This window comes from Candidatus Phytoplasma solani, assembly GCF_041729705.1.
Classification (GTDB): Bacteria; Bacillota_I; Bacilli_A; order Acholeplasmatales; family Acholeplasmataceae; genus Phytoplasma; species Phytoplasma solani.
The window spans coordinates 692,059-749,729 of sequence record NZ_CP103788.1 but is presented as its reverse complement, the minus strand read 5'-3'; the positions used below and the strand labels follow the sequence as shown (position 1 = coordinate 749,729).

Annotated in this window: 52 protein-coding genes and 1 pseudogene (2 of these 53 only partly in view); 23 read left to right on the top strand and 30 right to left on the bottom strand. The window is 28.4% G+C overall.

Annotated elements, in window-relative coordinates; all coding sequences use genetic code 11:
- The 15 genes from asnS to pyk form a co-directional block, all read left to right on the top strand.
- Positions 1–542 carry the 3' end of an asparagine--tRNA ligase gene (gene asnS / locus psc1_RS03595; protein ID WP_122225449.1) on the top strand. It extends 859 nt beyond the left edge of the window, so only the last 542 of its 1,401 coding nucleotides appear in the window; its start codon lies beyond the left edge, outside the window; the stop codon is at positions 540–542.
- Positions 543–653: 111 nt separating this feature from the next.
- Complete coding sequence (locus psc1_RS03590; RefSeq protein WP_023161333.1) at positions 654–1,760, top strand: ABC transporter ATP-binding protein; 1,107 nt, start codon at positions 654–656, stop codon at positions 1,758–1,760.
- A gap of 102 nt (positions 1,761–1,862) precedes the next feature.
- On the top strand, positions 1,863–2,705 hold the full coding sequence (locus psc1_RS03585) for a carbohydrate ABC transporter permease (RefSeq protein WP_373375603.1): 843 nt from the start codon (positions 1,863–1,865) through the stop codon (positions 2,703–2,705).
- Positions 2,706–2,724: 19 nt separating this feature from the next.
- Complete coding sequence (locus psc1_RS03580; protein ID WP_023161331.1) at positions 2,725–3,606, top strand: carbohydrate ABC transporter permease; 882 nt, start codon at positions 2,725–2,727, stop codon at positions 3,604–3,606.
- Entirely contained in the window at positions 3,590–5,212 is a 1,623-nt protein-coding gene (locus psc1_RS03575; RefSeq protein ID WP_122225450.1) for an extracellular solute-binding protein, read from the top strand. The genes psc1_RS03580 and psc1_RS03575 overlap by 17 nt, the downstream gene beginning before the upstream one ends.
- A 27-nt stretch (positions 5,213–5,239) precedes the next feature.
- Positions 5,240–6,193, top strand: coding sequence for a bifunctional oligoribonuclease/PAP phosphatase NrnA (locus tag psc1_RS03570; protein ID WP_023161329.1), 954 nt, complete (start codon positions 5,240–5,242; stop codon positions 6,191–6,193).
- 91 nt (positions 6,194–6,284) lie between these two features.
- On the top strand, positions 6,285–7,655 hold the full coding sequence (gene mnmE / locus psc1_RS03565) for a tRNA uridine-5-carboxymethylaminomethyl(34) synthesis GTPase MnmE (RefSeq protein WP_122225452.1): 1,371 nt from the start codon (positions 6,285–6,287) through the stop codon (positions 7,653–7,655).
- Positions 7,656–7,764: 109 nt separating this feature from the next.
- The gene (locus psc1_RS03560; RefSeq protein ID WP_023161327.1) at positions 7,765–8,703 is read left to right on the top strand and encodes a bifunctional oligoribonuclease/PAP phosphatase NrnA; all 939 of its coding nucleotides are present in this window, start codon (positions 7,765–7,767) and stop codon (positions 8,701–8,703) included.
- A gap of 75 nt (positions 8,704–8,778) precedes the next feature.
- Positions 8,779–10,704, top strand: a complete 1,926-nt coding sequence (gene thrS, locus psc1_RS03555) for a threonine--tRNA ligase (RefSeq protein ID WP_122225454.1) — start codon at positions 8,779–8,781, stop codon at positions 10,702–10,704.
- Between the two features lie 174 nt (positions 10,705–10,878).
- Positions 10,879–11,073 (top strand): hypothetical protein, encoded by a 195-nt coding sequence (locus tag psc1_RS03550; protein ID WP_122225638.1) that lies wholly within the window; start codon positions 10,879–10,881, stop codon positions 11,071–11,073.
- Between the two features lie 31 nt (positions 11,074–11,104).
- Positions 11,105–12,532 carry an IS3 family transposase gene (locus psc1_RS03545; RefSeq protein WP_122225495.1) on the top strand — a complete coding sequence of 476 codons (1,428 nt, stop codon included), beginning with the start codon at positions 11,105–11,107 and terminating at the stop codon, positions 12,530–12,532.
- A gap of 672 nt (positions 12,533–13,204) precedes the next feature.
- Complete coding sequence (locus tag psc1_RS03540) at positions 13,205–13,858, top strand: hypothetical protein (RefSeq protein WP_373375600.1); 654 nt, start codon at positions 13,205–13,207, stop codon at positions 13,856–13,858.
- A gap of 464 nt (positions 13,859–14,322) precedes the next feature.
- On the top strand, positions 14,323–15,615 hold the full coding sequence (eno, locus tag psc1_RS03535) for a phosphopyruvate hydratase (RefSeq protein ID WP_023161126.1): 1,293 nt from the start codon (positions 14,323–14,325) through the stop codon (positions 15,613–15,615).
- Between the two features lie 79 nt (positions 15,616–15,694).
- Positions 15,695–17,245: a 2,3-bisphosphoglycerate-independent phosphoglycerate mutase gene (gpmI, locus tag psc1_RS03530; RefSeq protein ID WP_122225458.1), complete on the top strand. Its 1,551-nt coding sequence runs from the start codon at positions 15,695–15,697 to the stop codon at positions 17,243–17,245.
- Positions 17,246–17,300: 55 nt separating this feature from the next.
- On the top strand, positions 17,301–18,647 hold the full coding sequence (gene pyk, locus psc1_RS03525) for a pyruvate kinase (RefSeq protein WP_023161128.1): 1,347 nt from the start codon (positions 17,301–17,303) through the stop codon (positions 18,645–18,647).
- A 57-nt stretch (positions 18,648–18,704) separates the two neighbouring features.
- Here pyk and psc1_RS03520 read toward each other — a convergent pair whose 3' ends face one another.
- Together psc1_RS03520 and psc1_RS03515 are read right to left on the bottom strand one after the other, a co-directional pair.
- Positions 18,705–19,781, bottom strand: coding sequence for a hypothetical protein (locus psc1_RS03520; protein WP_373375599.1), 1,077 nt, complete (start codon positions 19,779–19,781; stop codon positions 18,705–18,707).
- 75 nt (positions 19,782–19,856) lie between these two features.
- Complete coding sequence (locus psc1_RS03515; protein ID WP_373375598.1) at positions 19,857–20,978, bottom strand: hypothetical protein; 1,122 nt, start codon at positions 20,976–20,978, stop codon at positions 19,857–19,859.
- Between the two features lie 409 nt (positions 20,979–21,387).
- Here psc1_RS03515 and pepV point away from each other — a divergent pair, with 409 nt between their 5' ends.
- From pepV to psc1_RS03490, 5 genes are all read left to right on the top strand, one after another.
- Entirely contained in the window at positions 21,388–22,764 is a 1,377-nt protein-coding gene (gene pepV / locus psc1_RS03510) for a dipeptidase PepV (protein ID WP_373375597.1), read from the top strand.
- Between the two features lie 1,768 nt (positions 22,765–24,532).
- Positions 24,533–25,399, top strand: coding sequence for a thymidylate synthase (locus psc1_RS03505; RefSeq protein WP_023161470.1), 867 nt, complete (start codon positions 24,533–24,535; stop codon positions 25,397–25,399).
- On the top strand, positions 25,396–25,887 hold the full coding sequence (locus tag psc1_RS03500) for a dihydrofolate reductase (RefSeq protein WP_122225460.1): 492 nt from the start codon (positions 25,396–25,398) through the stop codon (positions 25,885–25,887). The genes psc1_RS03505 and psc1_RS03500 overlap by 4 nt, the downstream gene beginning before the upstream one ends.
- A gap of 2 nt (positions 25,888–25,889) precedes the next feature.
- Positions 25,890–26,681 (top strand): lysophospholipid acyltransferase family protein, encoded by a 792-nt coding sequence (locus psc1_RS03495; protein ID WP_373375596.1) that lies wholly within the window; start codon positions 25,890–25,892, stop codon positions 26,679–26,681.
- A 111-nt stretch (positions 26,682–26,792) separates the two neighbouring features.
- Positions 26,793–27,221 (top strand): OsmC family protein, encoded by a 429-nt coding sequence (locus psc1_RS03490; protein ID WP_023161467.1) that lies wholly within the window; start codon positions 26,793–26,795, stop codon positions 27,219–27,221.
- A gap of 65 nt (positions 27,222–27,286) precedes the next feature.
- On the opposite strand, the gene psc1_RS03485 is transcribed toward psc1_RS03490, so the two are convergent.
- From psc1_RS03485 to psc1_RS03365, 25 genes and pseudogenes are all read right to left on the bottom strand, one after another.
- Complete coding sequence (locus tag psc1_RS03485; RefSeq protein ID WP_023161466.1) at positions 27,287–27,628, bottom strand: hypothetical protein; 342 nt, start codon at positions 27,626–27,628, stop codon at positions 27,287–27,289.
- Positions 27,629–27,631: 3 nt separating this feature from the next.
- Positions 27,632–27,850 carry a YneF family protein gene (locus tag psc1_RS03480; protein ID WP_023161465.1) on the bottom strand — a complete coding sequence of 73 codons (219 nt, stop codon included), beginning with the start codon at positions 27,848–27,850 and terminating at the stop codon, positions 27,632–27,634.
- A gap of 24 nt (positions 27,851–27,874) precedes the next feature.
- On the bottom strand, positions 27,875–28,435 hold the full coding sequence (gene rsmD, locus psc1_RS03475) for a 16S rRNA (guanine(966)-N(2))-methyltransferase RsmD (RefSeq protein ID WP_023161464.1): 561 nt from the start codon (positions 28,433–28,435) through the stop codon (positions 27,875–27,877).
- Complete coding sequence (gene yqeK, locus psc1_RS03470; RefSeq protein WP_023161463.1) at positions 28,432–29,007, bottom strand: bis(5'-nucleosyl)-tetraphosphatase (symmetrical) YqeK; 576 nt, start codon at positions 29,005–29,007, stop codon at positions 28,432–28,434. The genes rsmD and yqeK overlap by 4 nt, the downstream gene beginning before the upstream one ends.
- Positions 29,008–29,011: 4 nt before the next feature.
- Entirely contained in the window at positions 29,012–29,581 is a 570-nt protein-coding gene (locus psc1_RS03465; RefSeq protein ID WP_122225462.1) for a YqeG family HAD IIIA-type phosphatase, read from the bottom strand.
- The gene (greA, locus tag psc1_RS03460) at positions 29,571–30,041 is read right to left on the bottom strand and encodes a transcription elongation factor GreA (protein ID WP_023161461.1); all 471 of its coding nucleotides are present in this window, start codon (positions 30,039–30,041) and stop codon (positions 29,571–29,573) included. The genes psc1_RS03465 and greA overlap by 11 nt, the downstream gene beginning before the upstream one ends.
- A gap of 35 nt (positions 30,042–30,076) precedes the next feature.
- The gene (locus psc1_RS03455) at positions 30,077–30,673 is read right to left on the bottom strand and encodes an O-methyltransferase (protein ID WP_373375595.1); all 597 of its coding nucleotides are present in this window, start codon (positions 30,671–30,673) and stop codon (positions 30,077–30,079) included.
- An 11-nt stretch (positions 30,674–30,684) separates the two neighbouring features.
- A complete protein-coding gene (gene ruvX / locus psc1_RS03450; protein WP_122225463.1) occupies positions 30,685–31,131 on the bottom strand; it encodes a Holliday junction resolvase RuvX in 447 nt (148 codons plus the stop codon).
- A 49-nt stretch (positions 31,132–31,180) separates the two neighbouring features.
- Positions 31,181–33,775, bottom strand: coding sequence for an alanine--tRNA ligase (gene alaS / locus psc1_RS03445; RefSeq protein WP_373375594.1), 2,595 nt, complete (start codon positions 33,773–33,775; stop codon positions 31,181–31,183).
- A gap of 138 nt (positions 33,776–33,913) precedes the next feature.
- Positions 33,914–35,344 (bottom strand): 2-hydroxycarboxylate transporter family protein, encoded by a 1,431-nt coding sequence (locus psc1_RS03440; protein ID WP_023161457.1) that lies wholly within the window; start codon positions 35,342–35,344, stop codon positions 33,914–33,916.
- Between the two features lie 167 nt (positions 35,345–35,511).
- On the bottom strand, positions 35,512–35,682 hold the full coding sequence (locus psc1_RS03435) for a hypothetical protein (protein WP_208936807.1): 171 nt from the start codon (positions 35,680–35,682) through the stop codon (positions 35,512–35,514).
- A gap of 194 nt (positions 35,683–35,876) precedes the next feature.
- Positions 35,877–36,884: a type I glyceraldehyde-3-phosphate dehydrogenase gene (gap, locus tag psc1_RS03430; RefSeq protein WP_023161456.1), complete on the bottom strand. Its 1,008-nt coding sequence runs from the start codon at positions 36,882–36,884 to the stop codon at positions 35,877–35,879.
- A 32-nt stretch (positions 36,885–36,916) separates the two neighbouring features.
- Positions 36,917–38,113 carry a phosphoglycerate kinase gene (locus psc1_RS03425; protein WP_122225466.1) on the bottom strand — a complete coding sequence of 399 codons (1,197 nt, stop codon included), beginning with the start codon at positions 38,111–38,113 and terminating at the stop codon, positions 36,917–36,919.
- 49 nt (positions 38,114–38,162) lie between these two features.
- Positions 38,163–39,029 carry a class II fructose-1,6-bisphosphate aldolase gene (gene fba / locus psc1_RS03420; RefSeq protein WP_023161454.1) on the bottom strand — a complete coding sequence of 289 codons (867 nt, stop codon included), beginning with the start codon at positions 39,027–39,029 and terminating at the stop codon, positions 38,163–38,165.
- A gap of 110 nt (positions 39,030–39,139) precedes the next feature.
- Positions 39,140–39,901, bottom strand: a complete 762-nt coding sequence (locus psc1_RS03415; RefSeq protein ID WP_274542045.1) for an HAD-IIB family hydrolase — start codon at positions 39,899–39,901, stop codon at positions 39,140–39,142.
- Positions 39,902–40,003: 102 nt separating this feature from the next.
- Positions 40,004–40,828, bottom strand: coding sequence for a triose-phosphate isomerase (tpiA, locus tag psc1_RS03410; RefSeq protein WP_373375593.1), 825 nt, complete (start codon positions 40,826–40,828; stop codon positions 40,004–40,006).
- A gap of 201 nt (positions 40,829–41,029) precedes the next feature.
- Positions 41,030–41,938, bottom strand: coding sequence for a phosphatidate cytidylyltransferase (locus tag psc1_RS03405; protein ID WP_122225469.1), 909 nt, complete (start codon positions 41,936–41,938; stop codon positions 41,030–41,032).
- Between the two features lie 37 nt (positions 41,939–41,975).
- Complete coding sequence (gene frr / locus psc1_RS03400; RefSeq protein WP_122225470.1) at positions 41,976–42,530, bottom strand: ribosome recycling factor; 555 nt, start codon at positions 42,528–42,530, stop codon at positions 41,976–41,978.
- A 2-nt stretch (positions 42,531–42,532) separates the two neighbouring features.
- Positions 42,533–43,249, bottom strand: coding sequence for a UMP kinase (gene pyrH / locus psc1_RS03395; RefSeq protein WP_023161613.1), 717 nt, complete (start codon positions 43,247–43,249; stop codon positions 42,533–42,535).
- Between the two features lie 67 nt (positions 43,250–43,316).
- Entirely contained in the window at positions 43,317–44,150 is an 834-nt protein-coding gene (gene tsf, locus psc1_RS03390) for a translation elongation factor Ts (protein WP_023161612.1), read from the bottom strand.
- Between the two features lie 44 nt (positions 44,151–44,194).
- Positions 44,195–45,013 (bottom strand): 30S ribosomal protein S2, encoded by an 819-nt coding sequence (rpsB, locus tag psc1_RS03385; protein WP_023161611.1) that lies wholly within the window; start codon positions 45,011–45,013, stop codon positions 44,195–44,197.
- Between the two features lie 284 nt (positions 45,014–45,297).
- A complete protein-coding gene (gene dut / locus psc1_RS03380) occupies positions 45,298–45,759 on the bottom strand; it encodes a dUTP diphosphatase (RefSeq protein ID WP_023161610.1) in 462 nt (153 codons plus the stop codon).
- Between the two features lie 43 nt (positions 45,760–45,802).
- Positions 45,803–46,450, bottom strand: a pseudogene (locus tag psc1_RS03375) (uracil-DNA glycosylase); the annotation flags it as partial.
- 13 nt (positions 46,451–46,463) lie between these two features.
- On the bottom strand, positions 46,464–47,171 hold the full coding sequence (locus psc1_RS03370; RefSeq protein ID WP_023161608.1) for a S26 family signal peptidase: 708 nt from the start codon (positions 47,169–47,171) through the stop codon (positions 46,464–46,466).
- Positions 47,172–47,388: 217 nt separating this feature from the next.
- Positions 47,389–50,145 (bottom strand): cation-transporting P-type ATPase, encoded by a 2,757-nt coding sequence (locus tag psc1_RS03365; RefSeq protein ID WP_023161607.1) that lies wholly within the window; start codon positions 50,143–50,145, stop codon positions 47,389–47,391.
- Between the two features lie 338 nt (positions 50,146–50,483).
- Here psc1_RS03365 and psc1_RS03360 point away from each other — a divergent pair, with 338 nt between their 5' ends.
- Both psc1_RS03360 and psc1_RS03355 read left to right on the top strand, forming a co-directional pair.
- The gene (locus tag psc1_RS03360) at positions 50,484–50,621 is read left to right on the top strand and encodes a hypothetical protein (RefSeq protein WP_373375591.1); all 138 of its coding nucleotides are present in this window, start codon (positions 50,484–50,486) and stop codon (positions 50,619–50,621) included.
- Positions 50,622–51,335: 714 nt separating this feature from the next.
- Positions 51,336–51,758: an iron-sulfur cluster assembly scaffold protein gene (locus tag psc1_RS03355; protein ID WP_122225473.1), complete on the top strand. Its 423-nt coding sequence runs from the start codon at positions 51,336–51,338 to the stop codon at positions 51,756–51,758.
- A gap of 419 nt (positions 51,759–52,177) precedes the next feature.
- Here the strand turns inward: psc1_RS03355 and psc1_RS03350 are convergent, their stop codons facing one another.
- Genes psc1_RS03350 through glnS form a run of 3 tightly spaced genes read right to left on the bottom strand, consistent with a single transcriptional unit; the run spans position 52,178 to position 56,249 of the window.
- Positions 52,178–52,396, bottom strand: a complete 219-nt coding sequence (locus psc1_RS03350) for a hypothetical protein (protein WP_122225474.1) — start codon at positions 52,394–52,396, stop codon at positions 52,178–52,180.
- A gap of 19 nt (positions 52,397–52,415) precedes the next feature.
- On the bottom strand, positions 52,416–54,593 hold the full coding sequence (locus tag psc1_RS03345; protein WP_023161209.1) for an ATP-dependent helicase: 2,178 nt from the start codon (positions 54,591–54,593) through the stop codon (positions 52,416–52,418).
- 24 nt (positions 54,594–54,617) lie between these two features.
- The gene (gene glnS, locus psc1_RS03340; RefSeq protein WP_023161210.1) at positions 54,618–56,249 is read right to left on the bottom strand and encodes a glutamine--tRNA ligase; all 1,632 of its coding nucleotides are present in this window, start codon (positions 56,247–56,249) and stop codon (positions 54,618–54,620) included.
- 777 nt (positions 56,250–57,026) lie between these two features.
- Between glnS and psc1_RS03335 the strand changes: the two genes are divergently transcribed.
- Positions 57,027–57,671 carry the 5' portion of a replication-associated recombination protein A gene (locus tag psc1_RS03335; protein WP_023161211.1) on the top strand. 600 nt of this gene lie beyond the right edge of the window, so the window shows 645 of its 1,245 coding nt (coding positions 1–645); it begins with the start codon at positions 57,027–57,029; its stop codon lies beyond the right edge, outside the window.

Genomic DNA, 57,671 nt, shown 5'->3' with positions numbered 1-57,671 from the left:
TAGATCAAACCGTTAGAAAAGGTTTAGTTCAAGAATTAACTAACATTTTTCAAGAAAAAGAATTTTTGGTAATTAAATATCAAGAAGTAGTTGAAATTTTAAACAAAAGCGGTATTGAGTTTGAAAATAAAATTTTTTACGGTTCTGATTTGGCGACCGAACATGAAAAATTTTTGACAGAACAACATTTTAAAAAACCAGTTTTTGTCATTGATTGGCCGAAAGAAATTAAAGCTTTTTATATGAAAAATAACTCCGATCAAAAAACCGTTGCAGCGATGGATCTTTTAGTTCCGCGGGTTGGAGAGTTGATTGGCGGTTCACAAAGAGAAGAAAATTTATTAGTTTTAATTGAAAAAATGAAACAAATGAATATTCCTCAAAAAGATTTGGAATGGTATTTAGACTTACGTCGTTTTGGTGGTTGTATTCATTCTGGGTTTGGTTTAGGTTTTGAAAGGTTATTAATTTTTTTAACAGGTTTAGATAACATTAGAGATGTTATTGCCTTTCCAAGAACTTATCATAATTTAACTTTTTAATTATTCCCAATATTTTTGTTTTGTTGTTAAAATAAATGCAACATTAACAATTAATAAAATATTATTTTTTTTAAATATTAAAATTATATATAAAAACCAAAGGAATAAAAAATGGGTATAAAATTAAAGCAGGTTTCTAAAGTTTTTGCAGACAAGAAGACCAAAAAAGAAACTTATGCTGTTAATAAAATTGATATTGAAATTCCGAAAGGTAAGTTAGTCAGTCTTTTAGGACCTTCTGGATGTGGAAAATCAACAACTCTTTACATGATTGCAGGACTCCACGATATTTCTTCTGGTAAAATTTTTTTCGGCGATCAAGATGTGACTAATGTTCCAATTGAAAAAAGAGGGATTGGTTTGGTTTTTCAAAATTATGCTTTATATCCGCATATGACAGTACAACAAAACATCGCTTTTCCTTTAGAAAATTTAAAAATTCCTTCCCAAGAAATTTTGTCAAAAGTCGAAGAAATTACTAAATTAGTTGGGATTGAAGAACATTTAGATAAAAAACCACATGAATTATCTGGCGGACAACAACAACGCGTCGCGATTGCTAGGGCTTTGGTAAAAAAACCACAAGTCTTATTGTTAGATGAACCTTTATCTAATCTAGATGCAGGATTACGTTTAAAAACTCGTGAAGAAATTCGTCGTATCCAAAGAAAAATGAGTATTACTGCTGTTTTTGTTACTCACGACCAAGAAGAAGCGATGTCAATTAGTGATGAAATTTGTTTGATGAAACAAGGTCAAATCCAACAAAAAGGCGATCCGCAAGAAGTTTATGCTAACCCTTGTAATTTATTTGTTGCTAAGTTTTTAGGTAATCCTTTAATTTCTATTTTTAATGGTGAAATTATTTTCGGCAAAATCTATATCGGTAAGTCTTTGTTGTTTGATTTTTCTGATAATAAAAATTTAAATAAATTAAAACAAAAAATTTATGTTGCTATTAGACCAGAAGGTTATTGGTTTTCAAAAACTGGTAATTTAGAAATTGAAACGCTTTTTTTAGAAAGTGTTGGTAGAGATTTAATGTTATTGGCTCGCCATCCTCAAGCCGTTAATAATACTTTTCGTCTTGTTTTTGATGAAAACAGCAAAAATATTATTTTTCCTCAAGGTTTTGTTGCTAAACAAAAAATTAAATTTCAAATTAAGCAAGAAAAATGTTTTCTTTTTGATAGAGAAACGGAAAAAAGGATTTTTTAGATGTCATTGTTGAAAAAAATTTTTCAAAACCATAGGCAGCATAAACATTGGTATTTTTTAGCCCCGGCTTTGGTTTTGCTAATCTTGTTTAATTTCTATCCTTTGATAAAAATTTTTTATATTTCTTTAGATAACAATTATAATAAGTTTTCTGATTATTTTTCTCGTTCTTTTGGAATTAAGAATTATACTACTATTTTTGGTGATGCTGATTTTCAGGATGCTTTTTTAAACACTGTTTTATTGGTTTTTATTGCAGTGCCTTTATCTATTTTTTTATCGTTAATGATAGCTGTTGCTTTGGGTAATGTTTATAATCGTTATTTTAAAAACACCCTTCAAACTATTTTTTTTCTCCCTTATTTAACCAATTCTATCATTATGGGAATGGTTTTTGCTCTTCTTTTTTACCACAAAACCTACCCTTTTAAAAGTACTTCTGAAGGTTTGTTTAATCAATTATTGACTTTTTTTGGCATATCATCCCAACAAGATTGGATTAATGTTGCTGCTGATTATAGTCATAAAATGTTTGTATTAATTTTTTGTGTTGTGTGGAAATCCTTACCTTTTCAAATTGTAATTTTTACTGTTAGTTTACAAAATATTGGTAAAGATTATTACAATGCTGCCAGAATTGATGGCGCTTCTAAAAAAACCATTTTTAAAAGAATTACTCTTCCCCTACTTTCACCTATTATCTTTTATCAACTCATTATTGCTATGATTCAAATGTTAAAAGAATATGAAACTGTTGTTGGTGTTTTTGGCAATAACGAGTCAAAAGTCAATACTATTGTTGGTTATATTTATAATCAAATATCTACTGATAAAATTGATTCTTTTGCTAGAGGAGCTGCTGCTACTATTATTTTGCTTTTGATTTCGGTTTTGTTTACTGTAATGAATTTTTTTTTATCCAAAAGAAAATTAATAAGGAATTAAAGATTAGGTAATGTATGAAATGAATAAAATTAAATCTAATTTCTTAATTTTTCAAAAAAAACTTTCTGAAGTGTTGTTAGTTTTTTTAAAATATTTGTTTTTATTTATTTTTGCTTTTTTTTTGATTTTGCCTTTTTATTGGATGTTAAATATTGCTTTACAAAAAGAAAGTTCAACAATTAGTTATTTTCCAATCAATTTTACTTTCGAAAATTTTATTGGTTTTTTTAAAAGTTCTCGATTAGAATTTTTTTCCGCTTTTTTTAAAACTATTGGTATTGTTTTGGTTTCTACTTTGTTGGGGTGTTTTATTTCTGTTATTACAGCTTTTGCTTTAAGTATTTTAGAATTTAAAACTAAAAAAATAGTTTTTGGTGTTTTTTTAATGACTACGATGGTAACAACTGAAAGTATGTTTTTAACCAATTATCAAACATTTGCTAATTTAGGTTTGGTCGACTCAGGGACTGGTTCTAAGATTCCGGGTGGAGTTTATTTTGCTTTAATTTTACCTTTTTTGGTGAATGTAGTTCATATTTTTTTATTGATACAAAACATTAAAAAAATTCCAAAAGAACTATATTTATCAGCTAAAATTGATGGTAGTAGTGATTTTAAGTTTTTATACAAAATCTTAATTCCACTTTTGAAAAATAACTTGATTAATATTTTTATTTTTAGTGCTGTGGCTGCTTGGAATGCTTACTTATGGCCTTCTTTGGTGGGAGGTAAAACTTTAACTGTTTTAGTTAGAAAAACTTTTAGTTCGGAAATCAAAGAAACTTTATTGCATCAACAAATGGCGGCAATTACTTTGATTACTATCCCTTTGATTTTGTTATTCGTTGTTTGTAAAAAATATGTTTTAGAAGGAAGATTAAACAGTGGTATTAAAGGGTAAATTAAAAATAATATTTTTTTTTGTCTTTTGTTTTCTATGTTTAAGTTTAATAATTTTATTTCCTGGAACTAGTGCTGATGATTTAAGAAAAAAACATGATGACGATTTAAAACAAACCCTTAGCAAGTATAAAGACGACGGAGGGGAGGAATGGAAAAAATTTAAAGATAAACCAATTACAATTTCTTTTTGGCACAACCTAGAAGGAACTCATTTGAAAGATTTGCAAGATTTTCTTAAGGAGTTTAAAGAAGAATATAAAAATATTACAGTTAAGACAGAGTTTAAAGGTGGTTGGGGACAACTGATTAAAAATATTAATGTTGCTCTTCCTGGCAATACTGAACCGCATTTAATTTTTTCTTATCCTGATTATTTGATTAATTTTTATGAATCAGGTAAATTAGTCCCTCTTAATGGTTTTATTAATCATCAAAATAAAGAAATACAATTGGAAAAATCATCAGACGAACTATCATCAAATTATTTTTATCCCGTTTTTGAAGATGAATCGCAAATTAAATTAGGACAAGAAGACAAAAAATGGTATTCTTTGCCTTTTTTTAAGACCATTGAATTAATGTTTTATAATCAAACTTATTTTAAAAAATTACAAGAAAAAGTCAAAAACAACTCTGACCTTAAGGAAAAAGTTGCTGCTTGTTTTGATCAAAACGAAGAAGGAAAATTAAAAAATGATATTACCTGGGAAGATTTAGAAAATTTATGTTCTGTTATTAAAAGTATGGATAAAAATAAGATTCCTATCGCTTATGAGTCTGAATCAAACCTTTTTATTGTTGCCTCCGAACAAAAAGGCATTCCTTATGCTGTAGATAGAAACTCAGATGCTTCTAATTATGGAGTTAAATTCAATAACTTAGCTTCTCAAAATATGGTAAAAGCTTTTAAAGAAAGGTTTTATGATCAAAAATATTTAACTACTAAACAATTATCTGGTGAAATCTATCCACTTACCCGTTTTATCAATCAAGACTTTTTGATGAATATTAGCTCTTCAAAAGCTTTTGAATACTTAAATAAAGTTGATTTTGAAATCGGTGTTACTTCTTGCCCTTATTGGAAGGATGGTAGCAAAAAAGCCTTGCAACAAGGAGCTAATATCAATTTATTTTATAAACAAGATAAAGATGAAGTACTTGCTTCTTGGTTATTGTTAAAACATTTAACTTCTGATAAAATTAATAAGAAATTATTTGATAAAAAAGGCAGCTTTCCAACTAGACCTAGTTATGTTAAAAATTATTTAGATACTAACAAGAGTAAAATTGCTTCTCTTAAAGAAGACATAAAAAAATCACAAGAAAATTTAAACAAACCTGAAAATGACGCAACTCAAAAAAGAATAATTAATCACAAACTTTTAAAAGAAAAACTTTTATTATTCATTTTAGAAGAAAAACAAAAAGAAAAAAAAGAACAAAAATCTATTTATTTCTTTTCTCCTGTCTTTCAAAAATCTTATATCGCAAGATTAGTAGTTGAAGATTTGTTAATTGATTGTTTCTTGTTACCACCAAATGAAAAGATAGATGCCAAGATTCAAACTTTATTTAATGCTGCTCAAAAAAAAGCTCTTTCTTAAAAAAATCCTAAAAACTAAAGGATATTTATGCAAATTATTTATAACCAAATTAAAGCTTTTGAAACTATTATCATTCACGGACACAGTAAACCGGATGGTGACTGTTATGGGGCTCAATTAGGCTTAAAAGATATCATCCAAGCTACTTTTCCACAAAAAAAAGTTTATGCCGTCGGAGAAAGCAACCCTTATTTATCTTTTGTAGGATCGATGGATCAAATTTCAGACGCTTTATATCAAAACGCTTTAGCGATTGTCGTTGATTCTGGTCAAGAAAGTAAAATTAACGATCCTAGGTTTAAATTAGCTCAAAGTGTGATAAGAATTGACCATCATTTATTGATAGATCATTATGGCGACTATCAGTGGGTTGACCCTAGTTATTCTTCTTGTTCGCAAATGATTTTTGATTTCAAACAACGTTTTGAGATGCAATTAACCACTAAAGGGGCTTTGGCGATGTATGTCGGAATGGTAACTGATACTGGTAATTTTTGTTTTGACAGAGTCAACCAAGATACCTTAAAAGCTGCTTCTGTTTTACTTTCGTTTGATATTAATGTTTCAGAAATTTTTTATCACCTTAATAAAGAAAATTTAACTTTGTTTCACTATAAAGCTTATATTTATCAAAATGCTGTTGCCGATCGCGGTTTTGTTTATTTGGTTGTTTCTCAAGTGATTTTAAAAAAATTTAATTTAAATATCGATGTTGCTGCTAGTTTGGTCAATATTTTAGGACATTTAGAAGATCATCCAGTCTGGGCTTTTTTCATCGAACAAGAAGATAAAACTTTTAGAGTTCGGATTCGTTCGCGCGGTCCGGAAATTAACGCTATTGCTAAACAATTTAAAGGCGGCGGACACCTAAGAGCTTGTGGCGCTACCTTAGATTCCAAAGATCAATTATCGCTTTTTATTAGTAAGATTCAAGCATCTATTAGTGCTTTTGAAATTTCACAAAATAATAAAACTTCTTAATTGAATAAAAGGAAACAAAAAACAACTTTTTTAATTTGTTTTTTAAATTTTTGCTTGTAAACAAAAGATAAGAAAGGCGAAATAGTAAAATATGTTTTTTGATACTATCGCAGCTATTTCAACTCCCTTAGCAACAGGAGGGATTAGTGTAATTAGAATCAGTGGCACTCAAGCTATAGCAGAAGTAAATAAAATTTTCCAAGGCAAAGACTTAATTAAAGTTCCAACTCATACTATTTGTCATGGTTTTATTTTGAACAATGACCAAAGTATTTTAGATGAAGTTTTGGTTTCTGTCTTTAAAGAACCTAATTCTTTTACTGGTGAAAACGTGATTGAAATTAGTACTCATGGTGGTATTTTAATTACTCAAATGGTCTTAGAACGTATTTTAACCCTAGATATAAGATTGGCTCATCCGGGCGAATTTAGTCAAAGAGCTTATCTAAATGGCAAAATTGATTTAGTTCAAGCGGAAGCTATTATGGATTTGATTCATGCCACTAACCAAAACGCAGTTAAAATAGCTAATGTTGGTTTACACAAACAAACTTCTCAATTAGTCAGTTCTTTGCGAGAAAAAATTTTAAATCTGATCGCCCAAATTGAAGTTAATATCGATTATCCCGAATATGATGACGCTGTGGAAATGACACATACCGTTATTGACCCTCAAGTGGCTAGTTTAATTGTTCAATTAGAAGATATTTTGACTCATTCACAAAAAAGTAGATATCTTAAAGAAGGCATTAAAACTTTAATCATTGGGCGTCCAAATGTCGGCAAATCGAGTTTATTAAACGCTTTATTAAATGAATCAAAGGCGATTGTCTCTGATATTGCAGGCACTACAAGAGATTTTGTCGATGCTTATTTTAATTGTCAAGGAATCATTCTTCATTTGATTGATACTGCAGGCATCCATCATACCACTGATCCGATAGAAAAAATAGGAATTACTAGAACTAAAAAATTGCTATCCCAAGCCCAATTAGTTTTGTTGGTTTTAGATCAAAGCGAAGTTTTGCAACCAGAAGACAAGCAATTATTAGAATTAACCAAAAATCACCTTCGCATTATTATTGCCAACAAAGCCGATTTAAAAACTTTTCTTTCTAAAAAAACATTTTTAAGTTTATTTGAAAGTGATATTGTAACGGTTTCTAGTTTAAAAAAAACCGGCTTGTTAGAATTACAAAATTGCATTTTGCAAAAATTCCAATTAGATTTGATTCAACCCAAAGATTTTAATTATTTTTCTAATATTAGACATATCAATCAAATTCAAATAGCCTATCAAGCCTTGCTTGATTTACAAAACGCTTTGAAGATGTTGATGCCGATTGATATTTGTGTTATTGATTTAACTAAGGCTTATCAAGCTTTAGGAGAAATTTTGGGTGACCATCAAGAAAATAATTTAATTAAAGAATTGTTTGCGAAATTTTGTTTAGGAAAGTAATGGCTACCCAAATTTGACTTGTTTTTTAATTTTTCAAATTAAGATATTTTTGCCATATTTGTTAAGTTTTGTATTTTGATTTTTTTCAAAATCAAAGAAAGATAAAAATATGAAATTAATTCAAGAAAAAATTCAAGCTTTTGATACTATTATTATTCACGGCCACATTAAACCAGATGGCGATTCATATGGAGCTCAATTTGGTTTAAAAAATATGCTGACAAATACTTTCCCTCATAAACATATTTATGCCGTCGGAGAAAGTAACCCTAATTTCCCCTTTTTAGGAACCATGGATCAAATAAGTGATGATCTTTATCAAAATGCCTTAGTGATTGTAGTTGATTCGGGTGACACAAAAGTTATCAGTGATCAAAGGTATGCTTTGGGTAAGTTTGTTATCAGGATTGATCATCATATTTTAACCGAAAATTATGGTAATTATGAATGGGTTGATGATTCTTTTGGCTCTTGTTCGGAGATGATTTACCTTTTAAAAGAACAATTAAATTTAAAATTAACTTTTCAAGGGGCTTTAGCTATTTATATTGGAATGGTAACTGATAGTGGTAATTTTAGATTTCATCGTGTAAGTAGTCAAACTTTTAGAATTGCAGCCGAATTAATTAATTATGGAATTGATATTACTTTGGTGGAACAAAATATCAAAAAAGAAAAATTACATGTTTTAAAATATAAAGGGTATGTCTATCAAAATATTGTAGTGGCAAAAAATTTTGTTTATGTTTATGTCTCACAAAAGACTATTGCGCATTTTAACTTAACCTTAGAAGAAGCTTTTTCAGCTGTTCATTTATTATCCCATTTAGAAAATTATCTTTTTTATGTTTTGTTTTTGGAACAACCGAATCACAAAATTAAAGTTCGTCTTTGTTCTAATGGTCCTAATATTTATGATATTGTTAAAAAATACGGTTGCAAAGGGCACCTAAGAGCTTGTAGTTTATTTTTAGCTTCCGAAGTAGATATTAAACCTTTTGTCAAAACTTTAGAAAAAGAAATTGTTCTTTTTTTGCAAAAACCTTAACTTTTTTTTCGTTATTTTTTTATATATAAAACCAAATAACTCCACAATTGAAATTAATCTCAGAAAGGATTATTTATGATTAAAATTAATGTTTTAAACAATCAAATACATTTATTTCCTAAAAAAATAACTCCTTTGTCAATTTGGAAAGAATTTTTAGCTGTTACTTTGAAAAAACCAGTTGCAGCTCTTTTTAATCAAAAACTAATTGAGCTTAATTTTCCTTTAACCCAAGATGGCGAGCTAGAAATTTTAACTGAAGAAAATCGTAAATCACTAGATGTTTTAAATCACAGTACCGCCCATTTGATGGCTCAAGCGATTAAAAGACTTTATCCACAAGCCCTTTTGACAATTGGACCTGCCATTAAAGAAGGTTTTTATTACGATATTGACTTTCAAAAACACGATATTTCTAAAAATGATTTTGCGGCGATCGAAAAAATGATGAAACAAATTTCTTTAGAAAATCATCCTATCATAAGAGAAGAGGTATCCTATCAAAAAGCCAAAGAGATTTTTGCTAATAACCCTTATAAAATAGTTTTGTTAGAAAAACATAAAGAAGAAGTGATTAGCATTTATCGCCAAGGAGAGTTTTTTGACCTTTGTCGTGGTGGTCATCTTTTAAAAACCTCTTTGATGAAGCATTTTAAACTTTTAAAAATATCTGGTTCCTATTTTCAAAGTAACGCTAAAAACCAAACTTTAACACGGATTTATGGCACTTCTTTTTTTCAAAAACAAGCTTTAATTGATCATTTACAGCTTTTAGAAGAAAGAAAACAACGCGATCATAAAAGATTGAATAAAGAATTAGACTTATTTATGTTTTCGAAAGAAGTTGGCTTAGGTTTGCCTTTTTTATTGCCGAAAGGGGCTACTTTGCGTCGTATTGTAGAAAGATATATTGTTGATAAAGAGTTAAGTTATGAATATCATCACGTTTATACTCCAATTATGACGAATACTGAACTTTATCGTATTTCTGGTCATCTAGAACATTATGCTGAAAATATGTTTCCTGTGATGCGATTAGAAAGTGGCGAACAATTAGTTTTAAGACCGATGAATTGCCCCCATCATATGATAATTTACAAAAAAACGCCTCGTAGTTATAAAGAATTACCTTTTCGAATTGCTGAATTAGGGATGATGCATCGCTTTGAAAAATCAGGGGCAGTTTCGGGTTTGCAAAGGGTACGTGAAATGACCCTAAATGATGCTCATATTTTTGTTACCCCTGATCAAATAAAAGTCGAGATGAAAAAAATTATTAATTTAATTATAGAAGTTTATCGTGATTTTGGCATTAAAAACTATGAATTTCGTTTAAGTTATCGCGATTCAAAAGATAAAGAAAAATATTTTCCAGATGATGATATGTGGAAAAATGCAGAACATATTTTAAAAACTACCGTTGAAGAACTTAATTTACCTTTCAAAGAAGCGATTGGTGAAGCGGCTTTTTATGGTCCTAAATTAGATGTCCAAGTGTTAACTGCTTTAGGCAATGAAGAAACTTTATCAACAATCCAATTAGATTTTTTATTACCGCAAAAATTTGATTTAACTTATATCGATACTAACAATAAACATCTTCGTCCGGTTGTGATTCATCGGGCTATTGTTTCGACTATGGAACGATTTTTGGCTCATTTAATCGAAGAAACTAAAGGTATTTTCCCTTTGTGGCTTGCCCCCCTGCAAGTCTTATTGATTCCTGTTTCTTCTGTTTTGCATTTGGAATTTACTCAAAAAATTAAAGAATTTTTGTTATTACATGGTTTGAGGTCTGAAATTAACACCAAAGATACTACTTTAGGTTATAAAATTAGAGAAGCTCAGAAATTAAAAATCCCTTATCAAGTAGTAATTGGAGATAACGAAATAACTAAAAACACCATCACTTTTAGACAATACGGAAAAACTCAACAAATCGAGATGAATCCCAGAGATTTTGTTGCCTTTTTAAATGAACAAATTAATCAAAAAAAATAATTTGTTACGTTTTTTAAAACTGAAGACCAAAATTAAAACCCCACCGGACCAAAAAACGAAACCACCTAAAAACAAAAAATAAATCCACAAAAAAACAAGCTAAATTGTTTATTAAATTAAAATAAACAGTTTAGCTTTTTTTGTTTTCTAAACTGTGGAAAGGAGAAAAAAATAATGAAAAATCAAATTGAAGAATTAGAAAAAAATTTGCAAATCCTTACAGCCAAGGAGCGCGAAAACATAAATTATTCGAAAAAATTCGCATGTTGGGCGGAAGAATATAAATTCGAGGCACAAAAAGTCAAAATCAAGGCAAAAACAATAAAAACTAAAATAGAAGCATTAAAAAACCAATTAAACCAAGAATAAATAAAAATATCCAAAAAAGGGGAAACAAACAATGAAAACAAATATTGAAAATGAAATTAAAGAATTAAAAAAAGAATTTCAATTATCCAACAAAGAGATACGCGAAAGCATAACTAAAGCGAAATCATGTATGTATTGGGCGCAAGAATACACAGCTAGGGCAGAAGAAGAAGACTTAACCAACATAAAAGAAGCAGAAGAAAACGCAACTTGGGGACAAGCGCATTTAAAAGTGGCAAGAATGTTAGTAAATAAGACGCAAGAATTAAAAGCAAAAATAGAAAAACTAAAAAATGAATTAAACCAAATTCATTGTCAAAAAATAATTGAAAAATTAGAAATTAAAAATATTTCACAAGTTTATGACTGGGTTAGAAAGTATAATAGCGACCCTGAAGGAGAATTAGACAACTTAAAACCTAAAAAAAAGGCCATATCACAAGAAGATGAGGACTTATTACAAGCTTTAACGAAAGAAACGACAAAACTATTCAAAAACCGCCTTGAAAAACGCGATTTTTACTTAAAAATCATTCAAAAATACTCTCAATCTTTGTCTCTTAATCAAATATTAAAAAAACTACAAATACATAAAAGCACTTATTATCGGTGGCTTTTGCAAAATAAAAAATTCGCCACTAATCAACCCTTAGAAAAAGCCATTTATAAAATGTGTTATCAATACGCTTTTGTGGCAAACCATATCCCTATTATGAGATTAGGATACCGTCGTATTTGGTTTAAAATGAAAAAAGCAGGCTTTAAAGTATCACGCTTAACAGTTTTAAAAATTATGAATAAATTAAACTTGTTATCACGGATGCAAAAAACCAAGTCAAAACATTTTCAAGTCAAAGCCGAACAAAGAAAAATCACATTTCAAAATAAATTAAATAATAATTTTTACGCCTCAAAACCTTTACAAAAGATTTGTACTGACATTACTTATATTATTATGCCAAACGGCGCTAAGGTTTATTTATCAGCTATTTTAGATTTACATACAAGAGAAATAATTAGCTTTAATTTATCTCAAAAACAAGACATTAATTTTGTTATGCAAACATTATCAAAAATACCTTTTTCTAATGGTTGTATTCATCACAGCGATCAGGGCACCGTTTACACCTCCAAAGAATACATGACAGCGGTTAAAGATAAAGGCATGATTGCTAGTTTTTCCAAAAAAGGCACACCATCAAATAACGCATGTATAGAGGCCTTTTGGTCTAATTTTAAACGCGAGACTATTAATTTAATTAGGAAAAAAGATTTAAGTTTTGACAAAGTGAAAGAAATTATTACTTCATATATTCATTTTTATAACTATGAACGTGAAATGCAAGTGTTAGATGGGATGGCGCCCCTCGAATATAAAAATTATTATCAAAAAAACCCTGATTTAAAACCATTTATTATTAAACCCCAACGAAAAAAAATGAGACGTTATTACCAATAAACCTATAATTATTAACCCTTCAACCTAGAAGGGCATTTTGTGCTGGTTTTTTTTATAATGATAAAAAATATATATAATTTAACAAAATAAGCAAAACATTTGACAAATAAAAAAAATTAAGTTATATATTATATAATCTGATTTTGATTCTGGTATTACTATATATTATATATTAAACATCAGAATCAGAATCAGAATCTTTATATAATATTATTATTAAAAAATTAATATAAAATAATATATTATAAAATATCTGATTTTGATTCTGGTATTGTTTTTTTCTTTTTTTAAAAAAAATCATTTTTTGTTGTTTTTTTTGTTGCTTTGTATTTTTTTTATGTTAAAATATAGGTAGTTTAATAAACACATATTTGGCTCATAAATTTGTTTCCAAGTGGTAGTGTTTTGACGTACCGGTACCAACACTATTTTAGGGTTTTTGTATGAATGAAATGTGTATTCATTGTTGAAAGCCAAAAACTGTTTTCACATATAGAAAAATTAATTAAAAAAATAATTTAGTTAAGTTGTTGCTTTGTTGATGTTTTTGGTATAAATATATTATAATAAATATATTGATGTGTTTAGATAAAAATATTAGTTAGTTTAAAATTATATTGATTTTTAACTTCCAAGATATGAAAAAATAAGGAAGTTTTGTTAAATTAAAGAATGCCAAAAATAATTAGAAAAGAGAATATTATTGTATATTTTTTTCTCTTTTTATCTGTGTTTTGTTGTTTACTTTGTACTATTCAATGTTTAGAATTTATCTATAAGAATAAAACAATAAAAAAACCTGTAACACCGTCGTTAGAAGAGACACAAACTAAATTTGTTCTTACCCAAAAATTAGCATATTTAGGATTAAATCAATTTATTGATGGGTTATATAAGAATCAATTTAAAGAAAAATATGTTAATATTTTTCGAGGTGATGGAGTTTTATTTGAAGATAAAGTTTTAAATGGCACTTTAGGTACTGCAAGCACCCCTTTAATACAAGGAACTCTTGATTTTTTAGCTCAATTATTAAAACAAAAACTCAATTTAATAGTAAATGATATACATTATTTATCTTCTTTTAATTCGTATAATCAAGTTATTGATTTAAAAATGCGTAATAATGGCGGTAATCATTTTTATATCCACAAACCCCAAGATACGCAAGGTGATGGTTATTGTTTTTTTCATGCCATTATTTTTTTATTAAAAGAAAAAGTCTTATTATTAGAACAAATCATTAATAACTTCTTTGCAAAATTTGATTTAATAACAACTAATCAAAAGATTATTAATGAGATTAAAAAAATAAAAGCAAATTAGAGAAAAAAATCAAAATAAATAGAAATTTTTGATTTGTAATTATTTAAATCAATTTCATCTACAATTACATTTTGTTTTAAGAGACACCTTTTGGGGGTCTTTTTTTATTGGGATTCCTTGTTCATGGTTTTTATAGCATTTTTTTAACTTAACTTTTTAGTAGTTTTTGTTTATTTTAAACTAATTAAAATAGATATTTTACCAATATTAAAAAGTCATCAGATAGATGATAAATATTTGCTTGATAATTATAGCAAGTAAATCACTAATAATTTTTAAGATTCCTTTTTTTTAAAAACATAAATTAACTTTTTTTGAGTATTAAAATATCTTTTTTGATAAAAAAGCATTATAATATTTATTGGTTGTTAAATTAATCATTTTTAAATCAAATTTTATTTTTTTGGTTCATCGTTTTTTATTTTTTAACTATTTTAAAAATATTAATCCAAAAAGGAGTATTTATGCCATATATTGAAAGTATTATTGCCCGTGAAGTTTTAGATTCAAGAGGAAATCCCACTGTTGAAGTTGAAGTAGTAACTAAATCCCAAGCTAAAGGGAGATCTATTGTCCCTTCGGGAGCATCTACTGGCGAACACGAAGCTGTCGAATTAAGAGATGGCGATCAACGAAGATTTTTAGGCAAAGGTGTTCAAAAAGCTGTTGCTAACATCAAGGACATTATTTTTCCTAAATTAGAAGGTCTGAGTGTTTTAGAACAAATTTTAATTGATCGTTCTTTGGTTAAATTAGATGGAACTCCTAATAAATCTAAATTAGGAGCAAATGCAATTTTAGGCGTTTCTTTGACGGTTGCAAGAGCTGCGGCTGATTTTTTAGGTTTGGAATTTTATCAGTATATAGGAGGCATTCAACCTAAGCAAATGCCGGTGCCAATGATGAATATTATTAATGGTGGCGCTCACGCTTCTAATAGTATTGATTTTCAAGAATTTATGATTTTGCCAATCGGGGCTCCTAGTTTTAGAGAAGCTTTGCGTTATGGCGTAGAAGTTTTTCATCATTTAGCTAAAATTTTAAAATCTAAGGGATTACCTACTACAGTTGGTGATGAAGGGGGATATGCTCCTGATTTAGGTTCGAACGAAGAAGCTTTACAAATTATTTTAGAAGCGATTAAAAGTGCAGGTTTTGTTCCTGGTAAAGATATTTTTTTAGGCATGGATGTTGCCGCTTCAGAATTTTATGATAAAGAAACTAAAAAATACGTTTTAGCTTCTGAAAACAATAAATCTTTTAGTAGCGAAGAGCTAGTTGCTTATTATGAGTCTTTAGTTGATAAATATCCAATTCTTTCAATCGAAGATGGATTGGATGAAAATGATTGGGATGGTTGGAGAGTTTTAACTCAAAAATTAGGACACAAAATTCAATTAGTTGGTGATGATTTATTTGTCACTAATACTCAAAAATTAACTCAAGGAATTGAAAATAATATCGCTAATTCTATTTTAATCAAATTAAATCAAATCGGCACTTTAACAGAAACTTTAGAAACAATTGAACTAGCGAAAAAAGCTTCTTATACAGCCGTAATTTCGCATCGCAGCGGTGAAACTGAAGATACGACGATTGCTGATTTAGCAGTTGCAACTAATGCTGGTCAAATTAAAACCGGCTCTTGTTCTCGTACGGATCGCGTAGCGAAATATAATCAATTATTAAGAATCGAAGATCAAATAATAAACACTCCTTATTTAGGTCTGAAAGCTTTTTATAATTTAAAAAAATAAAAAATCTTAGTTTGGGGTTTAAAAATCTTATAAATAAATAATTCGTTTTAACATTATACAAACAAAGGAGTTATCAAAAATGAACAAATTTGTAAGTCTCATTATTTTAGATGGTCTCGGTTTGTCAGAACAAAAAGAAAATAACGCTTTTTATTTAGCCAAAACTCCTTATTTAGATAGTCTTTTTTGTCGTTTCCCTCATACCACTTTAATTGCTTCTGGTGAGGAAGTGGGTTTACCTACAGGACAGATGGGCAACAGCGAAGTCGGTCATCTTAACTTAGGGGCTGGTAGGGTTGTGTATCAATCATTAACTCAAATTAATAAAGCAATCCGCGAGCAAACTTTTTGTCAAAATAACGCTTTTTTAAAAGCTATCGAACATGCCAAAAAGAATAACAGCAAAATACACCTTTTAGGACTTATTTCTGATGGCGGGATTCACTCACATTTGAGTCATTTTAAAGCTTTGTTTGATTTATTAAAAAAACATAGTTTAGAAAAACAAACATATTTGCATGCAATTACTGATGGAAGAGATACTTCCCCTAATTCAGGAGTGGCTTTTTTGCAAGAATTATTGGATTATGGTTTACAAATAGCCACTGTTTCAGGTAGATATTACGCCTTAGATCGTGATAATAACTGGGATCGTATTAATTTAGTTTATAATATTCTCACTACTAAAAAACCCCCTTTTTTCAATGATCCTGTCAAACAAATAAAAGCTTGTTATCAACAAGGTATCACAGATGAATTTATTAATCCTTTTGTTGTTTTACCTGAGGGTTTAATGGATGATAACGATTCAGTTATTTTTGTCAATTTTCGCCCTGATAGAGCGATGCGCTTAGCAACAGCTTTATCAAATCCGATAGAAACTAATTATTTTAGTTCCGAAGGTAAAACTAATTTTGCAGGTCAAAAAATATTAAAAAATCTGTTATTAGTTACTATGACTTCATATGGTAAACAAGTTAAAAGTTTAGTCGCTTTCGAAAAAGAAGTTTTAAAAAATATTTATGGCGAAGTTATTGCTAACAAAGGGCTACATCAAATCAGAATTGCTGAAACAGAAAAATATCCTCATGTCACTTTCTTTTTTGATGGTGGCAAAGAGTTGAAATTATTAAATGCCAATCGCATTTTAATTTCTTCACCTCGTGTTAAAACTTATGATCTTAAACCAGAAATGAGTGCCTTTGAAATCACCGATGTAGCCAAAAAGGCAGTTTTATCTAATAAATATCAAACTATGATTCTTAATTTTGCCAACCCCGATATGGTAGGACACACTGGCAGCCTTGAGGCAACTATTAAAGCAGTTGAAACGATAGATACTTGTCTACAAGATTTGATTGAAACTATTTTATCTGTGGGCGGAAAAGCTTGTATTTTAGCAGATCATGGTAACGCTGAACAAATGACAGATGAAGCAGGCAACCCTCATACGGCTCACACCACTAATTTAGTTCCTTTAATTGTGACAGATCAAAATATTACTTTAAAAAAGGGAGCTTTATGTGATGTTGCTCCTACTTTATTAGATTTATTAGGAATTGCACAACCGAAAGAAATGACAGGAAAAAGTTTGCTTCACAAAAAATTAAATTCAAAAAACTTCAAATAAAAATATTATAAACGATAAATAAAATCAAATTAAAAATCAGTGAGGATTTTAAAAAATGAATAAGACCAAAATAGTATGTACTTTAGGACCTGCTTGTCAAGGTAAAGAAGCCTTGAAACAATTAATCAAAAATGGTCTTAACGTAGCTCGTTTTAATTTTTCTCATGCTACTTATGAAAACAGTGAAAAAATTTTACGCGAAATTAAAGAAATTAATCAAGAATTAAATACTTATGTAGCAACTATGTTAGACACTAAAGGACCTGAAATCAGAACTCATAATTTTGTAAAACCAGTACAAATTGAAAAAAACTCTGAAGTAAGAATTGCTTTTACTGAAGTTTTAGGGACTGAAAAAAAGTTTTCTATTAGTTATAAAGAGCTTTATAACGATATTAAAGTAAATGATTTAATCTTTATTGATGATGGTTATTTGACTTTAGAAGTAATTCAAAAAGATGAACAAAACCGTGAATTAATTACCAAAGCTCATAACACTCATATAGTTAAATCACGCCGAGGTGTTAATGTTCCTAATATCAAACTAAAAATACCTTATATTTCTCCAAAAGATGCTTCAGATATTGTTTTTGCTTGTCAAAAAGGATATAATTTTTTAGCTCTTTCTTTTGTAAGAAATGCTTCTGATGTTTTAGAAGTAAGAAAAATTTTAAAAGAACAGCAAAATGAAAAAATTAAAATTATTTCTAAAATTGAAAATCAAGAAGGAATTGATAATTTAGAAGAAATTATAAAAGTTTCTGATGGTATAATGATTGCTCGTGGTGATTTAGGAATTGAAGTTGCAGGCGAATTAGTTCCTTTATATCAAACTCAAATGATTCAAGATTGTTTGTATGCTGGCAAACCAGTAATTGTAGCTACTCAAATGTTAGAATCCATGCAAAGAAATCCTCGCCCAACTAAGGCTGAAATTAGTGATGTTTGGAACGCTGTTTTAGAAGGAGCGACTTCTACTATGTTATCAGGTGAATCAGCTTCCGGACTTTATCCTGCTCAAGCGGTTGCTTTTATGGCTAAAATTAATCACCAATCAGAACAGTATCTAGATTATGAAATGATAGCTAGTTTTTACAACCCAAAAACTAGGTCTGAATTTTTAGCTTTCAGTGTTATACAGTTAGCTTTAAAAGAACAAATTCATGCTGTTGTAGTTGATGATGTAAGTTATGCTTTTGCTTTTGCTAAAATGCATTCTAAAGTGCCTGTTTTTGTGCAAGTCAAAGATATCAGTCAAGCAACCTCTTTAGCTCTTAATTTTGCTAATTTTCCTTTTTTAACTCAAGAAGAATTAACTATTAAATTAGCCCTTTTAAAAGAGGACATCCAAAAAGATTTAGTGATTGCCTCAATTCAAAAAAACACCTTATTTTTTATTTAATTTCTTTATATATAAATAAAACAGTAGATTCATTAACTAAATCTACTGTTTATTTTTTTAATTTTTGTAATAAAGAATTCTTTTTTCGCCTGTCTGTTTGTCATATAATTCAATTTTTTGAATACGTTTGATTTTGCGAGTTTTCCAAAACAAACCTCTATATTTATATTTATAATAGGGGGCTCTTAATTCTAGATCATAGTTGTGTAAAGAAAGTGGTGCTTTAATTTGGCATTTTACAGGAAAAGTTGCCACAGTTTCATTGTTATCTATTCTTTTTAAAACAATATTTTGGATATTTAAATAAGCGGGGGCATCATAACCTGAACCTTTTTCGTAAATAAGATCAGTATAAAAGTTATTTTGCCAAAAATTTTGTTCTGGAGAAGGGCTTTCATCTTGCCAAAAAATATACATATTTTTAGCCCCATTACCTAAATTTTTTAACGCTTCAAAGGAATAACAACGATCAGTATTTTTTCTTAAACCTTGATCAAAATAAACTAATAAAAGTTTTTCTGGCGTCAAACCTTTTAAACGCGAATTAAAATTAACATAATTATATTGACCAATTTGATCGTTGTATAGCCCATAAACTAAATTTTTGACAAAACGCTTTTCTCTAAATTGAGTGTTTAACCATTCTAGTGCTTTTTTTTCGTTGCTTTCTTTGCCGAGATAGATATTATAAATATTCATGTCTTGTATTTGTTCTTCGAGTTGAGGTGGAAAATGCTGACAGATATTTAAAATTTTGGTTTTCTTGCTATTGTGAGATATTTTTAATAAATTAATTTTATTGGGTGAATTAAGGGTTTGTTTTTTCAAAGGTTTGAAAAAGTGTGTTTTTTTGATATTGTGTAAATTATTTTTATTATTGTTTTGTTTTGTTATCCATCGTTTTTTGTTTGTTTTATTTTTTGGGTTTTTTTGATTTTGGGATATTAAAAGTGAGTTTGTAGTTGGGTCGGAAGTGTAATTTGGCAAAGATAAAGATTTGCTGTTATACTGATATTTTGTCTGGATCCAAATAAAGATCAAAAATACAATTATTAAAAGAATAAAAAACCATACCTTCAACTGGGTTATTTTTTTTTGCAAAGATGGCGAATACACTAATTTTGTTTTGTTCATCCTTTCTTGGTTTTTGTAGTCAATTATTGTTATTATTTAACAACAAAATGAAAAAAAGAGATTTTGCAATCTCTTTTAAGCGTTAATAAAGGTTTCCAAATTATCTCTTTTTTTGCCAGGAAATAACAATACGCCTATAAAAATTAGTAACACTGTCACAATACCTATAATAAGTGCATAAAGCCAATATTTATTATTTTGTGAATTAATGTTATTATTCGTAGTTTTTTGAGTTAATGTTGACCTTTCTTCTGTTGATGGTGTTTTAATATCATTTTCATCTTGTATAAGTATAGTATTTGAATTTTGATGAATAATGTTTTCTTGAGTTGTGTTTTCTTGAGTTGTGTTTTCTTGAGTTGTGTTTTCTTGAGTTGTGTTTTCTTGAGTTGTGTTTGAAGTTGGTGAAAAGTCAATTTCTATTTTTTGTTTGACTGCTTGTAAAACAGACTCTTTAGTGGCATTATTTTTTTGTTTAAATTCTGCATCTAATATATTATTTAATGCATCATTAAAATTTTTTTCTTCTTTTGGGTTTTTAAAGTTATAATTTTTTTTAATTTCTTTTATAATATCTGATTTATTTATTTTTTTAATTTGAAAATTAAATCGAATTTTTCCTTTGTATTTCAAAGATGTTTTTTTGGCTTGAAGCATTAATTTGCCTGATTCAAGGTCTTTTTCTATACATTCAACTTCATTTATATCTAAGTCAGGATTTAAATTTAGAATAACTTTTTTTAATTCTTCTATTTCAGGTGTTTTGGCATCAATTTTATTTAATTCAAATTCACCTAAATTTTTATTTTTAATGAATTCATTTAAATCTGTTTTAATACGAAAATAAAGCTCTATTTGACCGTTAATTAAACTAGAACTTTCTTTGGCTATAACAATAGCTTTGCCTTGGTATTCGTTAGCTGGATCGTCTAAATCTTGCACTGTGATATCCCAATGTTGCTTCATATTGGTTTTGTTTAAATTGCTATTTAGTTCTTTAATTTTTGTAGATATTTCTTTGATAGTTGGTTTGTTGTCAAAAGCTCCTAAATCTATGTTAATGGTACTTATATCAAATGTTTTGTCTTCGTTAATGGCTGTAACAAAATTACAATTGATGACAAGCAATGTAAAAAATAATAAAACACTCAAAAAGTATTGCCAACCTTGATGTTTTTTTAGATAATGATTATTCAATGATTTCCTTACTATAACTTTCTAATATCTTAGCCCATTGAAAGCCCAAGATCTTTTTAAGAATTTTAAACGAATTTATTTTATTGTATTTGTTAGTGCTTGCAACTCTTTTAAAATCCATTAATATTATATCTTAACAAAAATAAAAAAGAAATACTTTTTTTATATTTGTTGTTTTTTTTGATTGTTTAATAAAAAGTTAGCAAAACATTTTGACAATCTGGTGGTTAGTTGTATAATATAAATGTAATTATATATTAGACTTATCAAAAATATATTAGATATGAGATAAATTGCAATAAAATAAGTTACATAATTAAGTTTTTAAAAACAAGTAATTAATATTAATATCAGAATTTATTATGTATTTTGCATCCAAATTAAAGAAAAAAGAGGTTGTAATAATAATTTGATTGATTTTAGACAAGAAGTTTTGCAAAGAAAAGATGCTTTGATTACCTCTTTGCAAAATTTATTAAAAATTAATAGTGAGTTAACTAGTTTTAGTCCTGATAGAGTAGGTGCTCCTTTTGGTAAAGGAAATCAAAAAGCTTTAGAATACATGCTTGATTTAGGTAAGCAAAGTAATTTTGAAGTTGTCGATGTTGATGGCTATGCCGGTCATATTGAGTATGGTAGTCAAAAAGAGTGGGTTTGTATGATTGGACATTTAGACGTTGTGCCTGCTGGTTCTAATTGGACTTATCCTCCTTATGAAGCAAGAATTGTTGATGGTAAAATTTTTGCCAGAGGCGCAGAAGATGACAAAGGACCTACGATTGCAGTTTTTTGGGCTTTAAAAATTTTAAAAGAATTGAATTTGCCCTTACAAAAAAGAATTAAATTAATTTTAGGTTTAGATGAAGAAACAGGTTGGCGTTGTATGGAGTATTATTTTCAAAAATTTCCTGAAATTCCTTCTTGTGGCTTTATCCCTGACAGCCATTTCCCGGTGGTTTATGCAGAAAAAGGGATCTGTGTGTTTCTTTTTGAACGCACTTTGGAGGATTGGCGCATAATTAGTATCAAAAGTGGGTCTGCTTCTAACGTTGTCCCTGATTTTGCTTCTGCTATTATCATTTTTGATCCTACTTTTTTAATTTTATTTAATGATTTTATCGCTAAAAACAATATTCAAGCTACTTTGACGACTAGTAATAATCAAATAAAAATAGATGTCTTTGGAAAATTAGCTCATGGCTCAACTCCCTGGCAAGGTAAGAATGCACTTTATCTTTTGATCAAAATTTTAAAAGCTTTAGGAATTGATAATGATTTAATCAACTTATTTGATCAATATTTGGTTGATGATTTAGAAGGCAAACAAATAGGTATTTATCATAATGATCATAAAACCGGTAAACTGGTTTGTTTTTCAGGCGTTTTAGAATATATTAATAACAAAGTTAGCTTTTCGCTTAATTTAAGATATCCAAAAGGTATGACTTATCAAACTATTGAAACTAAATTAACTCAATTAGCACAAAAATATCATTTTACTTTAAAAGCTGATTTTCACCGACCACTTTTATATGTTGATCCACAAAGTAATTTCATTCAAACGTTAATGCAAGTTTATCAAAAGCATACTGATGATTTGACATCAAAACCTTTATGCGTGGGCGGTGGAACTTTTGCTAGGTGTGCTCCTAATTTAGTAGCTTTTGGACCGCATTTTAAAGGTGAACCCTCTTTGGCTCATCAAAAAGATGAATTTATGTCCATTAAAAATTTATTGCAATTAACAACTATATATGCTGAAGCTTTATATCTTTTAGCTAAATAAAAAAAAATTAAAAAATAAAGCTAAGGGAACAAATATTTCATTACAAATACTTATTTATATTTATGTTGCTTTATTTTGAAAAATGATTTTAGCAATATCATATATTGGCAAAAGACTCGTTTATTAATTAAACATTAAAACTTTTAAACTCGGGTAGAATTTATACATATATGGTTATCCTGAAATTTTAGCCAAGAATTGCAGCTCTTTTTCCGCTTAAAAAATAAAGAATTTAGCGTAGCATTATACAAATAAAAATGTTTTTCTTTTAATTTTTGAAAACGTTCTTATGAATCTATTTTAGTATTTTAAAACATCGATAAATCAAAAATTCAAATTGATCAAATTAAGGATTTTTACACTAAAAGTTATTTTAAATGCTCTGGCAAAATCAGAAAATCAACTCTTAGATTTTTTGGCCAAAAAAAGAAACTGTTTATCATGTTTATCCAAAAGGAGCTTTACTACTTGATATTATTCAATTATTTGTTTTATCTGGTGGCGCTGGATTAAAAAAAGATTTTTTCATGTAAATATTTGTAATAATTAAATTTTTTTCTAAAGAATCAAAAAAACATTTTCAACATAATGTTATTATTTATCCAACTCAAAAACCAAAAGCAGTTACAAAGAAATTAATAGAATCAATTGTTCACAAAGAAACAATTGGTAATGTTTTTATTTTTTTGTTGGTTCAAAGTTGGAATGTTTATTTACCAAAAGAGCAAAATTTAATTATCTAAGTGTTGAAATTAACCCTGATTATGTTGCATTAGCTAAGAAAATTTTTAGGTAATAAGTAAAATTTATAAATTAAACTTCATTATGTTAGGCAATTTGCAAAAATATTTAACAAAATTTCACGAACTTTTTTGAAGGAAGATGCTCTGCTTGGTATTTAGAAAAACTAATTTGTTAAAAGCATAAAAAAGACCTCAATAACACCAATATTCTATCTTAGAAGGACAATAACCATAACAAGGAATATGATATTAATTAATAAAGAGATAAAAATTTAAAAAATAATTATTTAGTGATTTCTGGTTATCGTTTGGGAAGATTTAAAGGGGATGAAAAAAATAATTTATTTTCTTAATGAAGATAATATTTTTATTATTTTAATTCTTTATCGTTGTGAAAATAATGAGTTTAGTAAACAACATTTTTGTAATAATATTTTATTAAGCATCAACAAACAATGTAAAATTTAAAAATGACAAAAATCAAAATACTAAAGAATTAATTAATTCTTGAGGAGTTAAATTTTTTTTATGTCTTATTATAAGTTGGCAAATGTGGCGGACTACATATCTTTATCTTTAATCAAAGATAAATATATAATAAGAATTTAATATTTTTTTTTAAACAAATGAAGTTTTTTATTAAATCTTAAAAAGTTTAAAAAAATATCAACCAAAAAAAATAATTTTTTAATAATTGAAAATAAAACAAAAGGGCAATAAAAATATCATTTTAATTTATAAAATTAACTTCAAAAAAATTGTTTTTATATGTTATTTTTCCGAACCTTAATTTAAATTAATTAAAAAAACATTATTTGATGTTTTGTTATTTTGATTCTCTTATTAGTTTTTTAGGTGGTATGTTTTGGATTAATTTAATTGCTTGTCTTGCAACTGATTATAAAGAAACTTTTTTTTAATTCACGAAAAATATTAATTAATAATTTAATATAATTAACAACTATTTATATAAAACTTTTTTATTTTTCAAAAAAAATAATTTATTAAGGAAAATAAATTACATTATGAAAACTTATTTAGATTTATGTCGTTTTATTTTAACAAATGGGGTTTCAAAAGAAGATCGAACAAAAACAGGTACCAAAAGCATTTTCGGTTATCAAATGCGTTTTAACCTTCAAGATGGTTTCCCTTTGTTGACTACTAAAAAAATGAATCTCCAAGCTATCATCCATGAACTTCTATGGTTTTTAAAAGGAGACACTAATATTTATTATTTAGTGCAAAATAATATCAAGATTTGGAACGATTGGCCTTATCAAAAATATCAAAATTCATCTGCCTTCCAAAATGAAACTATGGAAGAATTTGTTCAAAAGATTAAAAATGATCCTTCTTTTGCTGCCTTGCATGGTGATTTAGGACCTGTTTATGGCAAACAATGGCGTGATTTTAATGGGGTTGACCAAATTAATGTTTTAATTTCGGAAATAAAAACTAATCCTTATTCTAGACGTTTAATTCTTAATTCTTGGAACCCTCCACTGATAAATCAAATGGCATTACCACCTTGTCATGTCTTAATGCAATTTTATGTCTCGCAAGGAAGACTTTCTTTACAGCTTTATCAAAGAAGTGGTGATGTATTTTTAGGTATCCCCTTTAATATCGCTTCTTATGCTTTGTTGCTAATGATAGTAGCGCAAGTAACTAACTTAGAACCTTACGAATTCATTCACATCTTAGGAGACGCTCATATTTATAATAATCACTTCAAGCAAATAGATACTCAAATTAAGAGAACACCAAAAAAACTACCTCAAATGTTGTTAAATCCTGATATTAAAGATATTTTTGATTTTAAATTTAGTGATTTTACTTTACAAAATTATGTTTGTGATGGTGTTTTAAAAGGTGATATTGCGGTATGATTAGTTTAATTACAGCTTTTGATAGCAATTATTTAATAGGGTTTGATAACAAGTTACCTTGGCATTATCCCGATGATTTACAATATTTTAAAAAAATGACCTTTAATCAAGAAGTTTTAATGGGTTATCAGACATATCTTTCTTTAAAAAGTTATTTCAAAGATAAACCTTTTTATTTTAAAAAAACTTATGTTGCTAGTTTGCAAAAAGATTTACAATTGCCTAATTGTGAAGTTGTTTTTAATTTAGCAAATTTTTTAAAGACTTGCGCTACTAACCCAAATATTAATATTTTTATTATCGGCGGCAGACAAATTTATAGACAAGCTTTACCTTATACTAAATTTTTATATATTACTCATATTTTAAATAGATATCAAGGTAATGTTTATTTTCCTAAAATTGATTGGCAATCATTTCAATTGATGCAAAAAACCATTCAACCACAATTAATTTTTACTCTTTATCAAAGAAAAAACGAGTTTTGATTATGTTCACTTTTATTTTTATAGCTACTTTTTTATTATCAACTTTTATGCTTTGTCACATTATGTCATTTTGGTTCTTCCCGATTGCTTTATTTTTTGCTTTATTTTTAACTTTTATAACACTTTTTTTAGTTTTATTGTTATGCCTTGCAATCATGTCTTTTTTACCTTCTAATCACAAGTTTAAAGGTTTTGTTGCTCAAAGTTTAGCTCTTTTGGTGAAACGTTTTTTAAGAATAAAAATCACAGTTACAAATCCTCATCTCTTGCTGTTATCAAAAAATATCGTTATTTATGCTAATCATAAATCATATACAGACCCTTTTATAATTGCAAGTGTGATTCCAAGAACTATCGCTTTTTCTCCCAAGGATAAGTTTCGTTCTTTTTGTGGCAGTCATTTTTTTTTGCAATTAGCTTTTTATGCTTTTGATTATATGGTTATATCAAGAGATAATATACGTAAAACAGCTTTAAGTTTAATAAAGGCAATTCCAAAAGTAAAAGCAGGTTTAGCGATGGTTGTTTTTCCTGAAGGTGGTATTAAAGATCGAAATGATGAAGCAACGGTACCACTTTTAGAGGGGTCTTTTAAAATTGCTTTTAAAACGCAAGCCGATATTATCCCTTTAACGATCAAAGGGGCAAGTCGAATTAAAAATTATTATTGGTGGCAAAAAAAAACAGTTGAAGTTATCATTCATCAACCCTTAAAATATAAAAATTATCACAATCAAACTATGTCACAAATAGCTTTAACGGTGCAAAAACAAATTAATTCAAGCTTTGCATAAACTTATTTTAAACATTAACAATATTACTTTAATGTTATAATAAAAAAAGAGATAATAATTTATTTTTCTAAAAAATAATATTATTTCAAATAAGAAAAGGAAGGATTTAAAATGATTGTTTTTCAGATAACTACTTATTTTAATCCATATTTAAATGATTTATGTTTTTTTGAAGAAAAAAACAGTACTACTAAGAAGTTGGTATCTGCTTTAGAACCGAGTCAAAATCAATCCGGTCCTAAAGATTTGTTTTGTCTTTCTTGGAGCATTTGTTTATACAAAACTTCCAAAAAGATTTTAGAAGAACAAGGACATCAAGATAAAGATTTAAAAGTTAAAGTTACTTTAGAAATGGCAAAAGATGATAAAGGTTTTTATTTTAAACCGACTGCTATTTTAGGCATCGAAAATATGTCATTACAGCAAGTTCAAATAATTTTGCTAGCAGCCGATCAAAGATGTCCGATTTCGCGTTTAATTAGTGCTAATGATAATGTAAAAACTCAAGTTGCTAATTATGATGAATTGATAACCCAATAAAAATTAATATATATAAAAAACACACCTTCAAAGAAGGTGTGTTTTTGTTAATCGAAATATATAATTTATGATAAATAATTTTGTTTTAATTGATCGTTTGTTTTAATAATTTTTATTACCAAAGGATTCAATATATAACTATTATATTTTTGTTCAAAAATAATTTCTTTTGTAAAAATAATATTTAAATTTAATAAATCCTTAGTAATTTTGGCTTCTTTTGTTAAAAAGAAAGATTTGTCTTTGTCTTTGATAAAACTTTTTAAAATTTCTTTTTCTAAATCTCCACAAGTTATTAAATAATTTTGAATTTTGGTTTGATTTTTTTTTTGATAAAAAAACTCCATTATAAAATAAATAAAAACAGCAGTTAAAACAATAATTAAAATTAATTGTAAATAATTCATTTTTTATTTAATTTGTTTCATACTATTAACAATTTGACGAATTTGTTTTTCAGAAGGTGTACGACCCATTTGACGAAACATTTCTTTAATTTGTCTTTCATTAATAGGAGGGTTTTTTTGTAAATAATTTTTGAACCAACGAAACATAAAAAAAGCTCCTAAAGCACCCCCTATTAAAATTCCTAAAATGAAAAATACTAATTGTAACCAAATCGAATCCATTTTTCTTTACTCCTTTTTTTATTTTTAATTTTTTCGATAAAATTGTAATTTTTTATTACCATATTTTTTTTCTTTGAATAAAACAAATTCTTTAATTTGAGAAGGTAAATGAACTTTATGATGTAATTCACAAATAACTATACTTTCTAAATGAGTTATTGCTCCTAAATTTTCAAAAGCAGGTAAATATAAGTTTTTAAAATAAGGAGGGTCTAAAATAACGAAATCAAAATTGAAATTAAGTTTTTGAAATTTTTTTAAAGCTAATAAATAATGAGAATAATAAATAACAATTTTGTCTAAATTAAGTTTTAATTTTTTTTGATTTTCTTTTAATGTTTGAAAAGCTTTAAAAGAAAAATCAACAAAAAAAACTTGTTTGGCATTTCTACTTAAAGCCTCAAAACCATAAGAACCATTGCCAGAAAACAAATCTAAAATTTTTTTGTTTTCAATTGAATTACCTAAAATGTTAAAAAGAGCTTCCTTAACCAAAGAACTAGTGGCTTTTGTTTTTAAAGATGGCACTAATTTAATTTTATGACCTTTATATTTTCCACCAATAATATTAGTTGTTTTTGTCATAATATCTTTTTTTTGATATCTTTTTTTAAAGATTCAAGAATTAATTGATAATTAGATGGGAGAGGATGATTTTTTTTTAAAAAATAATCAAAATTATTTTTTAAAATTTCGTATATAGCTTGATGAATATCAAGATAAGCTAATTTTTCAAAATACTTTCTTTGAGGATAATTTCTTTTAGGTTCGATTTTATCACTTAAAAAAACGATTTTATCACAATAATTCATTTTAATATCACCCCAAACATGTTTTTTAATAGCATTTAGAATAATTTTGTTATTGATGCCCAATTCTTTTTTTAAAAAATTAGCTGCTGATAAAGCATGAAAAATAGCTGGTGTCTTTTGATATTTGATAATACTTATTTTAGTTAAATAAGGTTTTTGTTGTTCGAAAGAGTCATTTTTAGTAAAGTCATGAAATAAAGCAGCAATTTGAATAGGTAGTGAAGGTTTGCGATAATGTCTTGCCAATTTGGTAGCAGTTCGATAAACTCTTAAAGAATGACTTAAACGCAAAGGAAAGTTTTTTAATTTATTTTCAACAATTTGACGAATTTTTGTTAATAACATATTATCAATTTCTTTCAAAATCTTCAAATTTATTTTGCCATAATAAATAATTTTCTTTTTTTAATTTTTTTAAAAATCTTTTTTCTCTAAAAAAACGATTAAATTTAGTCCATAAACTTTCTTGCTTGCGGTTTAAGGGTTTTACCAATATAGAAATAATACCTGCCTGATTAGCTCCATTAATATCTGTGTGCAATTGGTCTCCTATCATCAAAACAGAAGAAGGAGCTAAGTTTACCATTTGTAAGGCTCTTTGAAAAGCTTTTAGGGATGGTTTTTTGACAAATAAATTTAAGTAAATGAAATTGAAATCTTTTTGTAAAACAAGATCCAATCGCTTTTGAGAGGCATTAGAAAGTATTATTACTTGAAAAGTGTTTAATAGTTTAGTTAAAAGATTTTTTATGCCAACATCTAATTTATTTTTCTTGCAATCGAGCAAAGTGTTATCTAAATCAAAAAATAAAGCTTTAATGCCTTGCTTTTGGAAAACATCAAATGGGATTTGTTCTACAGTATGATAATAATGTTGCGGTATGTAACTTTTTTTAACAACACTTTCATTATTCAACATTTAAAATTTTGACCTTAAAGGTTTTGCCAGTTTCACTAGTGACAAATATAATATCTCCGATTGCATGTCCTTTGATGTTTTTTCCTAAAGGTGATTCAATTGAAATTTTATTACTAAATGGGTCAGATTCTAAAGTGCTTACCAATTCAATTTCTTTTTTTTTGCCTAAACTTAAAAGTTCTAAAGATATTTTTTTGCCAATTCCAATTTCTTTATCTTTTGAAACTTTAACAACACGAACATTTTTTAAAATATTTTGAATTTCTGCAATACGATATTCTATTAAAGCCTGTTCGTTACGCGCAGCATCATAATCAGCATTTTCTGATAAATCTCCTTGCTCACGCGCTTCTTTTAAAGCTTCTAAATTTTCTTTTCTTTTCACTTCTTTTAAAAAAAGTAATTCTTTTTTTAATTTTGATATTCCTGATTGGGTTAATTCATAAATTTTATTGTTCATAAAACACCTTCTTTTCAATTTATTTAAAAAAGCTGTTATAATTGCTTTTTATTATCTGTTATTTTATAAGAAACACTTAAACCATCGCCGATATTTTGAAAAATAGTTTTAAAATCTGAATGGTTTTGCAAAAATATTTCAAAATCATGCATTTTTTTAAAAACCCCTTTTGGTTTGTTGTATGATTGGTTTTTTTGGAAACAACTTAAATGTATGTTGTCGCAAATAATAATTCCTTGGGGGTTGAGTAACTGGCAAAATTTAGCAAATAATTTTTGATATTGGCCCTTAGAGGCATCAATAAAAATTAAATCATAAGTTTTTAAATGTGTAAGCGGATAAATTAAAGCTTCTGCCCAAACGACATTAATCTTGAAAGGTGTTGGTTTAAGAAAGTTTTTGGCTAAATGATAATTAAAATAATCTCTTTCTAAGGTATCTATTTCGGTGTTATCAAAACTCATTGCCAAAGCACTATATCCGATAGCAGTACCGATTTCTAAAATCTTGTGTATTTTGTTTTGTGGTATTTGCTGGAGCAAAAAAGACAAACTATCGTCTTGAATTATAGGAACTTTATGTTTTTGAGCATATGTTTTTAGTTTTTTTAAATATATTTTTTTGTTGAACATTGAAAATCTCTTTAATTGGTTATTTTATAATCTAGATAATTTTGTAAAATAATAGTAGCAGCAATTTCGTCTTTCATTTGTTTTATTTGCGTTTTAGTTTTATTATTTTGCTTTAATATTTTCAAAGATTGGACGGTTGATAAACGTTCATCCCATAAAATAACTTTGACGTCGAGAAAGTTTTTTTTTAGCTGTTTTTTGAAATCAATGCTGATTTGAGCTTTAATTCCTATATCATTATTCATATGTTTAGGATATCCTAAAACAATTGTTTTAATTTGATAATGAGTAATAATTTCTTTCAAAGGTTTGATTAATTCTTGATATTGATTAGTATTAAAAGTAAGTGTTTTTAATTTTTGAGCAATAATACCTGTCTTAGACAAAGCAATTCCCAAAGTTTTTTCTCCTAAATCAAAACCGAGGTAAGAATTATGATAATTGTTATTAATAACGATAAAAAACTCCTTTCTTAAAAATTATTTATTGATGTAAAAAAATAATTTTTTAAGCAACATTAAATTTTTCTTTTAATATTTTGATGGTTTGAATGATGTTTTTAGTTGTTTTGGTGCCACCCTGCCCTAAAGATGCACTTCCGCCGCCAGAACCTAGAGCTAATAAAGAGATTTCTTTGACAAATTGTCCGGCGTGCCAAGTTTTACTTTTACACAAAAAAATAATCTTTTCTTGTCTGCAATTGCAAATGAATAAAATTTCTAGTTGGTGAGTATCAAAAACATGATTCATCAAATGCTTTAAAACTTCTACATGTTTTTCTTCGTTGATGATAATAAGCATTTTTTTAGTGATAGTAGTTGATAAAAATTTATTTTTTTCTTTTATGATTTGTTTTTGTTGGCGTTCTAAGGCTTTTTTTTCCAAAAGAATTGTTTTTTTTTGCAATTCTTTGATATATTTTTTATAATTAATAATATCTTGATAAGAGTGCGTTATTTTAGGAGCGACGGGTATTTCTAAAGTTATATCTTGGGATTGTGATATTTTTGCTTTTTGGATTAAAAGCGTTTCGGCGGTTCGGTAAGTTTTTAATTTATCATTTAAAACCTTTTTTAAGTTTGAGCCGCAAACTGCTTCAATACGATAAATCCCAGAGCTGATAGTTTCACAAGATAAGATTGTAAAATGTTTTAAATTTTTAGTTTTAACAGCGTGAGTTCCGCCACATAAATCAATAAAATTATCACCAATTTTAACTATTCTCACTCGATTATAGTATTTAGCTTTTTGATTTTTTTCCAAAAGCGAACTATAATGTTTTTTGGCTTTTTCAACAGGCATATCTTCAATTTTGACTGTTAAATCTTGTTGAATTAAATGATTAACCCCTTTTTCAATTTGGAGTAATATTTCAGGGGTTATTTTTTCAAAGTGATTAAAATCATAACGCAAAGATTCAAATCCAATCGATGAGCCTTGCTTTTCTAAATGACTACCTAATTGAAGACGTAACGTTTCTTCTAAAAGGTGTGTGGCTGTATGATGGTAAGAAATTTGTGCTCTTTTGTTTTGGTTGATTTTAGCAGTCACTACTTGTCCTTCTTTAAAAATACCTGCCACTGTATGTAATACTTGACCATTTGGTAGTTTGGTGATGTTTGTGACTTGTATCCCGTCAATAGTTCCTTCATCAGCCATTTGACCTCCCATAGGAGCATAAAAAGGAGTTTGCGCCAAAACTATCCCCTTTTTAAAGACTTTGATGACTTTTGTTTTGATTTCAAATTGTTGATAACCAACAAATTCACTTTTGGTATCAAAATTTAAAAAACGTGCTTCTTGCTGGTTCATGTTAGCAACAAATAATTGGGCTTGTTTAGATTTATTTTGGTGTTGTTCTAACAATGTTTTAAATTTGTTATAGTCTGTTTTGACATTATGATTTTTGGCATAATCCAAAATTAAATCTTCGGGAATACCGTAAGTATCATATAGTTTAAAAAAATTATTACCTGATAAAGATTTTTTGTTAAGGTGATGTAAAAACTTAGTTTCTGCAGTTTTTAAAGTTTGGGCAAAAATATGTTCTTGTTGGAGTAAAATTTTAGCAATTGAATTTTGGTTTTTAACTAATTCAGGATAAAAATCTTTCATCATGTCAACTGTTTGAGGAACTAATTGATATAAGAATGGTTGATCTAAATTAAGTTTTTTACCTTGATTAACCGACCTTCTTAAGATTTTTTTTAAAACATAACCTCTTTTTTCATTGGTTAAAGTAGCTCCGTCGTTGATTGCAAAAACTAGTGTTTTAACGTGATCAGCGATGATTTTAAAACTTTTTTGTCCATGATAAGGGGTTTGGGCAATGTGTTGTATTTTTTGAATCAAAGAAAAAAAAAGGTCAGTTTCAAAATTGTTATCAGTTTTTTGCAAAATGGAAGCTAAACGTTCTAATCCGGAGCCAGTATCAATGTTTTTGCTTGGTAGTTCTGGATATTGTTCGATAAGGAGGTGAGGGTCGCAATTATATTGAGAAAAAACAATGTTCCAAATTTCAATAAAACGGTCGTTTTCTAAATCTTTGATAATTAATTCTTGGTTGCGAGAATCATATTTTTCTCCTCTATCGAAAAAAATTTCTGTACAAGGTCCTGAAGGCCCTGGGCCGATTTGCCAAAAATTACTTTTTAAAGAAATTAGATGTTCTTTTGGTATTCCTACTTCTAACCAGTGTTTATAAGCATCTTGGTCTGTTGGATAATAAGTAATATAGAGTTTTTCTACAGGAAAAGAAAACCATTTAGGTGAAGTTAACAACTCATAAGCGTATTGAATTGCTTCTTTTTTAAAATAATCACCAATCGAAAAATTGCCTAGCATTTCAAAAAACGTATGATGGCGCGAAGTGTTGCCGACGTTTTGAATATCGTTAGTACGAATACATTTTTGAATATTTACGATTCGTTTACAAGTGGGGACTTGTGTTCCGTCGAAGTACTTTTTTAAAGGAGTGACCCCTGCATTAATCCATAATAAAGTGGGATCTTTGTAGGGGATTAAAGAAAATGATTTTTCGATATGATGCTGTTTGCTGGCAAAAAAAGCAAGCCACATTTTTCTAATTTCCAAAGATTTCATTAACTTTTAAACTCCTTTGTTTTGTAAGGTGATTTAAAAAAACAATTGCTTATATTTTTAAATACACTCATCAAGTTTATTTTATCATTTTTTTACTGTCAAATAGGTTGAAAAGGGTTTATTAAATCATTTTAAAATTTAATAATAATACAATTTAAAAAAGATATTCATCATAACAAAGATTATAGGTCCTACAATTCTAGTCGCTATATTGGCGAAAGGTAATAAATTCATTCTATGGCTGATTGACATAATTCCAATATTACCCATCCCTCCTACGCTATGTGAACAAAGACCGGCTGTTAATGCTGCTTCTAAGGGGCAAAAACCAAAACTTTTTGCTAAAATAAAAGTTATTAATACAACACTCAATAAAGAAACAACTATCATTATAAAAATTTTATAATTCATAATACATTTTATTAATTTGTCAAAATCAGTGCTTATACTGAAACAAACTAAAGCTGCGGGGGTGAAATTGGTAATGATAAATTTAGATGATTGAATAATGGATTTTTCATAATGATTAGACATTAAATTAAAAATTTTGATAATAATTAAGGTTATAATTAAATAAATCATTCCATCCATGGCAAAACCATAATTACTTAAAAATTTATTAATGATAGTTGCTCCATTATATAACGCAAATATAATTAATAAACTTGTTCCTATTTGTTGGTGATAATTTTGATATGCATTTTTTTTGTAATCGCTATCTTTGGTGATTGGTGTATTGTTGGCTGTTTTGATTTCTAGTTTGCCGCCTCCGCTATAAGTAGTTTTGTCAAAAATTTTATAAAGGATACCTCCAAAAAGAATCGCTAAAATACGTGTTAAAATTAAAGGCGCTACTAACATACTTCTGATTTGTTTGCTATCAATTTTAAAAACTGGAGGAAAAATATCGTTGGCAAAACGATTAATCCCTAAATTAGTGCCACCACTAGTTAAAGAGTTACATAGATAAATAATACTATCAGAAAAATAATTTTTTTTGATGAATTCTTGCGGGATGGCGTCATATTCTAAACAAACGCCAACCAAACCGACCAACAAAAAAGAACAAAATAAAGCTATCAAAGTTAAAGGGATGAATTTCCAAAGAGCTTTTTTTAATAAATTTTTATCGATGTTTAAAATGCTACCAATAGTTGCAATAGTAACAAAAAATTGAGAAAAATTAATTCCCAAACTTTGATGATTAGATTTATTAAAAAAATCTTTATTTATTGCGTCAGCTAATATTTTAGGAATAATTTCTTTTTGAACTAAAAAAGATGGCACTAAAATACAAAGCAAAAAACCTAACCCAAGTTGATTTAAATTTGGTATTTTTTTACCGATTAAATTGAGCCAAAAACCGAAGACCATAGTTAAGAATAAAGGTGTCATTATTGGATGCCACAACTCTTTTATTGTTTTTTTGTAGTGAATATAAAAAACTTGCAAAATAGCAATCACCAACAAAAAACCAAATAAAAAATATTTATTATGACCCAGAAGTATTTGGAGTTTGGTTTTAAAAGAAGAATTTAATTTTTGTGAATTATAATTATTTGCTGTCAAGTTGATGCAATTTCCTTTTAGTTATCGATGATTACTAATGGTTATTATTTGATTGTTAAAAAACAACTCTTTTTTAGTTATCAAAGAGAGTTGTTTTCATTTTAAAATAATATTTTTTGTATGATATTTTTTAATTTTGGAATAAACTAAAATAAAAAATAATGTAATTAAACTTTGAAATTTATTTTTAATCCATATTTAAATATCACTACCAACAGTAGTAAAGCTATAATGATTTTGATGATACTGCGAATAAAGAAAAACATTAAACTAACTAAAGATGCTATGATAATCATTTGATAATTATGATTAATATTGTTCCAAAAAGTTAAGAACATATAAAATTTTTTTTGAATAATGTTTGTAAATCCTTATCTATTTTGTTTAAGGTGTTGATTTTTTGATGTTTAGCAAAAAACAAACACCAATATCAATTATAATTTATTTTGTTCGTTTTTGATATGCTTTAAAATATAAAAAATAAGACCATTCAGGAAAAATGGTCTTAATTATTTGGAATCTTATAAGAAAATTAACTTAAACTTGATATTTTGTGTAGTAATCTAACTAATTGGCTGACATAGCTCATTTCATTATCATACCAAGACATTAATTTAATAAATCTTGGGCTTTCTTTTAAGATTTGCAAAGTATTAGAATCATATAAAGAACCATAACTAGTGCCTACAATATCTGATGATACAATCGGATCTGTGATATAAGCTAATGTTTCATTGGCGCTTTTTTTAAATGTTTCGTTAATAGTTTGAGCTGACACTTCTTGGTTTAATTCCGCTGTTAAATCAACTAAAGAGCCGGTAATGGTTGGAACTCTAATGGCTGTTCCATCTAATTTCCCTTTTAATTCAGGAATAACTAAACCAATTGCTTTTGCTGCACCAGTAGAACTTGGTACCATGTTAAAAGCTGCTGCTCTACCACGACGTGTCCAAATACCTTTAGGATGGGTTTGATCGATTAAACTTTGATCACTAGTGTAACTGTGAACTGTTGTCATAAAAGCTTGTTTAATGCCAAAATGATCATTTAATACTTTGACAATTGGCGCTAAACAGTTAGTAGTGCATGAAGCTCCGCTGACAATAATATCGTCTTTGGTCAAAATATTATCATTGACGTTGTAAACAACCGTTTTAACATCACCTGTGGCAGGAGCACTAATTAAGACTTTTCTAGCGCCAGCTTTTAAATGCAAGGATGCTTTTTCTTTGTCGGTAAAAAAACCGGTACACTCTAATACAATATCTACTTTTAATTTATCCCAAGGTAGATTTTGTGGATTTCTTTCTTGAAAAATAGGAATTTGTTGTTCCTCGATGATTAAATGTTTGTCATTAAAACTAATGCTTTTAACTTTATAAGGTTTTTGCATACTATCATATTTCAACAAATAAGCCAGTGTTTCTGGAGTTGATAAATCGTTAATTGCTACTATTTTAAATTTAGGGTTTCCAAAAATATGACGAAAGGCTAATTTGCCGATACGACCTAAACCATTAATTGCTACTCTAACTTTCATAATTATTAAAACCTCTTTTTTTATTTTTCAATTTATATTTTATTAATGCATGCAAGCCCTGGCATTGGTTTGCCTTCTAAAAACTCTAAAAAAGCACCTCCACCAGTTGAAATATGGCTAAAATGGTGTTCTAAACCAAATTTAAAAACAGCTGCTGCACTATCGCCTCCTCCAATAATCGTAGTTGTTGTTTTGGGTAATGAGCTGATGATTTGAGCTAATACGCGAGTGCCTTGGCTGAATTTTTCAAATTCAAAAACACCTACAGGGCCATTCCAAACAACCGTTTTAGCTTTTTGTAAATAACTTTTAAAAAGTTCAATTGTTTTGGGGCCAATATCAAGTCCCATTACATCATTAGGGATATGAGAGTAAGGATAAATTATAGCCTCAGTATCAGGTGAAAATTCTTTTCCGCAAACAAAATCTTTTGGTAAAATTATTTTTTTAGCTTCTGGAGAGGCTAATAGTTGTTTAACTAAAGGGATTTTATCTGTTTCTAATAAGCTGGTGCCGATATTAAAGCCTTGAGTTTTTAAAAAAGTATAACTCATTCCACCTCCGATTAAAAGAAAATCTACTTTTTGCAACATATTTTTAATTAATTCTATTTTATCAGATACCTTTGAACCACCCAAAATACCAATTAATGGTCTCTGGGGAGAATTAATGATTTTTTGAATAAAATTGATTTCTTTTTCTATCAAAAAACCAAAACATTTTTCTTTGATGTGGGTTGCAATTCCGACATTGCTTGCGTGAGTGCGATGGCAGGTGCCAAAAGCATCATTGACAAAAATATCTCCCAAAGATGCCCAATATTTACCTAATGCAGGACTGTTGTTACTTTCAGCTTTGTTATTTAAATCTTCAAATCGAGTATTTTCGACCATCAACACATCACCTGGAGATAAATCATTAATTGCTTGTTCTAGTAATTTGCCTTTGGTTAATGGCACGAATGTAACTTTTTGTTGTAATTGCAAAGATAAATTTTGTGCCACCGGTTTTAAACTAAAATTAACTTTTTGTGTTTCGTCTTTGATTCTGCCCAAGTGAGAAAAAATAATGATTTTACCTTTTTGTTGGATTAAATATTTTAAGGTTGGCAAAATAGCTTTAATTCTATTGTCATCTGTAATAACGTTATTTTCTAGAGGGACATTTAAATCAGCCCTCAATAAAACTTTTTTATTTTTGATCTGTAAAGTATTTAATTGAGTCTTCATAGTGGCTACACCTTTTAATTTTTAATATTTATGCCAAAAATAAGCTTTGTTAAGCTTTGTTGACAGAACCAAAAAGAGATAATTTATATTTCATTAATTCTTTGATCGCTAGCATACCTGGACGTAATAACTTACGTGGGTCAAAACCTTTATCTATTAAATCTTTTTTATCTTCAATGTATTGTCGAGTGGCTTGCGCAAAAGCTAATTGAAATTCTGTGTTGACGTTAATTTTGACTACCCCTAAAGAAATAGCTGTTTTAATCATATCTTCAGGAATGCCAGTGCCTCCATGTAATACTAAAGGGATTTTACCGTTGGTTAATTCTTTAATTTTAGCAAAAATCTTAAAATTAAGTCCTGTCCAGTTAGCTGGATATTTACCGTGAATATTACCGATGCCAGCAGCTAACATATCAATGCCTACATCAGCTATTTGTTTGCATTCTTCTGGGTCAGCTATTTCTCCTTGACCGATAATGCCATCTTCTTCGCCGCCGATGCCTCCAACTTCAGCCTCTATTAAAAGCCCTTTATCGTGACATAATTTAGTCATTTCTTTAGTTTTACTTAAATTGGTTGCAAAGTCAAAATGACTGCCATCAAACATAATAGAAGTAAAGCCGGCTTCGATTGCTTGCAAGGCTCCATTATAAGAACCATGATCTAAATGGAGAATGATTGGGACAGAAATTTTATAAAAGGTATCTAGTTCTCTTACCATAGCAACAACTGTTTTTAATCCTCCCATGTATTTAGCAGCTCCTTCTGAAACTCCTAAAATAACAGGAGAATTTAATTCTTGGGCTGTTTGTAAAGCAACTGTTGTCCACTCTAAATTGTTGATATTTACTTGCGCAATAGCGTAATTTTGCTGATAAGCTTTTAAAATAATTTTTTTATCTGAAGTTAACATTTAAGGAAACTCTTTCTTTGATTTTATAAGATGAAATTAAAATCATTATTAATTTTTTTTTTTTTTGATAAATACAATTAAAAAAAGATTACTTGTTTTAAGTTCAAAAATTATATTAAATTATTTTGTTTTAAAAAATAATAAAATTTATTAGTATCGATGTGAGGCGCTATTATGTTTGCAATTTCTTTAACTTTCGGGCAATTTGTGTTTTCCATCCCTATACCGATATCAGCATATTTAATCATGTCAACATCATTATAGCCATCTCCTACACAAATTAATTGATGTTCTGGATATAAAGATTTAATTAATTTAATTCCACAAATTTTATTTATTTTTGGAGGAACTAAATCAACACCACCGTCACTGCGCCAATAATATTTTTGTAATTGTGGAAAATCTTTTAAAAAGGTTTCTAGTTTTTCGCGATTAGGTTCAAATAACCAAACTTGATAAACATTGTTATGCAGATGAAAATGAGGATCAACTATAGAATTTTTGTTAGTGAAATAAAGCTTTTGTAAAGAAGTAGGGATGATATTTTTTTCACTGGGTATAATTTCTTGGGTTAACCCTGTCAGACCGATATAAATTTTGGCTTGATGAGCTTTTTGAATTAATTCTTCGATCAACTCTTTAGCAAAAGGTCGATCGTCAATAATCTTATCTGAAATTCTAGTCATCCCTCCATTAAATAAGATTAAATGTTTAAAATAGGGAAGCAATTCGCCTAAAACATCAATTCTTTTAATGTTTCTACCGGTAGCAATCCCTAAAATCACGTTGGGGTTTTGGGCTAATTCTTTAATAGCTTTAGTTGTTTGAGAAAATATTTTTTTATATTTAGAACTTAAAAGAGTTCCATCGATATCAAAAAAAAAAAAAATATCTTTTTGTTTGGATTCATTAAAAAAACTCCTTATGATATTTGTTTTAAAGTAAATAGTTTAAATAAGTTAATGTAATTATGATTAACGACAAAATAAACAATCATCTTTTTCGTAAGTCTTTTTGGCATCAGCTGGAATGAGGTCAGTAGCAGTTTGGGTGAAAAATAAAAAATTTTCAATTTGTAAAGCGGCTTTTCCTACTAAAACACCATCAATAGCACTTTGTTCTAAAATAGATTTCACGTTATCGCAAGAAACAGAACCACCATAAAGAATTCTTACTTTTTCTGCTGTTTGAGGAGAATATAGGGTAGCAATTTTATTTCTGATTTGTTTAATGGTGAAATTGGCATCTTGTGGGGTTGCGGTTTTACCGGTGCCGATTGCCCAAACAGGTTCGTAGGCAATAATGGTTTTTTCTAAAGCTTGACTACAAACCTCTTTTAAGGTGTTGGTTAGTTGTTGTTCTAAGAAGATTTGGGTTTTGTTGTTTTCTTTAGTTTCTAAAGTTTCACCTAAACACAAAATAGGAGTTAAATTGTGTTGAAGAGCTTTTAATAGTTTCAAATTAACTAATTGATCTGTTTCGCCAAAAAGACTTCTTCTTTCGCTGTGTCCTAACAAAACATAATTGATTCCGAAAGACCTCAAATTAAGAGGTGAAATTTCACCTGTAAAAGCTCCTTCGTCTTCATAAAACATATTTTGAGCCCCAATTTTAAGGTTATTACCTTGGTTTTGGACTAAAAGATCTAATAAAGTACTTTGAGCAAAAATAATAGTTTCTACTTCTTTCGGGTTGGGAACGAAAAAATTAACTTTTTTAATAAAATTTAGAGCTTCAGGTTTATTTTTATACATTTTCCAATTACAGGCGATAACTTTAATTCTTTGTTGATGTTTCATAAAACAACTCCTTTTAATTTTCTTTTGTCAAAAAATTAAATTAGTACAAAAAAATCTTTTTTTATTATTGAAAGGATGAAGAAAACAAAAAAATAATGACAATATCTCTTAATTTTAAAAATAAAATTATATCACATAGAATTATACCACATTTTAAGTGAAAAAGTGTAATATTAAATTAAGAAATTACAATCCAAAAACTTATAAGAATGGAAAATGAAAGCAAAAAAGTGCGAAAAAGGCAGTTAATAACCAAGAATCAAAGCGATCTAACATTCCTCCATGACCAGGAAAAATGTTGCCAAAATCTTTAATCTGAAATTCTCTTTTGAATTTAGAAGCCAATAAATCACTGATTTGCGAAATAATAGAAATTAAAAAAGCAAAAAAAATGAATAAAGGGAAAGAATTAATCTGGTTATCATTAAATGAGACAAAAAGACAAGTAGTGATTATTACAGAACCAAAAGTTCCTAAAATTGCTCCTTTTTTCGTTTTTTGTGGACTCAAATGAGGCACTAACGGACCTAAATTTAGAAAAGGTAAAAAATTTTTAAAGCGAGCCAAAAAAGCACATGAATCAGTTAAGACCACTATTAAAACAAAAAAAAAGAGATAACGGCCAGGTAATAAGATTAAAGTTAAAAGACAAGCCATACTAATACCGATATAAAACATAATCAACAAAGTTTTCCCTAGATCGGCAGTGTTCCAAGTAGGCAAAAACACAAAAGATAGTAATAGCAACATCAAAGGCAACAACAGTAAAAAAAAATGATATTTTTTCAAATCGAATAAATTGAATAAATTGAATAAATTGAATAAATTGAATGAAAATTCCTTTTTGTCCAGAAATGGGTAAGTATTATACAAAAAGATAAACACACTAAGAAAAAATAATACAGTTAAGAAGATGATTAAAAAATGTTTGCGTGAGTCTTTTTTTCTTTTTTCTTGGTTAAAAATAATTAACATTTCTTGACTAGCTTTGATTGTGAAAGCTATGAAAAATAATATTGTAATTTCATTAGGTTTATAAAGACAACAAAAGTAAAAGAAAAAAGAGAATAACACCAAGGCAAAACTTGTCATTATTCTCTTTTTTATCATAAAAAAACCTCCATTAGGTTAAAATATTTTTTCAAAATTAAGCTTTCAATAGTTCTTTGTTTTTGTTAGTGGTTTCGTTTTCAACCATTTTAATATTTTTATCGGTTAAAGTTTGGATTTTACTTAAATGTAGAGTTTCTAAATCTTTAGTAAGGGCAATTTTTTTAATTTTATCATTACTTTCTCGACGAATATTTCTCATTATTACTTTGGTTTGTTCAGCTATGATGTTTACTTCTTTGGTTAAGGCTTTTCTTCTTTCTTCTGTCGGTTTAGGAAAATTAAGCCTTAAAACAACTCCATCAGTTTCAGGAGTAATCCCTAAATCAGAGGCTAAAATGGCTTTTTTGATGGCAGGGATTAAAGTTTTTTCATAAGGACTAATGTTTAATTGGTTGCCTCCAGAAACACTAATAGAAGATAATGTATTTAAAGGAGTTATAGTACCATAATAACTAATATTTATTTTATTTAAAATATTAGGATTAGCACAACCAGTTCTGATATCACTAAAATTTTTTAACATTATCTCTCGCGCTTGAGACATTTTTTTTTCGGTTAATAAAATTATTTCTTTGGCAAGTTGATCCATTTTTACTCTCCTTTTGAACTGATAATAGTACCAATTGTTTTTTGTAAAACAGCTTTTTTAATGTTGCCGGGTTCAAGCATGTTAAAAACTAAAATATCGATATTATTGTCCAAACAAGAGGCGGCAGCTGTAATATCCATTACAGCCAATCTTTGCGATAAAATTTGCTCGTGCTTAATTTTTTTTAACAAAACAGCATCATCATGTTTTTTCGGGTCTTTATTATAAACCCCTTCAATGTTGTTTTTTGCCATCAAAATGACATTAACATGTAATTCAGCTGCTCTTAAAGCGGCTGCGGTATCAGTTGAAAAATAAGGCGAACCAGCGCCAGCGGCTAAAATGACTACTCTACCTTTTTCTAAATGACGAATAGCTTTTCGACGAATATAAGGTTCTGCCACTGTTGTCACAGGAAAAGCTGTCATGACACGTGTAATAGTTTGTGTTTTTTCTAAAGCATCTTGTAAAGCTAAAGAATTCATGATAGTTCCTAACATCCCCATATAATCAGCTTGCGAACGATCCATGCCTAGTTCTTCACCGATGCGTCCGCGCCAAAGGTTGCCTGCCCCTACTATAATTGCAATTTGGACGCCTAAGTCGCTAATTTCTTTAATTTCTAAAGCAATTTTTTTAATAGTGATGGGGTCAATGCCATATGAAGTATTTCCTTTGAGAGATTCACCGCTTAATTTTAAAAGAATTTTTTTATACATTTTTTAACCTTTTTTGTTGATATTTAGGGATAATTCGCCAGTTAGATTTTTTGGTTTAAAAAAAAAATTATTGATTAGTGATTGACCAATGAAAATAAGCAACTACATCTGTGTTATTGGTTTGAAGATAATTTTTAACTGTTTGATTAGAATTTTTAACAAAAGGTTGTTCTGATAAGCAAATTTCTTTTAACATTTTGTTTAAACGATTTTCTACTATTTTATCTAATATATGTAAAGGTTTTTTGGCTTCTAAAAGTTGTTGTTCGGTTTGTTTTTTTAAGATGCTTTTTTCTGTGCTTAAAAATGACAGATTAACTTTTTCGGGAGTTAAAAATTTAGGGTTAAAAGCAGCGATATGCATTGCAATATCTTCAGCCACTAAAGGATGATTGTTTTTTAAGACTACCAAAACGCCAATACGTCCGCCTTGATGTTTGTAAATGCCAAAAATTTCTTCTTTTTTTTTAGTCACCTTTAAAATTCGTTTAAGAGTGATATTTTCACCTAAAATAGTAGTTTTTTCTAATAATAAATCTTTGATTTTTTTATTTTGATAAGTGGAGTTTAAAACTTCTTCGACAGTTTGTAATTTATTTTTGAGAATCACTTCTCCTAAGATAGAAACTAATTGTTGAAAATGTTCATTTTTGGCAACAAAATCTGTTTCTGAGTTTAATTCATATAAAAAAGCATTATTTTCGGCGTATACAATGTTTGTTAAGCCTTCTGAAGCAACACGACCTTGTTTTTGCGCCGCTTTAATAATGCCTTTTTCTCTTAAAAAAATAATTGCTTTTTGTAAGTTTCCTTCTGTTTGTTCTAATGCTTGTTTGCATGCAACCATACCAGCGTGAGTTTGTTGTCTTAATTCTTTAATCATGTCTGCTGTAATTTTCATTTTTTTAAACATCTCTTTCTAAAATTTTTACTGTTTGCAAATTGTTAATTGTTGTTTATTTTTTTCCCTGGATTAAAAGTCGTTTTTCTTGGGTTTTCTTGATGAGGTCTGCGTTTTTGTTGATAAGTAGGTTGTGGTTTTAAAACGTTTTTAGCGTCAAATTGATCAGCTTTTTCAGCCACTCCACCACTTCCTTCAACACAAGCATTAGCGATGACCCAAGTAATTAACTTAACTCCTCTAATAGCATCATCATTAGCAGGGATAATATAATCTACTAAATCAGGGTTACAATTAGTATCTACAATTCCAAAAACTTTAATATTTAATTTACGAGCTTCGGCGACGGCGTTTTTTTCTTTTTCTGGGTCGATAACAAAAAGACCTTTTGGTAATTCTTTCATATTTTTAATTCCGCCCAAAAATTTTTCTAATTTTTCTCTTTTTCTTTTTAATTGCACTACTTCTTTTTTGGGTAACTTTTGCCAAATGCCATCTTCTTCTTGCTTGTGTAAGGAGTGAAGTAAGTTGATGCGTTTCAAAATAGTGTTAAAGTTAGTTAAAGTTCCTCCTAACCAGCGGTGGTCAACGTAATATTGTCCACAACGTTGTGATTCTTCTCGGATAGCTGTTTGGATTTGTTTTTTAGTGCCTAAAAACAACATCTTTCCGCCTTCGTTAATGATTTTTAATAATTCTTTATAAGCGACCTCAATTTGATCTGAGGTTTTTTTAAGGTCAATGATGTGAATGCCGTTTCGGGAAGTGAAAATATAATTTTTCATTTTTGGATTCCATTTTCTAGTGGCATGACCAAAATGCACTCCTGATTCTAATAATTGTTTCATTGTAACTACTGCCATATTTATTAATAACTCCTTTTTCTTTTTTTAATACATTATTTAAAATGTTGATTTTTTTTATTTATTTTTTTTGAGGTTGCAAAAACCTAAAAATTTTAAAAAAATTGAATATCAGAATATCGTAATTTAATTATTTTTTCTTTTTCATTTGTTTTTCTACAAGAAAACAAGTTAAAGTAAATAAAAAAACAATAAAAATAATCAAAAGATAACATTTACCTAAACTATTTTAGCATATTTAAAAGCGTTTGGTAATGGTTTTTTGCTTTTGAGGGGGTAAATTATCATATTTTAGTTGTGCTTCCAAAACCACCTTGTCTTACAAAAGAAGGTTCTTTTTGTTCTTCAGTGCTTAAATTAAAAGTTTGAAATATCCCTTGAGCAATCCTTTCTCCTTTGGTAATTGTAACTGTTTGGGAAGAAAAATTATATAAAGGGATAAAAATATGACCTTCATTTTGTGGGTTGTTATAATAATCGCTGTCAATTACTCCTACGCCATTAGCGAGCATTAATTGTTTTTTCAAGGACAAAGAAGACCTAGCATAAATCAATAAGACTTCATTTGGTGCAAAAAAAGCTTTAATACCGGTTGGAACTAATTTGATTGTTTGCGGTGGAATATCTATGTTTTGAGCTGCTTCTAAGTCGTATCCGGCACTTGTTTTTGTTTGTCTTTGGGGCAAATTGATATTTTGGTTTTGATAAGTGGTGACTTTAGCAAAAAAACGCTGTATGTGGTTCATAAAAAACCTTTCCTTTCTTAGAAGATTGTTTTGAGAAAAAAAATTAAAGCTGCCAGTTGATAGTTGAAATGTTGTTAGTTTTAAGATAAATATTAGTTTTAGAAAAAGGTTTGGAACCAAAAAAACCACGATAAGCCGAAAAAGGCGAAGGATGAGGGCTTGTGATAATGTAATTATTTTCTGGTATGATATATTTTTGATAAGTTTGGGCAAATTTACCCCACAAAAGATAAACGATATTTTTTTTTGTTTGTAAAACTTGAAAAATATGTTGAGTAAACTTTTGCCAACCGATATTCTGATGACTTAAGGGTTGATTTTGTTGCACAGTTAAAATAGCGTTTAACATCAAAACTCCTTCCAAAGCCCAAGGGGTTAAATTATTACTTTTGCTTTCTAAGTTGAGGTCATTTTTTAATTCTTGTAAAATATTATTAAGACTAGGTGGTCTTTTTTTACCTTGGACGCTAAAAGATAAACCGTGAGCTTGCTTAGGTTTGTGATAAGGATCTTGTCCTAAAATGACGGCTTTGACTTTTTCAAAAGGAGTTAATTTAAAGGCTGCAAAAATATCTTTTGACTTAGGATAGATAATTTGGTGTTTTTGTTTGGCTGTTTGCAAAAATTGGTTTATTTTTTGAAAATATAATTCATTTTTTTGTGAGATGATAATTTTTTGCCACATGGATTTATTGTTCTTATTTCTATGTTTTTCTAATCATACGTAATAACCAAAACATGATTACTAAATAAGTGATCCCTAAGGAAGAATAGATTGGATTTTTTATAATAAAATCAATTATAAAAGTTATGAATTTTTTGATTCCTGGAATGATGTAACGATCCTTGAAGATAAATTTACCTACAACTTTGTCATAAGGGATTTCTTTTTCACAATCTAATTGGCTGTTATTGTTGTCTCCCCAAGTGCCAATACGCCCTTTTTCTGTATTATTATAAACAACTCTATGGATAATAAAGCGAGGAGTATTTGGTTGTTTTTGATTTGGATAATGGGGGTTTTCAAAAACTATAATATCGCCTTTATTAGGGTCATATTTTTCTTTTTGTTTTTCTTCCATGCTTTGTGGTTTGCTTGTTGGATTTTCTTTTTGATCAAAACCACCAACGGGTTTTAAATTGGATGGATCCCAGACTCCTGTAATAAAGATAAAATCACCGATCTTGCCATCTTCACCATAAATAAAAGGTGTCATACTATTGGAAGCAACCGGGAAACCAGCTAAACCTAAAAAGTTGGCACAACGTTTAGGAAATAATACATTACCTAAAGAAAAGATAAATAAATACAAAAGGATGACATCTAAAATGATAAATGTTGCTTTTTTGCAATTCCTAAAAAGGTTTCTGGGTGGTTTTTGCTTTTTGATATTTTGTTGAATAATTACCATAATAATTCGGTCATTTCTCTTTCTAAAATTGTAAGTCTTTGCTAGTTTACAAGTTAATTATAGCATATAAAAAGTCTTTTTGGTAAAGTCAAGTGATTGGAAGGTAAGAAAAGAGGAGAAAAAGATAAAAACCAGTTAGTTTGTTTTAAACAAAAAAAGACTCTAATTAGTAGAGTCTTTATCTTGTATTTTTTGGGTTAATCGATGTTGTTTAAACTTATGATATCGAATGTGTTTTTGGTTTGTCACTAAATGTTTTTTTCCAAAGTGTATCAAACAATAATAACACGAAAGGACATAACAATAACCATAGATACTGTTGTGGTTCGATATCTTTTGTTTCAAAAATATTTTGAAAAAATCCAACTTTAGTAATTAAAATAAAGAATAAGATTTCAATTACAATGCCGTAATATAAAATTTTATTCGGTTTGGTTAATTTTTTCCAAAAGTAAAGTTTGTTGGAACGACAAGCAAAGGCGTTGCCTACTTGAGCAAAAATAACTGCTCCGAAAGCCATTGTAGAAGCAAAAGTGAAATTTTCTGGTGTATTTTGGTAAAAGTAATAAAACAAACCTAAAGAAAGTAATCCTTCGACGATGCCTAAAAAACCATAACTTCTTCGCAACACTTTGCCATCCATCAAGTGGTCTTTGGTGTTACGTGGTTTTTGACTCAGCAAACTACTATCTGTTTGTTCTGCTCCTAAAGCGATGGCAGGAATTAAGTCAGTCAATAGATCAATGGCTAAAATTTGTAAAACCGGTAAATAAGAGTTTTTGACATCTAAAAAAATCATCGCGATAAAAGGAAACATTTGAGGAATGTTGGAGGCAAAAACATAAGTCATAAATTTCTTGATATTTTCATAGATGCAACGACCTTCTAAGACCGCTTTGGCAATGGTTGCAAAGTTATCATCTAATAAAATCATATCAGCAGTATTACGAGCAACATCAGTCCCAGCTTTACCCATTGCAATTCCTATGTGAGCAGCTTTTAAGGCTAAAATATCGTTGACACCATCACCTGTGACACCAACAATTTCGCCATTTGCACGATAAGCTTGAACGATTTTTAATTTATGTTTTGGAGTAGTACGTGAAAAGACGACTGGTTTTTGGGTTTTTAAAACTTCTTGCAATTCAACATCAGACATTTTTTCTACTTCAAAACCATCTAAACCAATAAATTCATCTTTAATAATTCCTATTTGTTTACCGATAGCAGCAGCAGTTAAACCATAATCACCTGTAATAATTGTAATTTTGAGTCCGGCTTTGGTTAAATTGCTAACAGCTTCTTTAACTTCGTCTCTTGGTGGGTCATAATTAACAGCAAAACCTAAGAAAACCATATCCTCTTCTAAAGGTTGATTTTGCTCGATTTTTTTGTAAGCTAAAGCTAGCACGCGGTAACCTTGGCTGGCAAAATGATCATTTTGTTTTAAAAAAGAGTCTTTTTCGTGTGTTTTTAAAGGACTTACTTTTTGGAATTTGTATTGCATACTACATTGTTCTAAAACAATGTTAGGAGCTCCTTTAACTAATAAATATTTTGCATTAGTGTCATATGGTTTTTGATGATTATTTTTAATTAAAACACTCATTTTTTTACGTTCAGAGGTAAAAGGGTTTAATTGTAAAATTTCGATATTTTTTTTGATGGTGTCTAAATTATAACCGTATTTTTTAGCAGCTATCAATAAAGATCCTTCGGTCGGATTACCAATTAATTCAAATTGATGAGGGTTGTTTTCTTGAGGTACTAATTTAGCTTCCGAACATAAAACAGAGGCAATTAAAAATTTTTCAATTCCCTTTTGATAAGCAACATTTTCTTCTGAGATTTGAAATTTAGCTTGGTCATTATAACCAGAACCATTAAATTTGAATAAACTATCGGGGGTTAAAATTTTTCGAACTGTTAATTGATTTTGGGTTAACGTGCCTGTTTTATCTGTGCAAATGACAGTAGTAGAGCTTAAAGTTTCTAAAGAGGCAATTTTTTTTACTAAAGCATTTTGTTGAGCCATTCTTTGCGAACCGATTGCTAAGCTTAAGTTAACTGTTGGTAAAAGTCCTTCAGGAATATTAGCAACTAACATCCCAACTGCAAAAATAAGGGAGGCTTTAAAAGCTTCTCCAGAAGCAAAATCTTTTTTCCACCAATAAATTATAAAAACAAAAATAGCTGCACAAGTAGCCATAATGCTTACTTTTTTAACTATGTGATGCATTTCTTGATCTAAAATGCTTTTGCCTTTGTCGATATTTGAAGCTAAGTCAGAGACTTCACCGATTTGAGTGTTGTTACCAATTGCATAAACAACTGCAAAACAACTACCTTGGGTCACTGTTGTCCCTGCATAAATTAAATTAGGGATTTCAGCAATCGAACAATTATTATTGGTATTTGCCAATTCACTTCTGTTTAAAGGAATAGTTTCGCCTGATAACATTGAATTGTCAACAAAAAAACTATTCGCTTTAATGATGCGTGCATCTACCGGAACTTGACTGCCGGTTTCTAAAAAGATAACATCACCGATGGTTAATTCGGTGACATCCATCATTTCAATTTTTTGCCCTCGATAGACTTGGACTTTTTTTGGAATCATATTTCCTAAAGAAGATAACATCTTATCTGCTTTATATTCTTGCGAAAAAGAAAAAACTCCATTAATTACAATGACTAAAATAATAGCTATTCCTATTGGATGGTGTTCTTGTCCAAGAAAAAAAGCCAAAGCAGCGGCTATCCATAATAAAATTGCCATAATAGAGGTGAATTGTTTGGTAAATTGTTTCCAAAAATTAAAAGATTTACTTTGTTTGATGATGTTTTTTCCGTGTTTTTCTTGTCTTTCTAAAACTTGTTCATTAGTAAGCCCTAAAACACTTGTGTCTAAATGCTTAACTACTTCATCTTTGTTAAGATAACTTATTTGTAAAAGTTCTTCTTTTTTATTCATGTTAAAGTTTTTCCTTTGATTCTAATAATTTTTTTATTTAAACCTGATTAAATTATAACAAAACAAAAAATAAAAGCAAGAATAAAATATTAAAAAATCAATTATTTTTCCAATTTATCTTAATTTTAATGTTTATTTATATTTATCATTAATGTATACTGATATAGTGATCTTAACTTAATTAGCTAGATAAAAAATTTGTTTTGAATTTACTAAAATTAAAAAACATCAAAAAAACAATTTATAACTTGTCGCAACAAGGTAAATTAAAAAATTATAAAAAGAAGCAATAAGAATAACATGTAATTGCCCAAAACAAATTATAATTACTTAGTCTGATGTCATTGGTTGTAAATACCTTCAATAAAGCCAAAGTTTTATTTAAAAAAGAAAATATTGGCCTTCAAGTCTTAAAGGTAGATTATCAAAATTTAAAACGCGCCAAAATGTTGCAAGATGGTTATACAGATAGATGAATTGCGATTTACTGATAGAATTATCCTTGTAGGCAGGATGTATGTGGTTTACTTTATTGTTTCGGTGAATAGTTTTGAGATTTTATTATCGATTCATTAGTTTTTTGACTTTTTGGTCTAGATTATTAATTATTACAATCTGCTTCCATCCAAACGTAGCGGGTAAGTTTCTAAGTGCTTTGCTTTCTACTTACTTTGGCAGATTTTTATCTGTTGCCTCTTAGGGTTATTAGAATCATTTTGTTGGTAGTTTGCTGACTTTTTTGGCCTTATAAAAGTTGTTAACTTTTTGTCTGGGAGGTCAGTTTACAATAATATTTTGATTATTGTTTTGAATTTTTCTGACTACTTATTTTTGGGCAGTAAGTTTTTAACTTCTACATTGTTCATTTAATAACTGTTTTTAGGATTTTGTAAGTTATTCTAAATATCTACTTAGTCTGTTAGGCAAACTGACCGCTTACATTTTTCTATGATACCATTGATATATAGGTGTTCTTTGGGAGTGTCTGATTTTTTCTTGTTTTTTTTGACTTTACGGAGAGATTCTAGGTTTTTTCAATTGATAAACTAACTAAGACAAAACTACAATCTTGTTAGATGCTTTTCTTTCGGACCTTCTTTTAGTAGTTTTGGAAGAAACGTGGTAAAATCACAAAAGATTATATATAGAATAAAAATATTTAAATCAAAGTTTAAAAGGAGTGAAAAGAAATGTTAAATCAAGCAAAACATAAATTAATTATAAATCATTATCGCAATCCTCAAAATCAAACCAATGTGAAATTGCAAGATTATCATCAATTTGAAAAAAAAACTTCTTATTGTGGCGATCAAGTAATTTTGCAAGTAAAATTAACCGAACATCATAAAATTTTAGATCTTAAATATAAGGCTAACGCTTGTTCAATGTGTCTTGCTTCTGCTAGTTTAATGTCGGTGCATATGAAAAATTTAGATAAAACCACCTCTTTAAATAAAATCAAATGTTTTTTAGCCATGATTAATAAAGAAGATTATAATCCAGATGAACTGCATGCTGATTTAAAAGCGTTAGATATAGTTGATCAATTGCCTCATAAACTTAATTGTGTAGCTTTACCTTGGCAAACTTTGCAAGCTTTTTTATTAAGTTAATAATTTTTTGCGTACTGTTAATAAAAATTTGTAAATAAATTCATTTTTAATATCTAAATAGGCTAGTTTTTATAACTAGTCTTTTTTGGTTTTTAAGAAAAGAGAAATTTTAAATGAATGACTTTGGGTACCAAAGAGGCCTAAATATCGTAGTTATCTAATCAATAGCTAACACCAATAAACGTTAAATGGATATAGTCGGTCAGTTATTCGAAAGAATAACGGATTACAGCAACTCATAAAAGCGAATTGCAAGTTATCTTGTAGCAAGAACTCAAGAAAAAAATACAATCAAATATCCCATAGATAAGACCTCGAAATAGGTTTAAAGAAGCAAAGCATTCTTTTTTATATGTTTGTTGTAAAATTATTTATTTTAAACTTCTTTTTTAAAAATAAAAAAAAGACTAGTTGTTAAACTAACCTTTTTTTTGTTGGTAGAGTAGCAGCGCGAAACAAGCTATTGTTAAAATAGTGAGTAAAAAATTAAAAAAGAAATGTTCGCCTTTAATTTTTCGATTTTGTTTTTCTCCAAAAGAACTACTGCTAAAAGAAACGAAATCGTTACTATCGGACAAAAATAAAACACTTAATATAGTTAAAATCGAAATAGAAATCCAAATTGCATAATGCTCCATAAACAATACTCCTTTAATTTTATATTTTTTTAAGAAAATTGGTAGAAGGATCAAAATGTTTAATGCTCGGTGGGTTTAAAAATTTCACAATAATTAAATTTTCTTGTAATTCTTTGATCATTCCTAAACCAAAAAGATGATGTTTAACTTGGTCACCTTTTTGAAAGAAATTTTGATTCGGCAAATAAGATAAATGTTTTTTAGCACCAAAACCCATTTCTTTTAAAAACCTCGATGGTGTGCATGTGCGGACTTCGCCGTATAATTTTCTTTCAAAAGCGCCAGTTAAAAATAATTTTTCTTGCGCCCTTGTCACAGCTACATAAGTCAAGCGTCTAGATTCATCGAGATTATTTTTATCATCAAAAATTTCTTGTTCTAAACCTGAAACAAAAACCACTTTAAATTCTAAACCTTTAACTTTATGAATGGTTGATAATTTAACACAATTATTGCTGACGTTATTGTGAGAAGTATTTTGGCTAGTTTCACTATATAAATTAATTTCTTCTAAAAATTGAGTTAGTTTGTCTAAATTGTTGCCTTCTAAATTTTGATCAGTTTGTAGTAAAACCGATTTTAATTCTTCGATGTAAGATAAAATGGTGTCAGTGTTATTTTCTTGTTGAGAGTTTTTTTGTTTTGTTGATGTGAATTGTTTAGAATATTGAGTTTCTTGGTTAACATAAGTAATTATATCACTAAGATTATTAAATTGGTTATTAATTATTTGATTATTGATGTTTTTGATAAAATCTTTAAATTGATAGAGTTTTTGTTTGGTGTTTTCACTAATTAAAACCTCATTTAAATTATCTAATACTTCAAAAAGAGATATTTTTTTTTCTTGTTGAATTTTTTCTAAATGCGACAAAGTGATTTTACCGATTTGTCTTTTGGGGACGTTAATAATCCTTTTTAAATAAAAATCTTGCAAAGGATTAACGGCTACATGCAAATAAGCTAATAAATCTTTGACTATTTTGCTTTGGTAAAAAGATATGTTTCCTAAAATTATATAAGGAATGCCTCCAGCAAGCAAATATTTTTCTAAAAATATTCCAAATGAATTATTACGATATAAAATAGCAAAATCTTGATAACGATGCTTTGATGTTTTTACTAAAGTTTTGATGGTTTGGATTAGGAATTGTGCCTCAATACGGCTATCTGCAAAAAAATGAGCATTAACACTATTGCCTCTAGCTTTCTGACTTTTTAATGTTTTTTTAAAGGGGTGATCTTTGTTGTGACTGATTAAAAGGTTGGCTTTTTCTAAGATACTTTGCGAAGAACGATAATTTTGTTCTAAAATCGATATTTGGGGGTGAAATTTATTTAAAAATAATTGACTATTTTCAAAACGTGCTCCCCTAAAGGAATAAATATTTTGATCTGGATCACCAACTACAAAAATACGTCGATATTTTTCTGTTAAAAAAGTTAAAATTTGGTATTGATAAAAATCAGTATCTTGAAATTCATCGACTAACAAATATTGAAACTTCTCTTGGTAAAATGATTTTACCTTGGGTTGTTCTTGGAGTAATTGATAAGTATATAAAATTAAATCATCAAAATCGATAAAATTATGGCTTTGTAAATACTTTTGATATTGGGTTTTGATTTTTTCAGTCAAAATATTTTGATTATTTACATAATTTAGGTGATTGTGTTCGGTTTGTGTTGTTTTATCTAAAAAAGTTTGCTCATTTTCTTGTTTGTTATCTTTTTTTTTCAGGATAGAAATATGTTGTTTTAATTTGCTAATTTCGAAAGATTTTAGATCTAATTTCATCTCTTTTAAAACAGTTTTAATAATCTTATTACTATCTTTGCTATCTAAAATAATGAAATTTTTGTTATAGTTGAAAGGTAAAAGGTCAATAAAACGTCTTAAAATTTGGTTGCCCAAAGAGTGAAAAGTACATACAGTAATTCCTCGACTTTTTTCGCCAATCATTTCTAAAACTTTTGCTTTCATTTGATTAGCAGCTTTATTGGTGAAAGTAAGAGCCAAGATGTTTTGACTGGCGATATTTTCTTTTTCGATTAAATAAGCAATTTTAGTGGTTAAAGTCGTTGTTTTGCCAGTTCCTGCTCCAGCCACTAGGTAAGTTGTTTGCGAGGGAGAAACGACAGCTTCATTTTGTTTTTTATTTAATTTTTTTAACCAAATATCTATTTGAGGGGTCATTTTGTACAACCTTTGATTATTTTATTATTTTAAATTATTTGCTTTTAAGCTGACTATTTCGTTGAAATTTAGTTTTTGGTTTTGTGTTTGGGTTAACATAAAATAACCTTGTCTTAAAAATTGAATTCGAGTGTGATTAGTGTTTTGGGCTAAATTATTTTCAACAAAACCTTGTTTGATTTGCCAAGATTCTTGATTAAAGTCGTTATTTTGTGTTAAAAGAGGGAAAAAATAATTAAAAGTAGCTGCCAAAGCGGTTTTGCTTTCGACAAAATGAATAGTACCGTTTGGTTTTCTACCTTTAAAACCACTACCACTTTTAGTTTCTGGATCATAGGTGGCAAGTATTTCAATTACTTCCCCTTGATCATTTTTAATGACATCACAAGCTTTGATGAAATAAGCATGCAATAAACGCACCTCTTCACCTAAAACTAATCTTTTGTATTGAGGATTGGGTTTGGTGATAGCAAAATCATCTTTTTCGATATACAAATGACGAGAAAAAGCAACATGTCTTATTTTTGTATCATGACATTCTTTCGGAAAAAAAGGAGCTTCTAGTTGCTCTATTTGATTCTCGGGATAATTAACGATTGTCACTTTTAAAGGGTTAATAACTGCCATTCGTGGAAAAGCTTGGGCTTTGAGATTATCTCTGACGCATGATTCTAACATTTCTCTTTTAACTTGAGAGTTAACTTTTGATAAACCAATTTCTAACACAAAATTTTTAATTGCTTGCGGGGTATATCCTTTGTGGCGAATTCCTGATAAAGTAGGCATTCTAGGATCATTCCAACCATTAACTTTTTTTTCTTCTACTAACGCTTTGAGATATCTTTTGCTCATTAAGGTTTGGGTTAAATTTAGGCGTCCAAATTCAATTTGACGGGGGATATGTGAAACTTTGGTTTCTCGAATAACCCAATCGTATAAAGGTCTGTGATCTTCAAACTCTAAAGAACATAATGAGTGGGTGATCTTTTCGAAAGCATCTTCTAAAGGGTGGGCAAAATCGTAAGTCGGATAAATATACCAATGTTTTTTTTTCAATGTAAAAGCCGAAAGAACGCGGTATAAAACAGCATCTCTTAAATTGAGGTTAGGGCTTGCCATATCAATTTTAGCGCGCAAAACCTTACTGCCTTCTTTGAAAACACCTGCTTTCATTTTTTCGAAAAGGACAATATTTTCATAAATACTACGATTACGATAAGGCGAATTGATTCCTTTTTCTAACAAGTTTCCTCTTGATTTTGTAATTTCTTCAGCAGTTAGGTCATCGACATAAGCTTTTCCTTGCCTAATTAAAAAAAGTGCTTTTTCGTACATTTGTAAAAAATAATCAGAAGCAAAGGTGATTCGATCAGGTTTGTAACCGAGCCATGTTAAATCTTGCAAAATAGCATCAACATAAATTTGTTTTTCGTTAGTAGGGTTAGTATCGTCATAACGCAAAATAGTTTTGCCGTTAAAGATTTTTGCCAATTCAAAATTAACAATGATGGCTCTAGCGTGTCCTAAATGTAAAAAACCATTGGGCTCGGGCGGAAAACGGGTAATAATTTGTTGGTATTTACCTTGTTCTAAATCTTTTTGGATGATGGTTTTAATAAAATTAGAGTTTAGTTGTAGTTCTTTGTTGTTTTTCATTTTTAAAAGCTCGTTTCTAGAATGTTTATGTTTTTGAGATTTTATCTTTTTACAAAAACCCTCTAATAATTATTTTATCAAAAGAAGTTATGATAAATGAAAATATTTGCTTTGGTAGTATTAAAAAAAGTAAATAGTATAATATTAATAAGTGCTAAAAGGAGTTGTTTTTAATATTGGTTTTGTTTTTAAAAAAACTAAAATTATAGAAATTAATTTTTTATTTAATCCTGAAAATGTATTTTAATAACAATATATCCTAATAATAAAAAAAAGTCATTGTTTTAATAATGGTCTTTTTGTTGCAAAAACTAACCAATTTGAAAAAATAACAAAAATAATCTAACCTGCCTTCATCTTCAAAAACTAATCACACAAGAAAAATACGACTTTTATGTTTAAAAACCAAATTTATATACACTATAAATTCGATGATAAAAAAATTGACTGCAATCTTTGAATACAACCCCTAAAATTGTAAATTAACCAATATACAACACTACAACAACAAAACAATTTAGCTACATCTTTGAATATAATCCAATAACTGAAAAAAAATCAAGAAACTAAATACCAATCCGATGGTTCGGTTCAATCAGTATAAATTTTTAACCAAATATTCACCAAAGACTAGCTAATAACTAGTCTTTTTTTGTTATTAAACACAACATCTAATATTAATTGTTACATATCAAAAACAACACCCACTCAAACCCTCAAAAAGTGTTATAATATTATATATTAAAAACAAACAGGAAAAAGAGTTAGGAAAAAAATATGACAGAACCATTAGCATTTACATTGCGACCAACTACCATAAGCCAAATTATCGGACAAAATCATTTAATTAACGATCAAAATGGCATCATTTCGAAAATGATTAAAAATAATTTTGTTAGTTCTTTGATTTTTTATGGTGAACCAGGAACCGGTAAAAGTAGTATGGCACAAGCATTAGCAAATGATTTGAAATTAGAATATATCATTTTTAACGCCGAGATAGATAAAAAAACCAAGTTAGAAAAAATCATCGAATCTGCATCACTTAACTCAAATTTGATCCTTATCGTAGAAGAAATCCACCGCATGAATAAAGACCGTCAAGATATCTTGTTACAATATTTGGAAAACGGTCATTTAATTATGTTCGCTTGCACTACTGAAAACCCTTATTTTGTGATTAATCCAGCTATTCGTTCAAGAGCTAATATCATTAAATTAGAAAGAATCACTGCCTTACAAATGGCAACCGGTTTGCAAAAAATAATTATCAACAAAAAACTACCATTAACTATCAAAACTGAGGCGCTAATGTTGATTTGTCAATTATCTAGCGGAGATTTGCGTATTGCCATTAACACATTAGAATTGTGCCTCAAATTATACCCCGAAAAAGAAATTAATAATACTATCGTTAACAAC

Bases quoted from the DNA above. Each gene is read 5' to 3' on its own strand.
- psc1_RS03590 (WP_023161333.1), top strand. From the start codon at position 654: ATGGGTATAAAATTAAAGCAGGTTTCTAAAGTTTTTGCAGACAAGAAG.
- psc1_RS03580 (WP_023161331.1), top strand. From the start codon at position 2,725: ATGAATAAAATTAAATCTAATTTCTTAATTTTTCAAAAAAAACTTTCT.
- psc1_RS03570 (WP_023161329.1), top strand. From the start codon at position 5,240: ATGCAAATTATTTATAACCAAATTAAAGCTTTTGAAACTATTATCATT.
- mnmE (WP_122225452.1), top strand. From the start codon at position 6,285: ATGTTTTTTGATACTATCGCAGCTATTTCAACTCCCTTAGCAACAGGA.
- psc1_RS03560 (WP_023161327.1), top strand. From the start codon at position 7,765: ATGAAATTAATTCAAGAAAAAATTCAAGCTTTTGATACTATTATTATT.
- thrS (WP_122225454.1), top strand. From the start codon at position 8,779: ATGATTAAAATTAATGTTTTAAACAATCAAATACATTTATTTCCTAAA.
- psc1_RS03550 (WP_122225638.1), top strand. From the start codon at position 10,879: ATGAAAAATCAAATTGAAGAATTAGAAAAAAATTTGCAAATCCTTACA.
- psc1_RS03545 (WP_122225495.1), top strand. From the start codon at position 11,105: ATGAAAACAAATATTGAAAATGAAATTAAAGAATTAAAAAAAGAATTT.
- psc1_RS03540 (WP_373375600.1), top strand. From the start codon at position 13,205: ATGCCAAAAATAATTAGAAAAGAGAATATTATTGTATATTTTTTTCTC.
- eno (WP_023161126.1), top strand. From the start codon at position 14,323: ATGCCATATATTGAAAGTATTATTGCCCGTGAAGTTTTAGATTCAAGA.
- gpmI (WP_122225458.1), top strand. From the start codon at position 15,695: ATGAACAAATTTGTAAGTCTCATTATTTTAGATGGTCTCGGTTTGTCA.
- pyk (WP_023161128.1), top strand. From the start codon at position 17,301: ATGAATAAGACCAAAATAGTATGTACTTTAGGACCTGCTTGTCAAGGT.
- psc1_RS03520 (WP_373375599.1), bottom strand. From the start codon at position 19,781: ATGAACAAAACAAAATTAGTGTATTCGCCATCTTTGCAAAAAAAAATA.
- psc1_RS03505 (WP_023161470.1), top strand. From the start codon at position 24,533: ATGAAAACTTATTTAGATTTATGTCGTTTTATTTTAACAAATGGGGTT.
- psc1_RS03500 (WP_122225460.1), top strand. From the start codon at position 25,396: ATGATTAGTTTAATTACAGCTTTTGATAGCAATTATTTAATAGGGTTT.
- psc1_RS03495 (WP_373375596.1), top strand. From the start codon at position 25,890: ATGTTCACTTTTATTTTTATAGCTACTTTTTTATTATCAACTTTTATG.
- psc1_RS03490 (WP_023161467.1), top strand. From the start codon at position 26,793: ATGATTGTTTTTCAGATAACTACTTATTTTAATCCATATTTAAATGAT.
- psc1_RS03485 (WP_023161466.1), bottom strand. From the start codon at position 27,628: ATGAATTATTTACAATTAATTTTAATTATTGTTTTAACTGCTGTTTTT.
- psc1_RS03480 (WP_023161465.1), bottom strand. From the start codon at position 27,850: ATGGATTCGATTTGGTTACAATTAGTATTTTTCATTTTAGGAATTTTA.
- rsmD (WP_023161464.1), bottom strand. From the start codon at position 28,435: ATGACAAAAACAACTAATATTATTGGTGGAAAATATAAAGGTCATAAA.
- yqeK (WP_023161463.1), bottom strand. From the start codon at position 29,007: ATGTTATTAACAAAAATTCGTCAAATTGTTGAAAATAAATTAAAAAAC.
- psc1_RS03465 (WP_122225462.1), bottom strand. From the start codon at position 29,581: ATGTTGAATAATGAAAGTGTTGTTAAAAAAAGTTACATACCGCAACAT.
- greA (WP_023161461.1), bottom strand. From the start codon at position 30,041: ATGAACAATAAAATTTATGAATTAACCCAATCAGGAATATCAAAATTA.
- psc1_RS03455 (WP_373375595.1), bottom strand. From the start codon at position 30,673: ATGTTCAACAAAAAAATATATTTAAAAAAACTAAAAACATATGCTCAA.
- alaS (WP_373375594.1), bottom strand. From the start codon at position 33,775: ATGAAATCTTTGGAAATTAGAAAAATGTGGCTTGCTTTTTTTGCCAGC.
- psc1_RS03435 (WP_208936807.1), bottom strand. From the start codon at position 35,682: ATGTTCTTAACTTTTTGGAACAATATTAATCATAATTATCAAATGATT.
- gap (WP_023161456.1), bottom strand. From the start codon at position 36,884: ATGAAAGTTAGAGTAGCAATTAATGGTTTAGGTCGTATCGGCAAATTA.
- psc1_RS03425 (WP_122225466.1), bottom strand. From the start codon at position 38,113: ATGAAGACTCAATTAAATACTTTACAGATCAAAAATAAAAAAGTTTTA.
- fba (WP_023161454.1), bottom strand. From the start codon at position 39,029: ATGTTAACTTCAGATAAAAAAATTATTTTAAAAGCTTATCAGCAAAAT.
- tpiA (WP_373375593.1), bottom strand. From the start codon at position 40,828: ATGAAACATCAACAAAGAATTAAAGTTATCGCCTGTAATTGGAAAATG.
- psc1_RS03405 (WP_122225469.1), bottom strand. From the start codon at position 41,938: ATGATAAAAAAGAGAATAATGACAAGTTTTGCCTTGGTGTTATTCTCT.
- frr (WP_122225470.1), bottom strand. From the start codon at position 42,530: ATGGATCAACTTGCCAAAGAAATAATTTTATTAACCGAAAAAAAAATG.
- pyrH (WP_023161613.1), bottom strand. From the start codon at position 43,249: ATGTATAAAAAAATTCTTTTAAAATTAAGCGGTGAATCTCTCAAAGGA.
- tsf (WP_023161612.1), bottom strand. From the start codon at position 44,150: ATGAAAATTACAGCAGACATGATTAAAGAATTAAGACAACAAACTCAC.
- rpsB (WP_023161611.1), bottom strand. From the start codon at position 45,013: ATGGCAGTAGTTACAATGAAACAATTATTAGAATCAGGAGTGCATTTT.
- dut (WP_023161610.1), bottom strand. From the start codon at position 45,759: ATGAACCACATACAGCGTTTTTTTGCTAAAGTCACCACTTATCAAAAC.
- psc1_RS03370 (WP_023161608.1), bottom strand. From the start codon at position 47,171: ATGGTAATTATTCAACAAAATATCAAAAAGCAAAAACCACCCAGAAAC.
- psc1_RS03365 (WP_023161607.1), bottom strand. From the start codon at position 50,145: ATGAATAAAAAAGAAGAACTTTTACAAATAAGTTATCTTAACAAAGAT.
- psc1_RS03360 (WP_373375591.1), top strand. From the start codon at position 50,484: ATGTCATTGGTTGTAAATACCTTCAATAAAGCCAAAGTTTTATTTAAA.
- psc1_RS03355 (WP_122225473.1), top strand. From the start codon at position 51,336: ATGTTAAATCAAGCAAAACATAAATTAATTATAAATCATTATCGCAAT.
- psc1_RS03350 (WP_122225474.1), bottom strand. From the start codon at position 52,396: ATGGAGCATTATGCAATTTGGATTTCTATTTCGATTTTAACTATATTA.
- psc1_RS03345 (WP_023161209.1), bottom strand. From the start codon at position 54,593: ATGACCCCTCAAATAGATATTTGGTTAAAAAAATTAAATAAAAAACAA.
- glnS (WP_023161210.1), bottom strand. From the start codon at position 56,249: ATGAAAAACAACAAAGAACTACAACTAAACTCTAATTTTATTAAAACC.